Raw genomic sequence first — 57,671 nt, 5'->3', positions numbered from 1 at the left:
GCCGATCGGTCGTCCAGGGGAAACGCCGGGCGAAGGCCCGCTGGCCACGAAGCCGCACCCGGGCCGTGATCTGCCGTGGACGCAGGTGCCGGACGGTCCGCGCGTACCGGGTGGCCCGCGGGTACCGGCCCGGCCGCACACCCGTGGCCGCCACGGGGGAGGCAGCGGCCAGCGAACCATCTCCGGTGCCGGTGCCGGTGCCGGTGCCGGTGCCGGTGCCGGTGCCGGAGGCGGCGCTGCCTGCGGTACCGCTGCCGGCACGGGAACCGGGGGCGGCACTGGCCGGGCTGAGGCTCGGCGTCGGGTGGCCGGCGGCGCTGGCCACGGCCGTGGCCCCACGGTCTGCCGGCGGGCGCGGGTCGGTGACGTCACGCAGGCTTGTCACGTCAGCGGCGCCCTTCGGCCAGCAGCGCCGCCTCGGCCTGGATGCCCCGCGCGAACGGTCGTGGCGCGAAGCCGAGGTCGGCGGCCGCGTCGGTGATCGGGAACGCCTTGTCCTCGGCGAGCCGGGCGATCTGTTCGGCGCGTAGCCGTGGGCGGGCCGCCAGCCGTTCGTATCCGCGGGCCACGGCGAGCGTGGCGCGCAGCGGGAGCGGAACGGTGACGATCCGGCGCCCGACCGCGGCAGCGGCCTCCGCCACGATCGTCCGGAAGGTCAGCGCCTCCGGCCCGGCGAGGTTGTAGGCGCGGCCGACGCACACCTCCAGCCGGGCCGCGGCCAGCACGGCGGCGGCGAGATCGTCGACGTGGACGGGCTGTTGCAGGCGGCTGCCGCCACCGGGCAGGGGCAGCAGGGGGGAGCGGCGCAGCACGGCCAGCAGGCGAGCCATGTTCCGGTCGTCCAGACCTCCGTAGATCATGGTGGGGCGCAGGATCGTCCAGTCGAGACCGCTGCTGGTGATCATTTTTTCGGCGTCCGTCCGGATCCGCTTTGTCGCGGCCGGGAGCGTCGTGAAGATCGCGGTCGTGGAGATGAAGATCGCCCGGTGTAGCCCGGCCGCCTCGGCCGCCGACACGATCACGTCCGCGTGCCCGAAGCCGAGGGAGGCGAGGTTGACCAGGACGTCGCCCTTGGCGGCCTGGAACGCGGCGTCCACCGAGGCGGGGTCGTCGAGATCGCCCGCGACAACCTGCGCGCCCGCGCGCTCCAGAGCCTGGGCGGCCGCCGCGCCGCGGGCGAGCCCGACGACGTGATGCCCGTCCCGGACCGCGCCCGCGACCACCCGGCGTCCGAGGAATCCGGTTCCGCCGGTCACCAGCAGCCTCATGCGCGTCCTCGCTGCCCGGGGATGGCGGTCGTGATGTCAGGCGTGACGCCGGTCGTTCCGAAGGTGCCGGACGCGCCGGTTCCGCCGGTTCCGCCGGTTCCACCGGTTCCGCCGGTTCCACCGGTTCCGCCGGTTCCACCGGTTCCGCCGGTTCCACCGGTTCCGCCGGGTACGCCGGGTACGCCGGAAGCCTCCGGCGCCTCTGCCGGCCCGCCCGCCGGCAGAGGCGGCAGGGGTATCGACAGGAGCGGTTCGGTTACAGGCTGGGATGGTTCGTCTGCTGGCCGGCGCGGCTCACCAGCCGGCCGGGACGGTCTGGGCGGTCCGGTCGCCGGTCGGGACGGTCCGGGCGGTCCGGCTGCCAGTCGGGGTGGTGGCACCGGTGGCCAGCACAACTCGGCGGTGTCGTCCACGGGGCGCGGACGTTGTCGCGGAATGGTGACCGTACGGCCCGTCACCTCCTCGAGGAGGTGACGGTAGCGGCGGGCGAGCGCCTGACGGTCGAAACGCGCCACCACACAGGCCCGGCCCTGTGCGCCCATGGCGGCGCGCCGGGCCGGGTCCGCGGCCAGGGCGCGGACCGCCCGGGCCAGCGCCGACGGGTTTTCGGGTGGGACGACGACCCCGCCCGCCTCGGAGAGGATCCGGGCGGCCTCACCGGCGAGCGCGCCGATGACCGGCCGGCCGGCGGCGAGCAGCTCGAACATCTTCGACGGGATGAAGGTGGCGAACAGCGGCACGTCCCGCAGCGGGACCAGGCAGATGTCGGCCGCGGCGACGATGGCCGGCACCTCGTCGCGGTTGACCGCGGGCAGCATGGTGACGTTGGTGAGCCCCAGCTCGGCGACCCGGTCGGCGACCCGCCCGCGATCGGCCCCCTCGCCGACGAGGGCGACGTGCACCGGATCCCGGGCGAGTTCGGCCGCGGCGTCCACCACCGAGACCAGCCCCTGGGAGATGCCGTGGGCGCCGATGTAGAGGACGAGCGTGTCACCGGGGCGCGCGCCGAGCCTGGCACGTAGCGTCCGGGACGCCTGCTCCGCCGAGGAGGAACCGACCGGGGGCGACGCGGCCGGCGGGCCCAGCGGCTCCGTTCGGGGCGCAGGCTTTGCCGCGACCGGCGGTGCCGGCGGGGCCGGGAGGGCTGGCGGTGCTGGCGGGGCCGACGGGGCCGGCAGAGCCGCCGGTGTGGCCGGGCTGAACCGGCTCAGGTCGGCTCCGTTGTGGATCGTGTGGACCTTGCCGGCGGGAATGCCGCGTCCGACGATGTCGTCCCGGAAGCCGTCGGTCACGGTGACGACGGCGTCGGCGGCCCGGTAGGCGGCCATCTCCAGCCGTTCGAGCGCGGCTATGACCCGGCGGTCGCGCAGCACGCCGAGCTGTACGAAGATCGCCGGCCACAGGTCGCGGACCTCGACCACCAGGCGTGCGCGCCGCAGCCGGGCCAGCAGCCACGCCGAGCCGAGCGGGAAGAAGGTCGGGGACGAGACGACCACCACGTCGGCCGCCCCGGCCGCCCGCCCGCCCAGCAGCACGCTGGTCACCGTGAACGACAGGTGTGACAGGGTCCGGCGGGCGATTCCCTCGTTCGGGGTGGCGTACAGCCAGGTCCGTATCACCCGGTAGCCGTCGCGTCGCTCGATCCGCCGCCACGCGCCGCGGTACTCCGGCGGCACGACGCCGGTGGGGTGGTTGGGCATCCCGGTCAGGACCGTGACGTCCAGGCCGTCCGCCGCCCAGGCTCGGGCCGTCTCGGCGAGGCGGGCCTGTGGGGCGCCCACCTCGGGCGGGAAGTAGTGGGTGATCAGGAGTACGCGCAGCGGCCGACGGCCCGCGGTATCGGCCGCCGCTGTCGGTCCTACCGCTGCTCCTGTTGGCCTTGTTGGTCCTGCTGGTCCGGTCACCGCAGCCACCTCGGCGCTGCGCACGCGATGCGGGCGAAGTTCACGGTTGGCTCCCAGGTGCGAGTGAGTACGAGATGGCTACGAGATGGCGTGGAAAACGTGCAGTCGGCGCGACAGAGCTTATCGTAATCGAACAGATACGATCCGTGTATACACGTCCGGCGTGGCGACGATATGGTCACCTGGAGTAATTAGATCTGGTGGGCTGCTGGATCCCATGGATCCCGTAGGCAGTGRCTCCCGCGGGTAAAGGAACCCCGCGGACAGCGGGGCCGGCCGGCGGTGGATGCGGTGGCCGCCAGCCCGGCCGCCAGCCGATCCGGCCGCCAACCGGTCCGGCGGCCGGCCCGACGCCTCGAGCAGGGAGTCCCCTCGTGCATGTCCTCTTCGTTGCCGGTGCCCGGCCCAACTTCATGAAGGTCGCGCCGGTCCTGGCCGCGGCCGTGGAGCGCGGTGCCGCCACCACGCTCGTGCACACCGGTCAGCACTACGACGCCGCGATGAGCGGGGTGTTCTTCGACGAGCTCGGCCTGCGGGCCCCCGACCACTTCCTCGACGTCGGCTCGGGCAGCCACGCCGGCCAGACCGCCGGGGTCATGACGGCCTTCGAGCCGCTGCTGGCCGCCGTCCGCCCGGACGTCGTCGTGGTGGTCGGCGACGTCAACTCCACGCTCGCCTGCGCGCTGGTCACGGCCAAGTCCGGCATCCCGCTGGCGCACGTCGAGGCCGGGCTGCGCAGCCGGGACTGGGCCATGCCCGAGGAGGTCAACCGGGTGGTGGTCGACCGGGTCTCCGACCTGCTGTTCGTCACCTCGCCGGACGCCGCCGGCAACCTCCGCCGGGAGGGCTACCGACCCGACCAGACACACCTCGTCGGCAACGTCATGGTCGACACCCTGTTGGCGAACATCGAGCGCGCGCGGGCCCGGCCGACCCTGCCCCGGCTCGGGCTGCACACCGGCGGATACGGGCTGGTGACCCTGCACCGCCCGGCCAACGTCGACGACCCGGACGTCCTGGCGGGGCTGCTCGGCGCGCTCGGGAAAGTCGCCGAGCAGTGTCCCCTGGTGTTCCCCCTGCATCCCCGGACCCGGGCTCGGGTCGAGGGGCGGCTGCCGGCGGGGGTGACCACGCTCCCGCCGGCCGGTTATCTCGACTTCCTCGCCCTGCAGGCCGGCGCCCGGGTCGTCCTGACGGACTCGGGCGGAGTCCAGGAGGAGACGACCGTCCTGGGCGTCCCGTGCCTGACGCTGCGCGACACGACAGAGCGCGCGATTACTGTCACCGAAGGTACCAATCAGGTCATCGGTACCGATCCCGAACGGGTTGTGGCGGTGGCGACCGAGGTGCTCGCCCGCCCCCCGCGGCCACGGCGGCCCGCGCTGTGGGACGGACGCGCCGGTGAGCGGATCGTCGAGATCCTGCTCGCGGGCGACTACGGCGGCCACGGACGCCGGCCGACCGACATCACCGCTCGGACCGCTCCGCCGAACGCCGCTCCCGCGAGCGTGCCCCCGCGAAGCGTCGCAGCCCGGGGCAGGTGAGCGCCCCGCGCGCCGCGCCCGGGGCAGACCACGCTGTGACCTCTCCAGCAGACCACGCCGTGGGTGTTGCTGGCCGACTGTGTCCGACGGCCGTCGAAACAGCCGTGAAATGCCTGCTAGCAGGCTGAACAGCCCTGTTCCGGAAGCTGAAGTTCATCCATACCGGGCGAGTCCGACGCGTTACTCTCGGACCGCCTGCCAAGAGCACCCAAGTCCGGATTTCAGGGGAATCGATGCCTGTAGACATCAGCGGCCGCGCCGGCCGGGATCCCGCCAGCAGATCATCAGTCCAATGGTGACGTTGTTCGTGCCCGAGCGGTGGACCCGGCACCGGGCCCCGGACGGACGCGCGACGCGGGACCGGCTGTCCCGCCGACCGGTTCGCCCGGTCGCGGATCCGATCGGCCGCATGGTCGGCCGCGTCACCGATCCGGCGCGGCGGCAGTGGCCGTCCGCGCACGCCGTCCTGTCATGTCCGCTCCGGCCGCGGGCTGTCGTGGCCACCCTGGTCGGCTGGACAGCGGCCTCGACGTCGCTGGTGTGTTGGACGGCCCTGTATACCGAGGCCGGTCTGTGGATGGTCCTCTCGGCGTGTTCGCTGATTCTGGTCGTGATCACGGCGACCATGCTGTCGCTGTGCCGTATGCGAGAAAATCGCGTCGGCGAGTTCGCGGGTACCGACGAGCTGACCGGCCTCGCCAATCGGCACGGATTTCTCGGCCAGGCCGCGCGTCTGTTCGAGGAACATTCCAACGGCTGCCCGGCGCGCTGCCGGGACCCGGACCCGAACCCGGGCTCGGACCAGGAGCCGGACCGGGACCAGAAGGACGCGGGACGCCCTGGCCGCGCTTCCGGCGCGTTACTACTGATCAATATCGACCGTTTCCGAGAGATCAACAGCAGCCTCGGCCACGAGCAGGGCGACCGGCTGCTGATCGAGGTGGGCCGGCGGGTCCGCAAACTGGGACGCGCCGGCAACCTGGCGGCAAGGATCGGCGGAGACGAGTTCGCGCTGCTGCTGCGCAACACGGGCGCCGAACGGGCACAGGCCGCGGCGGCCGGCGTCCGCGACGTCCTCCGGGAGCCGTGCACGCTCGCCGGCACGCCGGTACCGGTCGAGGCGAGCATCGGCATCGCGATCGCTCCCGATCACGGCCAGGACGTGCCCGAACTCCTGCGCAACGCCACCTCCGCCCTGGGCGAGGCGAAGAAGTCGTCCACGGGCCACCGGGTGTACGACTCGAGCTGTGCCCGGCCCGGCCCGGCCCGGCTGCGGCTGCGCGCCGAACTGCGCACCGCCCTGCGCAACGGGGAGATCGAGCCGTACTACCAGCCCAAGGCCGACCTGCGCACCGGCCGGGTCACCGGGATGGAGACGCTGGTGCGCTGGCGGCATCCCGTCGACGGGATTCGCACGCCCGACACCTTCCTCCCCGACATCCAGGCCGCCGGCCTGATGCCCGTCATGACCAGGCAGATCCTCACCAGAGCGCTCGCGGACTGCGCACGCTGGCACGCCGCCGGCGCTCGGCTGTCGGTGTCGGTGAACGTGCCCGCACCCGTGATCGTCGACCCCGGTTTCGTCCCCGGCGTGCACGAAGCCCTCAGCGAGGCGGGTGTCCGCCCGTCCGCGCTCTGCGTGGAGATCACCGAGGACTCCCTGATGATGCAGCGGGAGCGCGCGCAGCACACCCTCGCCCGGCTGCGCGCGCTCGGCGTGCGGGTCAGCCTCGACGACTATGGCAGTGGCTACTGCTCCCTGGCCTACCTGCGGGATCTCCCCGCGGACGAGCTCAAGTTGGACCGTGCCTTCCTGCGGGACGTCGAGCGCAACCCCGCGGCCGGGGAGATCGTCCGATCGACGCTCGCCCTGGCGCACACCCTGCGCCTGCGGATGGTCGCCGAAGGCGTCGAGACGGCCGGGTCATGGGCGCTGCTGGCGGCCTGGGGATGCGACGAGGCGCAGGGTTACTTCATCTCGCCGCCCATGGTCGGTGAGCGGGTTCTGCCCTGGCTGCGGCAGTGGACTCAGCAGGCCCGCCCACCCCAGCAGGTCCATCCGTCCCGGCCGGCGCCGGTACCGCCGTCCGCGCCGCCATCATCGGTGCCGCTGGTGCCATCGTCGCCGGTGGAGCCGGTGCCGTCACAACCGCCGCTGTCGCGAGGGCTGCCGCCGTCGCAACCGCTGTCGTTGCCGCAGACGCAACCGTTACCGATGCCGTCGTCCAGAACACCAGTTATGTAACCACAAGTAACTATGCGGACGACGGTACCCGTGGGTGGGCGACGGCCGCTGGGGAAGATCGCTGTCTGTTTGTCGTCGGGTACGCTTAACGGCCGAAAAAGCGTACTCAACGACCAGCAGGCCCGGATCAGGCCAGATCCGGATCTGGCCTGATCCGGGCCACGCTCGGTGCGGACGGTTGCGGACGCCGTCTGCCGCGCTGTCCGCATCACCGGGCGATGCCGCTCGCGGCACGGGCCAGCAGCTCCAGCGGCTGGGCCAACGCCTCGCCGATCTGTTCGGCGCACATCCGGAACGTCTCGACCGTCGATCCGATCGGGTCGGGGATGTCGTCGTCAGCGGGAGTCGCGGGACGGCGGAGGCCGCGGCGGGCCAACGCGCGGGAGACAAGGGCCTGGCCACACATCCGGATCGTCTCCGGGGTCGGGGGCAGCGGCTCCCGGCGGAGGGGGTCGGTGGCCGGCCGGGCTCCGCCCAGGTTGCGGGCCCCGCCCGGGTAGGCGGTGCCCGGGCTGATGTCGGCGGGTGTGAGCCCGGCGGTCACCCGGGCGAACTCCCGCAGGGTGAAGGTACGGCTGACGGTCTTCGGCGCGGTCGTCACGACGGCCGCGCGGTGCCCGCGCTCCGCGCACAGCACCAGATCGGCGCTGTCGAGCAGCCCGACGTGCAGGCGGCGGGTGGTGAAAGCACGCGGATCGAGACCACGGCCGGCCAGGACGGACGCGGCGTGCGGGTGGATGGGCGTGCCGTCATGTGCGCTGGTACCGGCGCTGGTGACGGTCACCCCGGGTGCGGCGGCGGTACCCAGCGCCTCCTGTAACAGCGCGGTGGCGAGGTACTGGGCCATCGGCGATCGACACAGGTTCCCCGTGCACACGATCAGGATGTGCCACGGTGCCGCGGGGCCGGCGGGCCCACCCGTGCCGGGCGTGCGGGCGGCTGTCATCGCGGCGCGGAGATTCTCGTGATCATTGTGGTTGTTGCCGTTCGGGGCTGTCACACCGCGGGGGTGGTGTTGTGCAGGGCTTCGCCGTGTCCACTCATCTTCGGGTTCGTGGCCCGGTGCCGGCCGGGCGCGGCGGCGCCGGCCCGGGGCTGTCGCCGCCTGCCGTCGAGGTAGCGGGGGAGCAGCAGATACATCCGGACGAGCAGGACGGCGGCGATGCCGGCGGCCACCCGCGCCGCCAGGTCGGCACTGTAGATCACGATGCCGAGGCCGGCGGTCGCCGCGGTGACCGAGGAGACCGCGAGCGTCGCGCGGGTGTGCGACCATCCCGCTACCGTGAGCAGCTGGTACACGTGGCCGCGGTGCGGCGCGTACCAGAGCTGGCCGGAGCGCACCCGCCGCAGCAGCGTGCAGGAGGTGTCCGCGAGGTAGACCAGCAGCGGGGCGACGACGGCGTCGGGCCGCACACCGTGCGCGACGGCCAGCAGCGTCAGCACGGCGATCAGCGCGCCAAGGGCGTAGCTGCCCACGTCGCCGAGAAAGATCCTGGCCCGCGGGAAGTTGTAGGGGCCGAAGCCGAGCGCGGCCCCGGCCGCCATGGCCCCGCCGTAGGTGAGGAAGTCCAGGCCGCTGCGGTGCCCGATGACAGCGAAGGCCACGCCGGTCAGCAGGGTCTGGGCCGACGAGATCCCGTTGATCCCGTCCATGAAGTTGAAGGCGTTGGTGAAGCCTGCGATCCACACCAGCGCCGCGCAGGCGGCCAGCGGGATGACCGCGACCGGCAGGTCGGGCGGTGCCACGGCGACCCAGGCGACGATCGTCAGCGCCGCCGCGATCATCTGTAGGCCGAGTCGGCGGAGCGCGGCCACGCCATGGGTGTCCTCGGCGAGGCCGAGCAGGCCGAACAGCGACGCCGCCACCACCACGGTGAACAGCTCGGCGGGGGCGTCCACGGCCGGGTCGATGATGGGTACCAGCATGCCGGCGAACAGGCCGAGGGCGATGGCCACTCCGCCGCCCCGGCAGGTGGGCACCAGGTGTGAYGATCGTTCGGTCACGGCGTCCATGACGGCCAGGCGCCGCATGCCCGCGATCACGGCCGGTGTCGTGACCGCGGTGATCAGGAGTGCGATGGCTGCCGAAAGCGCCACGTCGTCCACCGCCTTGGGATGGTCCGGAGGGTCCTTCGCCGTCGCCGGCACGGAAAAATCATGGCCGTGCCGCTGGTGGCCAGCTGGATCCGAGTCTGATCGAAGATCGAAAGATGGCTACATTAAGTAGTAGAGAGACTACTACTAGTGTGGATCGGTGTTCGTCATGTCGCGTCCGACATCGGCATCGGCGCCGGCATCGGCATCGGCGCCGACGCCRCCGGCATCGGCGCCACGGCGGGATGCTGGCATCGTGACCGCYGATGTCGGTGTCGCGCCGCTCGTCCACGCGGGGGTCCGTGTCGGATGCCCGTCGGGTGCCATCTGGTGGCGGTCTTCAGGTTGTGACGCGACACGGGGCATGCTTCCGCTTTGACCTCGATTCGATATGTCACTCTCTGCTTATGAATATTTACGGAAAGCTCGTCGTGGTGGGGCAGGGCTACGTGGGTCTGCCCCTGGCGATGCGGGCCGTCGAGGTCGGCTGGTCCGTGGTCGGGATCGAGGTGGACGAAGGGCGGGTCAAACGGCTGAGCAACGGTGAGTCCTACGTGGAGGACATCCCGAGCCTGGCCGTCTCCGAGGCCATCGACAGCGGCCGCTACCGGGCGTCATCGAACTATCAGGACGCGTCCGAATTCGACGTCGCGGTGGTGACCGTCCCGACCCCGCTGCGTGAGGGCATCCCGGATCTTTCCTACATCGAGAGCTCCGGGCGCAGCCTCGGGCCGTTACTGCGGCGGGGAGCCACCGTGATCCTGGAGTCCACGACCTATCCCGGCACCACCGACGAGCTGTTCGGGCCGCTGCTGGAGGAGACCTCGGGACTCGCCGCCGGGGAGTCGTTCTTCCTCGGCTACTCGCCCGAGCGGATAGACCCCGGCAACCCGAGCTGGAACCTGGTCAACACCCCGAAGGTGATCTCCGGCATCGACGAGCGGTCCCTGCGGGCCGTGCGGGCGTTCTACGACTCGATCGTCGAGACGACCGTGCCGGTGGCCTCGGTCCGCACCGCCGAGCTGACCAAACTGCTGGAGAACACCTTCCGCCACGTCAACATCGCCCTGGTGAACGAGCTGGCGATGTTCGCCCACGAGCTCGGGGTCGACGTGTGGGAGGCGATCGAGGCGGCGTCCACCAAACCGTTCGGCTTCCTGCGCTTCACCCCCGGCCCCGGGGTCGGCGGGCACTGCCTGCCCATCGACCCCTCCTACCTGTCGTGGCGGGTACGGCGCAGCCTCGGGCGCAGCTTCCGTTTCGTCGAGCTCGCCAACGACGTCAACGACCACATGCCCGACCATGTCGTGCGCCGGGTTCTGGAGATGCTCAACCGCCGGCGCAGCGCGGTCAACGGCAGTCGCATCCTGCTGCTCGGGCTGGCCTACAAGAAGAACACCGGTGACGTCCGGGAGTCCTCGGCGGTGCGGGTCGCCGCGCTGCTCGCCGGGCTCGGCGCGGACGTGCGGGCCGCGGACCCGCACGTTGACGCCTCCTGCCTGCCGTCGGGTGTCGCCCTGGTCGAGGCGGACGCCGAGGAGGTCGCCGCCGCCGATCTCGTGATCGTCCTGGTCGACCATGACGCGTTCTCCCGGGAGCTGGTGGCCCGCCGCGCCCGCGCCGTCCTCGACACCCGCTGCTGGCTACCCACCCAGCGCTCGGGACACCACGACGCCGCACCGCCCGCCACCGCCGAGGTCGAACTCCTCTGACCCAACCCGACGACGGCCAGCCGCGGCAATCAACAGCCAGGTGGATGATGGCCGAGCGGCGCTCGGCGAGTGACGCGTACAGGTGTACGTACAGGTGTAACAGCCATGCGGTGGACGCGGACCGAGCCGAGCCTGGAGCGCCGGTCAGGTAGCCATACGTATCCGTTACGAACGGCGTGGCCAGCGTGGCCGGCCAGGGAGCGGCCGGCCAGGGAACAGCCCGGACCGGTGGGCCGCGCGGAGCCCGCTCGACGTGCGGTTCGCGATTCTGGCAGCTCTACCTCGTAAGAATGAGTGCGGAAACGGCTGCTACAGCAACCACTTACATACTCGTTCTGGTGATCGCGAGGCGTAACAGGCTGTCGCGCAGGTGCATGGGGAACAGGACGCACGTGTCGAGCAGTGCGGCGAAGGTCATGGTGCTTCCGTGCGGCGGTAGGGCCTGTCGGTCGCGCGGTAGCCGTCGAGCTCCTCGGCGAGGGCGACCAGTTCGTCCATGGCGGCCTCGCGTGCGGTTCGTCGCCGTTCCTGGTAGGAGAGCACGTCACGCAGGAGGACTCGGCGGTGACGGCCTGGCTGGGTGTAGGGGATCCGCCCGTCGTCGAACATCCTGACCAGGGTGGGACGGGAGACGCCGAGAATGTCGGCGGCTTCCTGCGTGGTCAACTGTTGGTGGTGGGGTGCGATGGTGACCGCCTGGCCGTGGGCCATGGCGAGCACGACGTGTTGGAGCACCTCGTAGACGGCCGCCGGTAGCGGGGTGCGCGATCCGTCGGGTCCGATCAGCTCGGCGTGGCTCTCCGCATGGCTGACCTGTCCRATGAAGGCGACCAGATCGTCGAGGGACTCGTCTGGGGGAAGGACGGTGCGTTCGGTGACTCCAGCGTCCATGATCTTCCACTTCCCGTACCGGCGTAGCCAAAATTCGAACGAATCGAAAGACGGTATGGATCAGTTCGCTGGGACGGCACCGCGGATGTTGATGTGGGCGAAGGTATCCGCGGGCTGCCCGTCCCAGCTCTGGTCGCACACTGGCACGTGGTTGCTCCGGGTCGCCGTGTAGCCCATTCCGATCTGTCCTGATCGCCCCGGTTAGAACTGTCGGACCCCCGCGATACAACAGCGGGCAGACCGGGCTGATCGGTAGCGACCGGTCGGTGACGGCCGGTCGAGCGACGGAGGTCGATGAACGGTGGCGACGGGTGACGAGGAGCGGCGCAGCACAGGACGGGTCGGGGYGCCCGTCCCGCCCCGGGCGCTGGCGAAGGTGCCTTTCGTCGAGCTGGCCGACGGACGGCTGCAGGGGGTCGTGTCGAGCGGCTCGGACATCGAGCGGGTGTACGTCTCGTCGATCGCAGCCGGAACGCACGCGTACTACTGCAGCACGAACAACAACCGGCCCTGCGGCGGGCTCAACACCTGGGCGATGTGCAAGCACCTCCAGGCGCTCGTCGACGCGGCGGTGCTCCAGTACGGGGCGGACCGGGTCGCGCGCTACCTGCGCGCCGACGTCGGCGACGGCGCGGCGTCGGCCACCGGCCTGATCGCCGGCCTGAGCGGGCAGCAGGAGAAGCAGCCCGCGGCGACCGTCTTCAGCGGCTTCCTACGACATCTCGGCTACCTGGAGCGGCCCGACATCGCCGGGCCCGTTCCCGAGCTCGACTGGTTCCCGGCGGAACGGGCGGTGCTGTAGATGCGCGCGACTCAGCTGGGTGCGCTGACCGGGTCCGTGCCCGGGGGCGTCCAGGCGACCCTCGCGGTGGTGGACGGGTTCGACGACGCTCTGGCCGACGGCCTCGGCCGGCTGAGCCCGTCGGCCGTCGACGCGCTCGAGGCCCTGGCGGGCGCGGTAGCGGCGACCCCGCTCGGCCCGCGGGCCGCGGAGGCCGTGGAAAAGATCGTCGTCGGGTCGGCCGGTGACGACGCGCTGGTGGCGTTGGCCGGTGCCCGTGCCGCGCTCCTCGGCGCCGCACACGACGCGCTGCTCACGGGCTTCGACATGGCGCTCGGTCGAGACCGGCTGACCTGGGACGCCGGGCCGGAGGGGAACGGGCTGCCGGCGGCCGGCGCGTCCGGGCCGGAGGGGAACGGCGTGCTCGCCGGCTGCCGGTCGTGGCTGCGCGAGCTGGCGATCACCGGCTGGCGCGGCGTCGACGACGAGCTGGTCTCGTCGAGCTCCCGGGCGCGCGAGGCCGCGTGGGCCGAGGCGGGCCTGCGCCGGCTGGCGGTGCTCGTCGACGGCCTGGCCACCGAGCTGCGGGCCTCCTGCCCGGTGGAGGCCGCGGCGCGGCTTCCGGTCCGGCGCTGGGCCGACCTGTGGACGCGCGCCCAACTGCTCGCCTGGCGAGGTGGCTGGACACCGGACGCGGACACGGCGGAGCGGGTGTCCGGTCGGCTGCTGGTGCTCGGCGCCGAGATCGCCGAGCACGACACCGCTGTCCGACTCCAGGTACACGGGATCCTCGAGGCCACCGGCGGCGCGGACGCGCCGCCACGGCTGGTGCGCGCCGGGGTGACCGCCGCGAAGGTGGACACGATCGTCGGGCCTGCGCTGTGGCACCTGCTGAGCGCCTACCCGGTCCTGCTGGGCGCGCTCGCCGAGCACCGCGCGGTCGAGATCGTCGAGATGGCGCTGCTCGAGGGCTGCGACCTGGTGTGGCGGGAGGACGCGGCGCGGCTCGCCGACGCGGCGGACCCGTTCGTGACCGCCCGGGTCCTGCTCGGGAGGGCGGTCGCGCCGGCCGCGGTGCCGCTGGACCGCCACCCCGTCCGGATCGCCGAGCCGGTGCTCGTGGAAGATTACGCGGCCGCGTTCGACGCCGAGCGGCGGACGGTCACGCTCGACCTGGGCGGGGCCGTCCTCGACGTCGACGTCAGCCCGGTCGTCGCGAACCCGGCGGCGAGCCATGGCCCGCTCACTCCCGAGCTGCTGGCCGCCTCGTCCGCCTGCCTCGGGCTGCTGCGCTGGGACGGCGGCGCCTGGCGGCTGCGCCCACTCGCGGCCCAGGCCGTGGTCAGGCGTAAGCCGGCGGCGGTGCACGTCGGTGACTGGGCCCTCGGGGTCACCGATCCGAAGATCGAGAAGGCGCACGCCAGGAACGGCGACACGGTGGCTGTCCTGCGTGAGCGCGCCGGGAGGCTGCTGCGCAAGTGACCGCATCCACGAACGTGACCCGGCAGATCCGGCAGACCCGGCAGACCCTGGCGGGGGAGGCCGGCCCGTTCGACACGGTCGCCGAGAACCGGCGCCAGGTCCTGTACTGGCGGCTGCTCTCCCGGATCTTCGCCGTGGACGAGCAGCTCGCGCTGGAGTCGGCGAGCCTGGCGATCGTCGACGATCTCGACCTGCCGGCCGCTCTCCTGGACCCGGYCGTCTCCGTCGACACCGTCGTGCAGCGCTTCCCCGCGCTCGCCGCCGATCTGCTGGGCCTGCTGGGCCAGGGCAGCGAGACCGCGAACAGCGAGACCGTGGACGACGAGGTCGCGAACGACGGGACCGGAGGAGAAGACGACGCGGTCGAGACCGACGTCGCCCTGGCCGGGAGCGGGCCGCCGCCAGCTGGTGGCGCGACGGCCGACGGCGGCGCGCCCGCGGCTGAGGCGGTGGGCGGGGCGGCGGAGCCGTCGGGCGGGGCCGGCGGGGCTGGCGCGGCGGCCGAAACGGGCACGGGGGTCGGAATGGACGAGGTGCGGCGCGCCGTGCTGGTCTCCAAGCTGCTGCTCAACGTGTTCGCGACCGGGTCGGGCAGCGTGTCGGCGACCCAGCTGTCCGGCTGGCAGTCCGACGCGGAGTGGCTGCGGCGGGCGCTCGGGCCGGGGGCCGGCGCGGGAACGGGCACCGGCGACGGCTTCGAGCTGAACGGCACGCTCGCCGACGTCGAGGCCGATCTGGTGCGCCGCATGCACCTGCGCGAGGTGCTGGCGAACAACGCGCTCGCCAGCCGGCTCATCCCGAGTATGTCGCTGGTCGAGCAGTTGCTGCGTGACAAGCACAACCTGTCCGGCGTCGCGCTCGCCAACGCGAAGGCGCTGATCCGCCGGTTCGTCGACGAGGTGGCCGAGGTGCTGCGCACCCAGGTGGAGAAGGCGAGCGTCGGGACGATCGACCGCTCCGTGCCGCCGAAGCGGGTGTTCCGCAACCTCGACATCGACCGCACGATCTGGAAGAACCTGCCCAACTGGAACGCCGAGGACCAGCGCCTCTACGTCGACCGGCTGTACTACCGGCAGACCGCGCGGCGCACCACGCCGGCCCGGCTGATCGTGGTCGTCGACCAGTCGGGCTCGATGGTCGACGCGATGGTGAACTGCACGATCCTGGCGTCGATCTTCGCCGGGCTGCCCAGGGTGGACGTCCACCTCGTCGCCTACGACACCCGCGCGCTCGATCTCACCCCCTGGGTGCACGACCCGTTCGAGGTCCTGCTGCACACCCGCCTCGGCGGCGGCACCGACGGCACGGCCGCGATGACGCTCGCCCGTCCGAAGATCACCGATCCGCGCAACACGGTGCTGGTGTGGATCTCGGACTACTACGAGTCCCACGTCGAGCAGCTGTTCGCCTCGTTCGAGGCGATCCACCGCTCGGGCGCGAAGTTCATCCCGGTCGGGTCCGTGAACAGCTCCGGCCAGGCGAGCGTGAACCCCTGGTTCCGGCAGCGCTTCAAGGACCTGGGGACGCCGGTCATCTCCGGTCACATCCGCAAACTCGTCGTCGAGCTGAAGAACTTCCTGGCCTGAGGACGGCCGGCGCTGTCACCCCGCGCGCCGTGCCTTCCCAGCGTCCTTTCCCTCCCCCATAATCCCTCCCCCGCAAGCCGACACCGCAGGAGAACCTCGATGACCGAGATGCTGCGTGCCCCCGCCGAGGTCAAGTACGCCGACGAGCTGGACTGGCTGGAGTCCGTCGACGACGGGCCGAAGCCCTACTCGTGGCGGCTGAGCCCGCGCATGGTCCGGCTGTTCGTACTCGGCTCCCAGAAGTCCGACAAGCTGGGCCGCCAGGTCGACCAGAAGTGGTTCGGTGACGCCAGCCTGGTCGAGCGCGCCGTCGTCACCCTCGCCTCCGACCGCGGTCTGCTGCTCATCGGCGACCCGGGGACCGGCAAGAGCTGGCTCGCCGAACTGCTCGCCGCCGCCATCAGCCGCGACTCGACACTGGTCGTGCAGGGCACCGCCGGTACCACCGAGGACCACATCAAGTACTCGTGGAACGTCTCGATGGTGATCGCCCAGGGGCAGTCCCGCGAGTCGATGATCCCATCGCCGATCATGACGGCGATGGAGCGTGGCGTCATCGGCCGCTTCGAGGAGCTGACCCGCTCGACCAGCGACGTCCAGGATGCGCTGATCTCGATCCTCTCCGAGAAGTACGTGTCCATCCCCGAGCTGGACAACGACAACGTCGTGTTCGCCAAACCCGGCTTCTCGGTCATCGCGACGGCCAACAGCCGGGACCGGGGCGTCAACGACCTGAGCTCGGCGCTCAAGCGGCGCTTCAACTTCGTCCGGATCCCCGTGGTGACGAACAGGCGCAGCGAGGCGGACATCGTCCGGTTCCGCACCGCCGAGCTGCTGCGCCGCCACCAGATCGAGCTCGACCTCCCACCGACCCTGCTCGACATCCTGCTGCAGAGCTTCGCCGACCTGCGCACCGCCGCCGCGTCGGCGACCAGCGACGACGAGAAGCTCGAGTCGGCGCTGTCCACGGCCGAGCAGATCGGCGTCCTGGAGGACGCGATCCTGCACAGCCAGTTCTTCGGCGAGAAGCAGCTGCACGCCGGCACGCTGGCGAGCTCACTGGTCGGCTCCCTCGCCCGGCGCAGCTCCGAGGACCTCGCCATCCTCAACAAGTACCTGCACGGCGTGGTCGAGCCACGGGGCAGGAAGGACGGCGGCCTGTGGCCCGAGTTTCTCGAGGGCGGGCGCCAGGCGATCGCCGTCCTGTCCTGAACATGGCGACGGAGAGGAGCCGGGACGCCATGAGCACCCTCGCCGACGACGGGCTGGCCGACGACGGGCCGGCCGGCGTCGCGCTGGCCGGTGACGCGCTCGCGGGCGTGCCAGGTGGGCCCGCGGCGGACGGCGCCGTGGCGGCGGGCCTGGACGGGCCGTTCGGCCAGCTGCGGGCGCGGCTGGTGGACGCCGCGGCGGCTTTCGCCGCGGATTCGGCCGCGCTCGCCGAGATCCTGGCGGGCCTGGTCGACGACGTCGCCTGGGCGCTGGCCGAGCCGCTGGAGATCTTCCCGGTCTGTCACCACTCGCCGGCCTCCGCCCTGGCGATGGCCCGGCGGCTGCGGGAGAAACGGCCCAGGGTCATCTACCTGGAGCTCTGCGAGGACCTACGGCCGATCCTCGGCGAGCTGCGCAACTGCCGGCTGCCGGTCGCCCTACAGGCCTTCGCCCACGAGCTCGAGGGTTTCCCCGCCGGCGTGGGGCCGCTGAGCGTGGTCGCCCCGATCACCGAGGCGTCGGCCGAGCACCAGGCGATCGCCTACGCGCTCGAGACGCCGGACGTCGAGCTCGTGCTCGTCGACTGGTCGGCCGACCACCTCTTCCAGTGGGAGAACCACCACCGGCCGGACCGGGCCGACGGACCCCCGGGCCCGGCGCCGACGGGCACGGGCGAGCCGGACCATGGTGGCCCGGACCATGGTGGCCCGGACCAGGACGGTGAGGAGGCGGCGCTGCACGGCGACGCCGTCGGCGTCGAGCTCGGCGACCTGCGGCCCCGGTTCGCCGAGCTCGAGGAGTTCCTGTTGCGCCACGGCCGGGTCCGGCACTGGTCCGAGTGGTGGGACCAGTACGTCGAACAGCCGCTCTCAGACGCCGACCACGGCACCTACCGGCAGGCCCTGGCGCTCGTCGGCAGCCTGTTCCGCCGGCTCACCCCGGCCGGGGACGGCAGGCTCGCCCGCGACGAGGAACGCGAGCGCCACATGTGGACCCGGATTCGGGAGCACCTTGCGGCCTCCGGCACCGACCGCGACGACTGCCTGTACGTCTGCGGCGCCTTCCACGCCGTCAGCCGCGTTCCCGAGTTCGGCACGACACCCTCGTCGTCCGGCCCCGTTGAGCACAGCCAGGTCGAGCATGGCCAGATTGAGCACGGCCAGGCCGAGCACGGCCAGGAGGCCGCCGCGGCGCCGGTGGCGGGCTACGAGATCGGCCCGGTGACACCGACCAGGTGGCTGTACGGGCTCATCCCGTCCAGCAACTCCGCGATCGAGGCCCAGTTCGGGCTGGCCGGCGGCTCGGTGTCGATCGCCGCGGCGACGTGGGCGAAGGCGCTGGCCCGCTCGGGCGTCGCGCCGTTCCGGCTCGCCGGCCAGCCCGGCGCCAGCACAGCCAGGAAGGCCGGCGCCGGTGCCGCGAGGAAGGGCGGGCGGACTGCGAGGCCCCGGGCCGCCAGCCCGGCCGCGGGCAGCGCCAACAGCCCGGCCGCGGGCGGCGGGCCCGGGACGGACGCCGAGCGGCTGTCCGGCTTTCTGGAGCGCCCGCCGGCGCTGGACGGGATCGACGAGGACGAGCTGCTCGGCTGGTGCGTCGACATCGTCCGGCTGGCCCGCCGCAACGGCTACCTCGCCAGCACGGCCGACGCCATCGCCGTGTTCGAGACGTCGATCCTGCTCGCCGGCCTGCGCAACCGGGCCCGTCCCACGCCGTACGACTTCCAGGACGCCGCCGTCACCTGCATCGAGAAGGACGTCGTGCCCGGCCGGCGCGACGTGCGCCGGCTGTGCGAGATCCTGCTCGGCGGCGACCGGGTCGGCCAGGTCGGCTACGACGCCCTCCCGCCGCTGGCCCGCGACGTCCACGACCGGCTGACCCCGCTCGGGCTCGACCTGTCCAGACGCACGGTGCAGCGCGCCCTGCTCGACCTGACCGCTGCCCCTGAGCTCGCGCCCTGCTCCGATCTGCTGTGGATGCTGYGCTATCTGCTGCCCGACGGCGCCGTTCGCCCGATCCTCGGCGTTCGCCGGCTGGGGGAGCGGTCGACGCAGGAGAGCTGGGACCTGTCGATCGGTAAGCACCAGCGTGCGCTCATCGAGCTGGGCTACGAGGCGGTCACCGTCGAGCAGGCCCTGGAACAGCGGCTGCGCCGCACCGCCTGGGATCCGAAGGCCACCACGGCCGTCGCGCTCGCCGCCGTCGAGGACGCCGTCACGTTCCTCGGCAGCCGGCGGCTGGCCGACGAGCTCGGCGCCCACGCTGTCGAGTTGCTCACCGGCGAGCGGACGGTGGACGACGCGCCGGAGGTGCTGCGCCGGATCCGGCGGCTGCTCGACCACTACCGTGTCACCGAGCCGGCCGCCCTGCCAGAGTGGTGCGAGCGGTTCGTCAAGGAGGGCTACGCGCACTACTGCACCCTGCTGCCGACGGCGTTCACGGCCGACGACACCGGCGTGCGCCAGGTCGCCTCCATGCTCGGCTTCCTGCTGACGCTGGAGAACCTCGCGCTCGCGCTCGGCTGTGACCGGGCCCAGCTGGAGCTGGCCGTGCGTCAGTCCCACCCGCGGGAGCCCGAACGGACGGCGCTGCTGTGGGCCGCGCAGACCCGTCTCGGCCAGCTCACCCCGGCCGAGCTGCGGGCCCGCTGCGACGACCTGCTCACCAACCCGCTGGTCACTGGCGCGTTCCCGCGCTACCTGGCCGGCTTCGTGCAGGCTCTGGAGCCGGTGCCGACGCTGGCGCCGTTCGTCGTCGAGATCATGTCCAGGGCGTTCGCCCGCCTGCCGGACCGGGTTCTGCTCCCCTGGCTCCCGACGCTGATCACGACACTGCGCGACCACGCCGGCGAGCACATGCCCACGCTGGTGCGGGAGGCGGGCCGCACGTTCCCGGGGGCTCTTCCCGCGCTGGACGCGTGGACCGCCCCCTGGTCGTCCCGGCCGCCGGCCCCGGCGGCCGACGCCTCGACCGCCGGGGCGCGGGCCGGCGGGGCCGACGCGGCGCGGGCCGCGCGGCCGGCGGCCGGCCTGGTACCGGACCTGCTCGTCGCCCACCCGGCCACCACCGACGCGGTGGCGACGCTGCTCGGCCTCGCCCCGGCCTGGCCGGCGACCGCCGCGCCGGGCCAGCCCACGCCCGCCGGCCGAGACGACGGGGCCACCCGGGACGGGGCCATCCTGCTGCTCGACCGCTACCCGGAGACAGCGGCCGCGGTCACCGGCCTGCTCGCGCACTGACCATCTGAGCGCTGGCCATCTGAGCACTGGCCACAGGACGGGCCAGGCCACGCCGACTGCCGGCACGGCCTGGCCGRCGTCCTCGCTCGAGACACCACGGCGCCGCACCGGCTGTCACAGCCGAGATCGAACTTTCCCTGCTCCTGACTCGGCAACCACGCCAGCGGACAGCCACCGGACTCGGGTGGCGATCCGACGGCTCTCCAGACGTCGATCCATTCAGCGGGAGTTTCACCAAATAATACAATCACTGTATTTTCTGGATTGTCGGAACGGCTGACGACGGCGCGTGGGAGAGATGACGCGTGGAAGAACGGTATCTACCGCTTGTATATGTCATGTGTTCCGATCCACAGCAAGATCATGCGCGCATGTCCAGGCCGCACAGGTAACCCATACCGCCACAGAGCACGGCCGTTTCGCGCCCACGTCATCTTGTTGACACCGGGGAGAGACTGGTAACTCTTTACACGTAGTGAGGGATGGAACCGTCCGGYAGCCAGCCCTTCGTGGAACAGCGCCACCGCACGCCGGAATGCGGCCTGATCCACGGCGCTGAGTCGGTGGAACTCGGTGAGAAACCGGCTCCCCGGCTGGAAGGTGGGCATAACAAGCACGGTAACTGTTCCGTGCCACGAAAAAATTGCCGGGGATCAGCTGACCTGCGGGTGCTCGACAAGCTCGCCCAGCAGGTCGTCGAACGCCTGGAAGCCCATGCAGACGATGGCGTCGTCTGTCGTCTCGCCAGACTCTGCGACAGCAGCGACTACGTCCGGTGGAGCTTCGCCCACGACTTCGTGTGGCTCTGGGACTGCCACACCGTAAATCTCCATCCCTACACGCTATTCCGATGTAGACGCAGACGTATGTGGGGGCTGGTGAAAGCCCCGCGGATCGCGGATTCTGCCGCGGACGGCTGGTGCCGCTCCTGAGCAGTTCGGTGACCGCTGGGAGCGCCCTGGTCGGACACCTGGACGCCGCCCCTACCACTGGATGTTCACGTTCGAGAACATCGCCGAACCGCACACTCTGGTTGCGTGCTGCCAGGACCGGCTACGCCTGCCCATCCCGGTCGCAGAGCTCTATCTTGTGACCCGACGCCTCGCTTTCACCGACCGGATCGCCAGCGGGGGACTCGACGCGGCCATCCGCGACGTCGCCTCACGGGCATCCCCCCGTTCACGTCGACCGTCGGGCCCGCTCGCCGGCTCATCCGGCGCCGTTCGGTTCGGTGGGCGGCCTGGGGAGTTGGCCGTCTCCGTACGTGAGAACATCATCGACGCCACCGCCGCCGCACTCGCCCCTCGGCGGTGATCATCGAATCGTACCGATTCCGGCCTCGCGTTMCGGTCTCACGTCGGGATCATCTGCTGCGACGTCCCCACGGACGCACGCCCGGCCGTGTCCACGGCCGAGAAGCTTCGGCAGCTGCCACCGGCCCGGGTCGGAATCGACGCCGTCGCCCTGGTCGCACTGTGCCGCGCGGGCTGCGCATGCCTGTGGGACGCCGTGGTCCGGCTACTGCTGTCGGGACCTGTTCCACGATCGTAACCAAAGGTAGTATGTCAATTCCTGTAGGTTAAGTTTGCTGGTGGATGTGGATGTGGTCGGTTGCGCTGCCGGTCCGTTTCGAGGCGAGGGAGCCGAGACAGCGGCCTGGAGAAGCACCCGCCGAAGGGCACATGATCACTTGTGTTCGCGTGCCTGAAGGGCTGGACAGGCGCTGCCGGAGGGCGCGGCTGGGTCGTCCCGTCCGCCTGGAGATCGTAGCGGACCGGAAGCCTGAAGAGACTTGAAGAGGGAAGCAGGGAGGGCGGTATGGGGGTCGTCGTCGCGACGGACGTACGGTTGCGCCGGCCACCGGAGGGCGGCGTCGGGATGGGTGGTCATGCCGGGCTGGGTGGTTCCGTCGGGCTGGGTGGAAGCGCCACCCGGGACCACGACCGGTGGGACATCCTCGCCACAGGTGGTTCCGTCGGGGTGGGCGGAAGCGCCGCGGGCGAGGCGGTGCGGTGGTCATGACGACCGATCTGTCCACCGCCGCTCCCTCCACCGCGGGCCCCACCGCGGGCCCCGCCGCGGGTCTGGCCGGGTCTGGCCGGGCCGGTGATCCAGGCCGGTCGGCGGTCGGGAGCGAGCAGGCAGGTACGTCCGGGTCGGCCGAGACACCCGACAGGCAGCCACGGACGGTGATGTACCTGGTCGAGGAGATGAACCGGGGCGGGGCGCAGCTGCGCACCGTGGAGCTGATGCGCCGGCTCGACCCGAACGAGTTCCGGTTGGTGTTCTGCTCGCTCAGCGGCCGGCGGGGCGACCTCGACGACGAGATCCGTTCGCTCGGGGGCGAGGTGTACTACCGCCGGCTCGGCCCGGCCTTCCCGCTCACCTTCTACCTGCTGCTGCGCCGCGTGCGCCCGCAGGTCGTCCACGCGTACGCGTCGGATGCCACCGGGCTCGTGTTCGGTATCGCCCGGATGGCCGGTGTGCCGCGCCGGGTCGCGCACTTCCGGGTCAGGGACGACGGGCCTGGTGACACCGTCGGCCGGCCCGGTGGCAGAACCGGAAGACCCGCCGCCGGAACCGGGTGGGCCGCAGCCGGAACCGGCTGGCCTGGTGGCAGCACCCACCGGCGGGGGCGCAACGCCGGTGCGCTGCTGCGGCACGAGACGGGACGGGCGGCGCTCGACGCGAACGCGACCGATCTGCTGGCCGTGTGCGAGGCGGTCATGCGCGAGCTGTGGCGTCCGGAGTGGCGGGTCGACCCACGCTGCCGGGTGATCTACAACGGGCTGGAGGTCGAGCCGTTCGGTGTCGCCATCGCGGCCCGCCGGCGTGCGCTGGAGAGTGTTCCCGAAGGGACGCGCACCCCGGTCGTCATGATTCACATTGGCCGTCCGGGGGCGAACAAGAACCGGGCCCGTGCCATAGACATACTTGTCGCGCTGTGCGCGCGGGGGGTGGACGCCCGCCTACAGATCGTCGGGCGCCAGGACGCGGCGGAGACCGCGGACCTGCTCGCCAGGGCGTCCGCCGGTGGGGTGCGGGACCGTGTCGAGCTGCTCGGCGAGCGGGACGACGTGCCCCGGCTGCTGGTCGCCGCGTCGCTGCTGCTGGTCACCTCGTATCACGAGGGTCTGCCGAGCGTCGTGCTCGAGGCGTGCGCGGTCGCCACTCCGGTGCTGGCCACGGACCTGCCCGGGATCGCGGAGGTCGCCCGCCTGCTGCCCGGGATCACGATGTTGCCGCTGTCCGCCACGGACGAGATCTGGGCCGACACGGCCCGGGTACTGACCGCCGTCCCGCCGCTGCTCGAGGACCGGCGGGCGGCGCTGCGGCACTTCGTGCGCTCGCCGTTCACGCTCGAGAACTGGCAGCGGGAGCTGACGGCGGTCTGGTCGAGGCCGCCTGAGCCGAGGCCGTCTGAGCGGAGGCCGTCTGAGGGGCTGCCTGAACGGCGCCGGTAGACGGGTGGATCGTCGTGCTCCGGCGGGCCGTCCAGCCGCCGTGCGAGAAGAACTCCCCACTCGCCCAGCGGGTGACGACGTCATGGTCGGGCTGGGCGAACCGTTCGGGCAGGGCATCCAGGGGATGCCAGGCCAGCCGGCGCGGCCGGCGGGGGACGCCGGGGGCGGCCGGGTCGTGGGCGCCGGTGGCGCCGTACGTTCGGGTGACGTGGAAGAACAGCCCAAGTTGTTCCCGGTCGTCCGCCCAGTGATGCGCCACGTGTTCCAGCCGGACATCCTCGACCGTTGTCAGCAGCGCCGCCTGTTCGCGCGCCAGCCGGACCGCGGCATCGCCGGCGGCCTGCCCCTGAAGATTTCCGGCCGGCAGCCGCCAGCATGCCGGCGACGTCTCGTCGCCGGTGGCGAGAAGAATTCTGTCCTCGGTGCGCACCAACAGGTGAACCCGCACCGGCAGCGCCGACCGGCTCATTTCGCGGTGCGCTTTTCGTGGGGAGTGTTCCGGCACGTCGTCATGGCCGTATCCCGTTCTTCCGGACACCGTCGGGCCCGCTCCTGGCACGGTGGTGTCGGTGCTGGCGGCCGGTGCCCTGGACCGGCGCGGTAAGGGTGCGGCGGCGCAGGTCGCACGACCGGGGGCTGTCGCCGTAACCTGCGCCGCCGCACCCGCTGTGCGGTATCGGCGATCCCCACCCCGGTGGGGTGAGTGGGGACGGAGGCGGGGATCGCCGATACCAGTTCGACCTCGGTGGCCGGGGCACGGTCAGCCGGCCACCGAGGAGCTCGTGGCCCCCTCGGAAAGGTCCCCGGCGACGCGAAAAAGGGGCATTATCGCGCGCCGCCGGAGGCCAACTTGGAGTGTGGGTGACAACCAACATCCAGCGTCTTTCCACCTCTTTGGAAGGCCGGTCGTCCGCTGAACTGTTTCGGAGCTTAGGGTGCGTCCGGCGGGTGCGTCCACTCCCAATTGTCCGGTATCCGTGACGGGCGAACTCCGGTTGTTGGCCGATCGGTGCCCGGACGTATTAGTTCGCCGCGCCGACGGGCGTCCGATGGCTGGTTCCGCTCGAATCCAGAGGGTATCCGAACTCCCGGCCGGTGGGAACGTCCGGCCGTATTGTGTCCCGCTCCTGAAACCACCCACATCGTCCCCGCGGGGCCGTAAGAGACCTCCCGGCGAATCCATCGGTATCCCCTACCGGACGGGGAGATCCGGCCGAGACGGTATTCATCGGGCGGGATTTCTGGCCCCGGTGGAATACCGGACGTAATTTTCACAACCAGATGACGACGGATGCCTGGCCGCATCTCAACGGACGGTGGGTGCGTGGTGTGCTGGGCTGTCTGGCTACCCGGATACCCGGAGCGCCTTCGCTCGGGGCGTCGTGGTGACCGGCTGTACGGCGTCGACCGGCGCGATCGGTGCCGCCGCGGCCCCACCGCTGTCGGGATCGGGTGCTCCCGGGAGTCGTCCCGGGGCCCGGYCGGTGGGCCGGTGGGACGGTGGTGACAGGATGGAAGTGAGAGGATGGTGACAGAAAGACACGGCATGGCGTCTCTCTCGGCAGGGTACTGCGATGTGGTGTCCGCCACGTAAGGGGTCGGGGAAGGGGATATTGCGGGGCGGTGGGTATCCGTGTGACTGGTGTTACAGCCGCAGGCGCCGCTGAGGGCCGATGACGTTCCGGTGGTAGGGCCGTAACGGCCGTGCGACGTAGGTGGTCGCCCGACAGCGCTGAGCAACGCCCATCGTCGATGGCCTGCGCTGCCCCTCCGTGACCGTCCTGGTCGGGCCGCGTTGATCAGCCGTATTGGTCAGGCTGTATCGGTCGGGCCGTATCGGTCGGGAATGTGGCGGTCGACGGATCGTGTTGATCGCCAGCTGATCGCCCGCCCGGCCGGGGTCAAAACATCCCGCAGTCTACCAGAATTGAAAAAAGAGTCGAGCTGGGTAGTTCTGGACACGGCAGACGTCGATCTGTGAGGATGCCGGCCGGTGACCCTCAAAGTCGTTTAGGCTCACTGCGACAACGGAATGCATCGACGATAGAGGAGTTCTCTGACGTGGTTACGCGAGTGGGTGTCAACGGCTTCGGCCGTATCGGCCGCAACTTCTGGCGGGCGCTTCAGGCGAGTAAGCGTAACGACATAGAGATCGTTGCAGTGAACGACCTTACCGACAACAGGACACTTGCGCATCTGCTCAAGTACGATACTACGCTGGGCACGCTGTCGGAGTCGGTGAGTCCCGCCGAYGGCGGGATCAAGGTCGGCGACGGCTTCCTCAAGGTGGTCTCCGAGCGTGACCCGGCGGCCCTGCCCTGGGGGGACCTCGGGGTCGAGGTCGTCGTCGAGTCCACCGGCCGGTTCACCAAGGCCGAGGACGCCCGCAAGCACCTCGAGGCGGGCGCGAAAAAGGTGATCATCTCCGCGCCGGCCAAGGGTGAGGACCTCACCGTCGTCATCGGCGTGAACGACGACGTCTACGACCCGGCGAAGCACACGATCCTGTCGAACGCCTCCTGCACGACCAACTGCGTGGCGCCGCTGGCCAAGGTTCTCGAGGACACCTTCGGCATCGAGCGCGGCCTGATGACGACCGTGCACGCCTACACCAACGACCAGGTCATCCTCGACTTCCCGCACTCGGACCTGCGCCGCGCCCGCGCCGCCGCCCAGAACATCATCCCGACGACGACCGGCGCGGCCAGGGCGACCTCCCTGGTGCTGCCGCAGCTCAAGGGCAAGCTGGACGGGCTGGCCCTGCGCGTTCCCGTCCTCGACGGGTCGGTGACCGACCTGGTCGTCACGCTCAAGCGCGAGGTCACGATCGAGGAGGTCAACGCCGCCTACCGGGCCGCCGCCGAGGGCCCGCTCAAGGGCGTCCTCGTCTACACCGAGGACCCGATCGTCTCCTCCGACATCGTTGGGACGGCCGCCTCCTGCACCTTCGACTCGCTGCTCACCTTCGCCAGCGGCAACCAGGTGAAGGTCATCGGCTGGTACGACAACGAGTGGGGCTACTCCAACCGCCTGGTGGACCTCACCGCCCTCGTCGGCGGACGCCTGTAGGGCATCGGGGCAGGAGACCCTGATGGCCCCCGGCGGCGCGAAGGAGATCGTCGCGTCGCCCTCGGCGGTAGCTCCCCTGGTGGCCTCGGGCAGTGCGATGAAGATCGTCGCACTGCCTCTGGTCGGGTGGAGAGTTGGCGACTTCTGGTGGCCTCGGGCGACGCGACAGGATCCGACGAGATCACGGTCGCGTCGCCCGAGGCCGGTTAGGACTTCGGAGTAACGGCGTGACGACCATTGACGATCTACAGGTCGGCGGGCGGCGGGTCATCGTCCGCAGCGACCTGAACGTTCCGCTGGACCGTTCCGGCGACACACCCCGGATCACCGACGACGGACGGGTCCGCGCCAGCGTGCCCACCATCCGGGCGCTGCTGGACCGGGGTGCCCGGGTGGTCGTCTCCTCCCATCTGGGACGGCCCAGGGGCACACCCGACCCGGCGTACTCGCTCACCCCGGTCGCCGGCCGGCTCGCGCAGCTGCTCGGCCAGCCGGTCGCGTTCACCGGGGACGGCACCGGCGACATCGCCGGCACGCATGCGCAGAAGATTGTCGCCGGGCTGGGCGACGGTGAGATCGCGCTGCTGGACAACCTCCGGTTCCACCCGGGGGAGACCAGCAAGGACGCGGCCGTGCGGGCCGCGTTCGCCGACCAGCTCGCCGGGCTGGCCGACTACTACGTCGGTGACGCCTTCGGCGCGGTCCACCGGGCGCACGCCAGCGTCGTGGACCTGCCCGAGCGGCTGCCACACGCGGCCGGGCAGCTCGTGCTCAGGGAACTGGAGGTGCTGCGCACCCTCGCCAGCGGCGCGGCCCGTCCCTACGTCGTCGTCCTCGGCGGGTCGAAGGTCAGCGACAAGCTCGGGGTGATCCGGGCGCTGCTGCCGAAGGTCGACGCCCTGCTCATCGGTGGCGGGATGTGCTTCACCTTCCTGGCCGCCCAGGGCCACGGCGTCGGCGGGTCGCTGCTGGAAGCGGAACTGATCGACACCACGAAGGAACTGCTCGCCGAAGGCGGTGACCGGATCGTGCTGCCCACCGACGTGGTGGTGGCCGACGCTCTCTCCGTCGACGCGCCCACCGCCGTGGTGGCGGCCGGGGCCATCCCCCCCGGCCGCAAGGGCCTCGACATCGGGCCGGCGTCGGTGGCCCTGTTCGCCGACCGGCTGCGCACCGCCCGCACCGTCTTCTGGAACGGCCCGATGGGTGTGTTCGAGCTCCCGCCGTTCGCGGCCGGCACCCGCGGGGTGGCCGAGACGATCGCCGGGCTCGACGGCCTGACCGTCGTCGGCGGCGGTGACTCGGCCGCGGCCGTGCGCACCCTCGGCATCGACGAGGAGGCGTTCACCCACATCTCCACCGGTGGCGGCGCCAGCCTCGAGTATCTGGAGGGCAAGACCCTGCCCGGCCTCGCCGCTCTGGATGACCGAAGGCCGCGCGACGATGTTTCTTTCACGCGGCCGGAGGCCCGGCTTCCTGGTTCGGAGGTGTGAGATGGCCGGTGACAAGAACGAGAAGAACAAGAACAAGAACGAGAAGAAGCCCCGGGGGACGGGTCGGCGCACCCTGGTCGCGGGCAACTGGAAGATGAACCTCAACCATCTTGAGGCGATCGCGCTGGTTCAGAAGATCGCTTTCGACCTCAAGCCGGTCGAGCTCGACAATGCCGAGGTCGTCGTCCTGCCCCCGTTCACCGACCTGCGCAGCGTCCAGACCCTCGTCGACGGGGACAGGCTCGCGATCGGCTATGGCGCGCAGGACCTCTCCCCGCACAGCTCCGGCGCCCACACCGGGGACATCAGCGGGCCGCTGCTCGCCCGGCTGGGATGCAGCTATGTGGTGGTCGGCCACTCCGAGCGGCGCGCGGACCATCACGAGGACGACGCCCTGGTGGCGGCCAAGGCGCGGGCCGCCTACGCGCACGGGATCACCCCGATCCTGTGCGTGGGCGAGCCCGAGCCGGTGCGGGTGGCCGGTGACCATGTCGCCTATGTCCTCGCGCAGCTCGACGGCTCCCTGGACGGGATCACCCTGGAGCAGGCACGCACGCTGGTCGTCGCCTACGAACCGGTGTGGGCGATCGGCACCGGGCGGACCGCCTCCGCCCACGACGCGCAGGAGATATGCGCGGCGATCCGGGGGCGGCTCGCCGAGCGTTTCGACGCGGGAGTCGCCGCGGTCATCCGTATTCTCTACGGCGGTTCGGTGAAGGGCTCCAACGCGGCGGAGCTGTTCACCCAGCCCGACGTGGACGGCGGACTCGTCGGCGGCGCGAGCCTGGACGCGGTGGACTTCGCGGCGATCGTCCGTAGTGCCCCGCCGAGCTGACGGCGACCACGAACCGTCACCGGTGACACCGGTGACGCCGATCACGGGCTGTGCCGGCCGGCGCGGTCCGTGATCGCGATCGTTGCCGTGGGGAACAGCCGACGGACACGGCCGGCCCGGGGTGTGCTTGGGTGGCTTGCGGTGGTGGGGTGCGGTCCCACCGGGAAGGGGCGCAAACCCAAGTGGTCGCCAGGGCCATGCCGCGCTGTCGCGCGATCATCCGGGCCGGAACCGTCATGGTTGTCCTCGGCCTTCTTCTCGCCGCCTGCACGGGTGGGGGAGGCCGCCGGCAGGCCCCGTCCGACCCGTCAGGCCCACCCACGGCGATCAGTGACYGGGTCATCGCCGCCTCGCCGCGCGACGGCGGGACGCTGCGGGTGCTCGCCACCGCCGACTGCGACTCCTGGGATCCCCAGCGCACCGCGTCCCTCCACTGCTGGAACCAGCAGCGGTGGATCTCCCGGCAGCTGGTGACGTACGCGCCCAGCCCCGGCGTGGTCAAGCTGGCCGGTGATCTCGCCACCGAGGTGCCGTCCTCAAAGGACCTGCGCACCTGGACGTACACGCTCCGGGAGGGGCTGGCCTTCGAGGACGGCACCTCTATCACGTCCCGGGACGTCAAGTACGGGATCGAGCGGGCCTTCGCCCCGGAGCTGGCCGGCGGCAGCTCCGGCGGCGGCTCCGGGGCCAGCGAGGTGGTGCGGCTTCTCCAGGACGAGAAGAACCCCTACCGGGGTCCCTACACCGATCCCACACCCGACCGTCTCGGGCTGGCCTCGGTGACCACACCGGACGAGAAGACCATCACGTTCCGGCTCAACCGGCCGTTCGCGGACTGGAACCTCCTGATGGCCTCCCCGGTCTCCACGCCGGTACCGCGGGCGCACGACACCGGCGCCGGGTACGGATCCCGTCCGGTGGCATCCGGACCATACAAGATCGAAAATTATCGTCCGGGTGAATCCCTCACCCTCGTGCGCAACCCGCGGTGGGACCGGCAGACCGATCCGAACCGCCCCGCACACCCCGACCGCGTCGTCGAACGCATGGGGCTCGCCGCGGCCGACATCGACAGCCGCATCCTGACCGACCAGGTCGACATCGCCGCCGACCAGGGCGGCGTGGGCGCCGAGGCCGCCGCCCGGATCAGCGCGAATCCCGGCCTGCGCGCGGCCCGCACCACCAGCGAGGCCACCGGCGGGCTGCGCTACCTGGCGGTGGTCACCAAGGTCGCGCCGTTGGACAACCTCGCCTGCCGCAACGCCGTGGCCTGGGCGGTGGACAAGAGCGCACAGCAGACCGCGCGGGGCGGCCCCCTTGTCGGGGGCGACATCGCGGCCACGATGCTCACCCCGCCGGTGCGCTCCTTCTCCTGGTTCGACCTCTTCCCGAGCCCCGGCGGCAGCGGGGACCTCGCAAAGGCAAAAACGGAACTGAGCTCCTGCGGTCGGCCGGACGGCTTCGCGACCACCCTGGTCACCCGGTCCGATCCGCTCTCCCTCGCCCAGGCCGAAGCCGTCCGCGTCGCGCTCGCCCGGGTCGGTATCACGGTCACCGTCGCGAAGTTCGACGACGCCGGGTACGCCGCGGCGGTGGACAGCCCCGATCAGGTCCACACCATGAAGTACGGCCTCGTCCTGGCCGCCGGCGCGGCCACCCGGCCGACGCCGTACGCGTTCCTCGCCCCGATCGCCGCCAGCGGCTCGATCCGGCCGCGGCACAACGCCAACGTCGCCGAACTGGCCCTGCCCGCGGTCGACCAGGGCCTGGAGCAGGGCATCGGGACCGCTGACAGCGAGGACACGGCGAGCCTGTGGACGCAGACGGACCGGGCGATCGTGGGGTCCGCCGCCTACGTCCCGCTGCTCTACGACCGGGCGCTCAACGTCTACAGCAGCCGGCTTACCAACATCCACTACTCGCCCGGGTTCATGATGACGGACTTCGCCTCGCTCGGTGTCGTACCGTAGGGCATCATGGCGGCCCGGCGGAGGGCCACGGCTCGCACGGGCCTGATCCGACGGGCCTGATCTGATGGTGATGCGCCGTGCCGGCCGCGGGATCGCCGTGCGGTAGCTTGGCAGGATCGCTGCCAGTCGGTGTCGCCAGCCAGTCCCGCCGAAGACAGTGCAATGATCATTCATTGCACTGTCGGAGGTTGCTGAGCCGGTATGGCCGAAAGTAGTGCGATGATCGTCCATCGCACTGCCGGAGGCTGTTGGATCGATATGGTCGACTGCGGTGCGAAGATCTTTCTTTGTACCGTCGGGGGCTGTCAGGGTGYGGGTATGGCCGGAGGGGATGCGATCATGGTTCCTCGTGTCGGGCCTCCTGTCGCGCCGCGCGAGGATGCGGCAGGGCTGGGCGGCTTACATGATCACGGGATGACGGTACGGGAGCGGGTCCGGAGATGACTGTTGGGCTGTCGATTGTCCTGATCATCACGAGTGTGCTTCTGATGCTGCTCGTTCTGTTGCACCGGGCCAAGGGAGGCGGGCTGTCCAGCCTGTTCGGCGGCGGTGTCTCCTCCTCACTCGGGGGCTCCTCGGTGGTGGAGAAGAACCTCGACCGATTGACGATCATGATTGGGCTGATCTGGCTCACCTGCATCATCGGCCTCGGCCTCCTGCTCAAGGAGTGAGCAGCCGCCGACGCACCTGGATGCCGGCCTGGCTCCTCTGCCTGGTTGTCCTTGCCACGGTCGTGGCCTGCGGCGGCGGTGGGCAGCCGGCACCCGCACCGGTGACTTCGATTACACCCACGGTCACCAGTGATCCAACGGACAAGCCGGGTGGCACCCTGCGCCTGGTCACCGGGGCGATACCCAGCGGTGACCCGGGCTGGGCGACGGACGCCGGTTCGCGGATGCTGCTGCGGCTGGTCTCCCGTCAGCTCTACTCCTACCGGGCCAGCCCCGACCCGGTCTTCACCGCCGCGCCCCTGCCGGACCTGGCCGTCGGGCCGCCGGTGGTCAGCGAGGACGGGAAGACCCACACCGTCACCCTGCGCCCGTCCGCGCGCTGGGACACCCCCGGGGTCAGGCGGGTCACCGCGACCGATGTCGCCCGCGGCATCAAGCGGTTGTGCACGCCGCCGAACCCRTCGCCCATGCGCGGCTACTTCGCCGCGACGGTCGTCGGTTTCGCCACCTACTGTGACGAGCTGATGAAGACCCCGCCCGAGGGGGTGCGTGACTTCATCGAACGCCGCGGTATCGACGGCGTCCAGGTCATCGGTGACGACTCGATCGAGTTCCACCTGCTCGCCCCGGCCGCGGACTTCACCGACGTACTGGCCCTGCCCGCGGCCTCACCGGTGCCGCTGGAGGCCCTCGCCTACGCCCCGAACTCGCCTGAGTACCTGGAGAACCTGATCTCCGACGGGCCGTACCACTTCGGTAACACGCTCGGTGACGAAACCTATCGGCTGTCGCGCAACCCGGCATGGGTCGCCTCGTCCGACGGCATCCGCCCGGCACTTGCCGATCATGTCACGGTGCGTACCGGCGTTGACGCGGCCACCGCCCAGGCCGAGATAGACGCGGACCGGGCGGACATGGCGATGGACAGCACCGTCCCCGCCGCCGACGTGACAGCGCTGGACGCTCAGGCCGACGGCAGGCTGTCCACGGACGGCCCCGGTTCCACCGTGCTGCTCACCGTCGGCCTGCACGGCCCGGCGTCGGCGGCGCTGGGCGGCGGCGGAGTCCGGCAGGCGCTGGTGTACTGCGTGGACCGCGCCGCCGTGGCCGCGGCGCTGGGCGGGCCCGTCCTGGCCACCACCACCGCGCAGATGCTGCAGCCGGCCATGACCGGTTTCCAGCCGCGCGACCCGTTCCCGACGCTGGGGTCGACGGGCGATCCGGCGCGCTGCCGGGAGGGGACACGGACCGCCGCCGACGGCGGCCCCCTGACCACCCTGGTCCTGCTCACCACGGACTCCGCCGAGGACGCCGCCGTCGCGTCGGCGCTGCGGGACGCCTTCGCCCGCGCGGGGGTGACGCTGCAGGTCGAGGCGGTCCCCGCCGCGGACTACCCGGGCGTCGCCGTCCCGTCGAGCACGGTGGGCTGGGACCTCGCCCTGACCAGGGTGACGCCGCAGTGGTTCGGCAATGCCGGGCGCAGCGTGTTCCAGCCGTTGTTGGAGCCGCAGTGGTCGGGCTCTCGGCCGGCCGACGGCGGATACCGCAACGACCGGATCGCGCAGCTGCTGCGGGACGCCCTCGGGGAGCGTGACCCGGCCGCGCTGCCCACCCGTTGGGGCGACCTGGAGCGGGAACTGCTCACCGATGCCGCGATCATTCCACTCGCGGTCACCGTCACGCCGCGTTTCCACAGTGCCAACGTCCGTGGCTTTCTGCGGGTCCCCTCACTGGACGCAGCCGACCCCACCGCCATCTCCCTCGGCATCGCCTAGCCGCCCGAAAAGCCCCTCCAGCGCCCCACGCCACCCGTCCTCGGGGTGGCGTGGGCAGGGGTGCTGCCGCGGGTGCTCTGCCGGGCCGGTCGGGGCGACTGCCGTTCGGCGTCTGGGCAGAGGTTATTCGATCATGGTTTGTCGCGTGCCCGGAGGCCGCTTCCCAAGTAACAGAGCGAAATCGATTGAGGATGGATCCGCGGGGCGCTCCGAGAGGAGCGGTGGCGGCGTTCGGTCACCAGGGCGGACTGTGAGGGTGACCGATGGTGGTCGGTGCGACGAGATCGGRCCTTCTCGTCTTACACTCGGTCAGGCCGGCTGGCGGCTGGGGGGCCGGATCCGGAGTCAATCAGCGGGACGAGACAAAGGRGTATGCGGACCGTGGCAGGTGGTAACGCCATCAGAGGAAGTCGGGTAGGGGCGGGACCCATGGGGGAAGCCGAACGCGGTGAGACGGCCCCGCGACAGCGGATTTCCTTCTGGTGCGCCAACAATCACGAGACCAGGCCSTCGTTCGCCGCGGACGCCACGATTCCCGAGACCTGGGACTGCCCGAACTGCGGCTTCCCAGCGGGTCGTGACCGCGACAACGCGCCCGCTCCGCCCAAGACCGAACCGTACAAAACTCACCTCGCCTACGTTCGGGAGCGGCGCAACGAGAAGGACGGGGAGGCGATTCTGGCCGAGGCGCTGGCCAAGCTGCGCGGCACCGCATAGCCGCACGACACCGCACACACAGCCGCGCGGCGGCACCGCGTAGCCGGCATGGTAGCCGGCGTAGTAGCCGGCGTGGTAGCGCACAGCCGGCGCGTGCCGTCCGGCCGGCGGGGCCTGGACACGACGATCACTGTCCGGGCCCCGCTGGCCGGCTCCGCCGCCAGAGATGAAGATCTTTGCGCTGTCAGGGCTGTATACGACAGCGTTCTGGTCGGGGGAGGCTCATCCCGCTGAGACCCGGCGCGCCGGCGATGCCCCGGCGCTGACGGGCCTGGCCGCGGCGGCCCGGTCCACCAGCCACAGTGTGCGTTGCCGGCCGCGCGCCCCCACCGCCGGAATATCGGCCGGTGCCGCGCCGGAGAACGCGCGGGCCACCGCGTCCGCCTTTGCCTCGCCCGCGGCAAGGAGCCAGACCTCGTGCGCCGCCTGGATCGCGGGCAGCGTGAGCGAGATCCGGGTGGGCGGCGGCTTCGGGGAGTGATGCACCGCGACAGTGGCGGTATGGGCGTGGACGGCCGAGGAACCGGGGAAGAGCGAAGCCACGTGTCCGTCCGGCCCGACCCCGAGCAGCAGCACGTCGAAGGACGGGACCGCCACCGTGCCGGCGGCCGCGGCGGCCCCGGTGGGTGCGTGCTCGGCGAGCAGCCGGGCATAGGCGGTCGCGGCGGACTCCGCCGCGTCGGTGCCGGTGACAGCGCTGGTGCCGGTGGCCGCGTCGGTGCCGTCAGCGGCGTCCGCGCTGCCCATCGGGAAGACCCGGGCCGGATCGAGCGGGAGGGCGTCGAGCAGCGCCTGACGGGCCTGCCGGTCGTTGCGGTCGGCCGAGCCCGCGGGCACGAAACGCTCGTCGCCCCACCAGACGTCCACCTGGCTCCAGTCGACCGTTTCGACGAGCGGGCTGTCGCGCACCGCCCGCAGCGTGGCCACCCCGATACCGCCACCGGTGAGGACCACCGACGCGCTGCCGCGGGTGGCCTGCGCGTCCAGCAGGCTGATGACCAGCCGGGCGGCGGTCGTGGTGGCCAGCAACTCCGGGTCGCGATGGACGATGACTTCGGGTGACGTGCTCATCAGCCGGATGCCCTGGCGCCGTTGCCCGCCGGGTTTGTCCCCGGCGTGGTGGTGACGGCCGGGTCCGCCGGGCCTGCCGTGGCTGTCGCCTCCGCACCGCCCGCGCTCCCCGCGGCACCGTTGCCGTCGGCACCGTTCGCACCGCCGCCACTGTTGTCCGTGGCCCCGGCCGCGTCCGGAGCGGCCGTGGCCACGGTGTTCTTCGGCGCCACCGGGTCGCGCCAGACGTGTTCGCGGACCGCCGGCCGGGAGGCCAGCCCCGCTATTCCGCTCCAGGTCGACAGCGCGTCCGCATAGGGCGCGTCGTTGTCGAGCCGGCGCAGTTCCTCGGCCAGCAGGTCGCCGAGGCCGCGTTCGGGCAGCGGCAGGGCGCGGTCGGGACGGCCGGGCCGGCGCAGCAGCGCGGTGTGGGTGTCCTGCCGGGTCAGCGTCAGCTCGCCGTCGTGGTCGAAGTCGACGCGTATCCCGGTCGGCCCGCCCTGGGACACCGCCTCGGACACCGTGACCGGCACGTGCAGGCGGTCGGCGAGCCAGCCGGAGAGCAGGCAGACACTCGGGTCCGTCGGGCTGCCCGCGATGGTGACCGACCGTGGCTGCTCGGTGATCGAGTCGAAGGCGGCGGCGATCAGCGTCCGCCAGCCGGTCAGCCGCGTCCACGCCAGGTCGGTGTCGCCGGGCGCGAAGTCCACCGCCCGCCGCCGCAACGCCGCCACCGGGTCGGGATCGGCGGCCACGTCGCTGACCCGACGGTCGGCGAAGACGCCCAGCGGGTCGTAGGCGATCCGGTCCGGGGGCTCGCCGTCCCACCAGGTCACCACCGGTGCGTCCGGCGCGAGCAGCGGCAGCACCACCGACTCGGCGTGCAGGCCGAGCCGGCCGTACATCCGCATGACCACGGCCTCGCCGGGGCCGAGCCGGCCGCCGATGGAGACTTCGGCGTCCAGCCTGGAGTTGGAGGCGTCCAACTGGCGGCGCACGATGATGAGCAGCCGGCACGGATGGGCCGCCGCCGCGGTCGTCGCCGCGCTCTCGGCGACGCTGACGTGCTTCTCGTCCACCACGACCACCAGGGTCAGGGCCAGGCCGAAGGCGAGCGCGCCGGCCGAGCGCCGTTCGGCCGCCAGCGCCTTGACGACGTCGGTGCCGGTGGTGTCCCACAGGGTTGTCACGGTCGCCTCCAGCAGCGCCCGTCACGGGCGAGCATCTCGTCGGCGGCGGCCGGCCCCCATGTCCCCGACCGGTAGAGATGGGGGACGGAGCCGGCCCAGAAGTCCTCCATCGGGTCGATCACCCGCCACGACTCGATCACCTCGGCGTTGTTCGGGAACAGCGTCGCGTCCCCGAGCAGCACGTCGAGGATGAGCCGCTCGTACGCCTCGGGAAGCGACTCGGTGAACGCCTCGCCGAAGAGGAAGTCCATGGCGACGTCGCGGACCTCCATCGCCGACCCCGGGACCTTGGAGCCGAACTTCAACGTCACACCCTCGTCCGGCTGGACCCGCACCACCAGCTGGTTGTGGCCGAGCTCGGTGGTGTCGGTGGCGTCGAAGGGCAGGTGCGGAGCCGGCTTGAACGAGATGGCGATCTCGGTCACCCGGCGCGGCAGCCTCTTGCCGGTGCGCAGGTAGAACGGGACGCCCGCCCACCGGCGGGTCTCGATCCCCAGCCGGACGGCGGCGAAGGTCTCCGTGCGCGAGCCCGCCGGGACGCCGTCCTCCTCCAGATAGCCCCGGACCCGCTGGCCGGCGAGCCAGCCCTGCTCGTACTGGCCCCGGATCGCGTAGCTGGCGAGGTCGTCCGGCAGCGAGACGGCCCGCAGGATCTTGAGCTTCTCATACCGGATGGCCTCGGCGTTGAAGCTCACCGGCTCCTCCATGGCGGTCAGCGCCAGCAGCTGGAGCAGGTGGTTCTGCAGCACGTCCCGGGCGGCGCCGGTCTCGTCGTAGAAACCGGCCCGCGTGCCGATGCCGACGTCCTCGGCCATGGTGATCTGGACGGAGTCGACGAAGTGGGAGTTCCAGATCGGTTCGAACAGGGTGTTGGCGAACCGCAGCGCCAGCAGGTTCTGGACGGTCTCCTTGCCCAGGTAGTGATCGATACGGAACACGTCGGGCGCGGTGAACACGTCGTCCACCAGCTCGTTGAGGGCGCTGGCGGACTCCTGGTCGTGGCCGAAGGGCTTCTCCACCACAACCCGCCGCCAGCCGCCGGACGCCTCGTTCGAGGCCATCCCGGTGCGCTGCATCTGCTTGAGGACGACCGGGAACGCCGACGGCGGGATGGACAGGTAGAACGCCGCGTTACCCGGGATGCCGTGGCTGTGCTCGAGGTCGAGCAGGGTCTTCGCGAGCGTGTCGAAGGCCTGGTCGTCGTTGAACGACCCCTGGACGAACTTCACCGACGAGGCCAGGCGGTCCCAGACCTCCTCCCGGAACGGCGTCCGGGCGCCCTTCTGCGCGGYCTCCCGGAGGACCTCGGCGAAGCCGCCGTCGTCCCAGTCGCGCCGGGCGAAACCCAGCAGCACGAAGCCGGGCGGTAGCAGGCCCCGGTTCGCCAGGTCGTAGACGGCCGGGATGAGCTTCTTGCGGGCCAGGTCGCCGGTGACCCCGAAGACCACCAACGCGCATGGGTCGGGCAGGCGTGGCAGCCGGCGGTCCCGCGGGTCGCGCAGCGGGTTGGCGCGCACCGTTGGCGTCACCCGAACTCCCCTCCTCGTTGTCGTGGGGTTCCCTCGTCTGGCTTCATCTGGTGGCTCCGCCTGTCCGGATTTCTGGGTTCTGTCCGTCGGGCTTCTCGTGGCACAGGCCTGTCGGGTCCGTCAGGTCGGACAGGCCTGTCAGCCGGCGAGCGCTTCCGGCCGGCTGCCGGCGGTCGCGAGCTGTTCCCCGATCGCCGTCAGCAACTGGTTCCAGGAGTCCACGAACTTCTCCACACCCTCGCGTTCGAGCACCTCGACGACGTCGGGGAACGAGATGCCAAGGTCGGCCAGGGCGGCCAGCACCGCGTGGGCGTCGTCGTAGTACGGCCTGATCGTGTCGCCCCGGACCACCCCGTGGTCGGCGAACGCGTGCAGTGTTGCCTCCGGCATCGTGTTGACCGTGCCCGGGGCCACCAGCTCCGCCACGTAGATCGTATCCGGCAGGGACGGGTCCTTCGCGGACGTGGACGCCCACAGCGGCCGCTGCGGCCGGGCGCCGGCCTTCGCCAGCGCCGACCAGCGTTCGGTGGCGAACGCCCGCTCGTAACGCTGGTAGGCCAGCCGCGCGTTGGCGACCGCGGCCTTACCGCGCAGGGCCTTTGCCTCGGCGGTGCCGATCTTCTCCAGCCGGCGGTCCACCTCGGTGTCGACCCGGCTGACGAAGAACGACGCGACCGAGGTGATGCCGGACAGCTCCAAACCGGCCGCCGCGGCCTGCTCGATGCCGGCGATGAACGCGTCCATCACCGCGTCGTAGCGGTCGAGCCCGAAGATCAGCGTGACGTTGACGCTGATACCCGCGGCGAGCGTGGCGGTGATCGCCGGCAGGCCGGCGAGGGTGGCCGGGATCTTGATGAACAGGTTCGGCCGGTCGACCAGCCACCACAGCGCGCGGGCCTCGGCCACGGTGCGCTCGGTGTCGTGGGCGAGCCGCGGGTCGACCTCGATCGACACCCGGCCGTCCACCCCGCCGCTGGCCTCGTAGGCGGGGCGCAGCACGTCACAGGCGGCGCGGACGTCCGCGGTCGTGATCGCGCGGACGGCCTCGCCGATGTCCACGCCGCGGACGGCCAGGTCACGCAGCTGTTCGTCGTAGGCCGATCCGCTGCTGATCGCCTTCTGGAAGATGGTCGGATTGCTGGTGACACCGACGACGCTGCGGGTGCGCACCAGTTCGGCGAGGTTGCCGGTCCGCAGCCGGTCCCGGCTGATGTCGTCGAGCCAGACCGCCACGTCGGTGGCGGACAGCAGGGCCAGGGGGTCGGTCATCAGATGGGCGTCCTCTCCGGGGAGCGCTGGCGTGCCGATGGACGGTTCGGCGCTTGTGGTCGTCATGTCCGTCGTCATGTCCATTGTGGTCGGCGCGCGATGCCGGTCAGCGCCGGACCGTGGCGGTGGGGGCAGGCCCACCACTGCCACCAGTACCGGCAGGGGCGGGCGTCCACCGTTGCCGGTACCGGCAGGTGTGGGCCTGCCACTCCTGCCGGGGGCGGGCCTGCCCCACCACCCTTGCCGGTATGGATGGACCTACCCTCTCGCGCTTCCCTCACCCCCGCGCCCGGACAGCTCACGAAGCTTGGGAAAAGTTAGCGAGAACACTGTCTTCCAGCTAATAAGCTCGATGATTCCGCCAGCCGCCAGCCGCCAGCCGCCAGCCGCCAGCCGCCAGCCGCCAGCCGCCAGCCGCCAGCCGCCAGCCGCCAGCCGCCAGCCGCGGCGGGGCCGGGTCACCAGCGCCGACCGGGAGACGGTCAGGGAGATGGATCTTCTTCCGGACGGGTCGCGCGCCCGCCGCGGCATCCGGCGGCTAGACTCCGACACGTCGTAGAACCACGCCGCGAAGCCCCGGCACCCCCGGGGCCCCGAGTCCGGGCGGGTGGCCTGTGTCCCCGCCGATCGCGAGGTCGTCCTGTCCGCCCTGGCCGCGTCCACGCCGGTAGCCAGCCTGCCGAAGCCGCCCATGTCCGCGCAGCCGGCCGCCGGCGGGCGCGGCGGGTCGACCGGTCCTAGCGGGTCGACCGGTCCTAGCGGCTCGCCCGACCCGGGCGAGCCGGGCAGGTCGAAGAGGTCCCGGCGTCCGGTCGGGGCGCTCGTGCGCTCCTACGTCGCCCTGACCAAGCCGCGGATCATCGAGCAGCTTCTGATCACGACCATCCCGGTCATGCYGCTGGCCGAGCGCGGGCTGCCCTCGCTGTGGCTGATACTCGCGACGCTGGTCRGCGGGACGTTCGCGGCGGGCAGCGCCAACACGTTCAACTGCTACATCGACCGCGACATCGACCAGGTGATGGCCCGCACCCGCGCCCGGCCGCTGGTGCGGGCGAACGTCACGCCCGCCGAGGCGCTGCGCTTCGGCGTCCTGCTGGGTGTCGCCGCGACTCTGCTGTTCGGTTTCGCGGTCAACTGGCCGTCGGCACTGCTCGCCGACGCGGCGATCGCGTTCTATGTCTTCGTCTACACCCTCGGGCTCAAGCGCCGTAGCTCGTCCAACATCGTTATCGGTGGCGCGGCCGGCTGTTTCCCGGTGCTCATCGGCTGGTCCGCGGTGACCGGTACGGTCGGCTGGCCCGCCGTCCTGCTCTTCGCGGTCATCTTCTTCTGGACCCCGCCGCACTTCTGGGCGCTGGCCATCAAGTACCGGGACGACTACGCCGCCGCCGGGATTCCGATGCTGCCGGTAGTGRCCTCTCCGACGGTGGTCGCCAGGCGGATACTCGGCTACTCGTACGTGATGGTCGCCACGTCCCTGCTGCTCGTCCCGGTCGCGGACACGGGATGGCCCTACCTGGTCGTGGCCGCGCTGCTCGGCGGGTGGTTCCTGGTCGAGGCGCACCGGCTGGTCCGCTCCGTCCGCCGCGGCGGGCAGATTCGCCCCATGCGGCTGTTCCACCTGTCCATCACCTATCTGACACTCCTGTTCGCCGCGGTGGCCCTGGCCGCCCTGTGGCACCCGTAGTCGAAAGCCGTCTACCTGCCGTCCGCTGGCCCGACCCGCTGAGCTCGGGCGGACAGATTCCGCCTGACGGAGCCCACAACGGAACCGCTGTCCGACCTTCGCGGTCGTCCAGGTGGGAACCGTCGCTGGGACCACCTACAGGTGAGCGCGGGAGGCAGGCAACCGTAGGTCGTTTCCGTTGTCCTGACGACGGTTTTCACCTACGGCAGCGGATGGCGTAGGTGAAAACCGTCGTCATCGTGACGGGAACCACCTACAGGCACAGGCGCGCGAGTACGGGTGCGGGCGGCTGGGGTGGGGTTACAGCGGGGCTTTCGACCGGTGCTGGTCAGCGGTGCCAGCGGTGCCAGCGGTGCCAGCGGCGTCGGCGGTAGCGGGGCCGGCGGTGGTGGGGTGGCCGGTCGGCGGTGGCCGCCGGGGGCCGGGCGGGGATGCGGGCAGGTCGGCCGGTGCCGGTCGGTTGACCATGGCCAGCCAGACGTGCAGGGCTGCGATCCACAGCGCGGTGGCCCCGGCTATGTGCAGCTCCACCAGCGCGACCGGGACTCCGGTGAAGTACTGGACGAACCCGACGCAGGCCTGGGCGACCGTAATGACGGCGAGCGCGTTGCTCGCGCGAACCGCAGCCCGGGACGCGCCACCGACACGCACCGTAAGGACCGTCGCGATGACCAGCCCGACCAGGAGCATCGCGGCGTCGGCGTGCAGCTGCGCGACGTTGGTGATGTCGAACCCGAACCGTTTCGCCTCGGCGGAGTCCCCGCTGTGCGGCCCGGTGCCGGTGACCACCGTGCCGAGGACGAGCACCGCCCCGGCGACGCCCACCAGCAGCCGGGACAGCCAGAGCAGCTCGCGCCCACCCGCCGGCCGCGTCGGGCCCGGGCCGGCGCAGGCCCGACGGTCGAGCGCCACGACGTCGAGCAGCAGCAGCATGGACAGCAGGAAGTGCCCCGCCACCAGCGCGGGATGCAGCTTGAACAGAACGGTCAGACCACCGAGCACCACCTGGCCGAGGAAGCCCAGCCACAGTCCGAACGCGAGCAGGACGAGGTCACGGCGGCGCTCGCGCAGCCGTAACGACACCAGCGGCAGCAGGAGCATCACCGCCCCGACGACGGTGGTCAGCAGCCGGTTGCCGAACTCGATCCAGCCGTGCACGGAGTACTCCGACTGCGTGACGAACGAGTCCTCGCTGCATCTGGGCCAGGTGGGGCAGCCGAGCCCGGAGCCGGTGAGCCGGACCGCGCCGCCGGTGACCACGATCAGCGCGAGCAGGACGACGCTGACGCGGGTGAGCCGCTGGAAGACCACCGGACTCACCGTGGGTAGTCGTAGTGGCTGCCGCATGTTCATTCCCGTGGATACTACCGTCTGTAGAAGTCCGGGTCCGGCGTTCCTGCTCCGACCGGTGTCCCTACTCCCATCTGAAGGTCCGGGCCGCCAGCGCCAGGGAGCCGACCGCCCAGGCACACAGCACGAGCAGATCGCCGACGGGCAGGCCGGCGCCGTCCTGCAGGACGGCCCGCAGGCCGTCGGAGGSGGCCGCGGTGGGCAGCGCCTGACCCACCGCCTCCAACCAGCCCGGCAGCCGGGACAGCGGGACGATCACCCCGCCGACGAGCAGCAGCAGCAGGTAGACGCCGTTGGCCGCGGCCAGCGTCGCCTCCGCCCGCAGGGTGCCTGCCATCAGCAGCCCCAGGCCGCAGAACGCGACGGTGGCCACCAGCAGGAGCAGCGCGACCCACCACGGCCCGCCGTGCGGGTGCCAGCCGAGGGCGAAGCCGACCGCGACCAGCACCGCGACCTGGATGAGCTCCACGGCGACCACGGCCAGCGTCTTGCCCGCCAGCAGGAGCGAGCGGGGCAACGGGCTGGCGCCGAACCGTCGCAGCACGCCGTAGGAACGCTCGAAACCGGTCGCGATCGCCTGCCCGGTGAACGCCGTCGACATGACCGCGAGCGCCAGGATGCCCGGGACGAGGAAGTCCACCGAGCGGGCGCCGTCGGTGGGAAGCACGTCCACGGCGGTGAAGAACAGCAGCAGGCCGACCGGGATGACCAGGGTGAGCAGCACCGACTCCCCGCGCCGCAGCGTCAGCTTCAGCTCGATCGTCGTCTGCGCGCGCAGCATGTTCCACCGGCTCGCCGCCCCCGGCGCGGGACGCAGGTCCAGCGGCTGTCGCACGCCCGCGGCGGAGCCGGAGTCGACCGGCCTGGCCGGCTTCCCGCTCCGGCCGCCGATCGGTACCTCCGTGTCGGTCATGGCCGCAACGCCGAACCGGTGAGTTCCACGAACACGTCCTCAAGACTGCGCTGTTCGACCTGGAGGTCCTCGGCCATCACACCGTTGCCCGCGCACCAGGCGGTCACCGCGGCGAGCATCTGCGGGTCGACCTTCCCCTGTATGACATAGCGCCCGGGCGGTCCCTCCCTGGCGACGGTGCCGCTGGGCAGGGCCAGYTCCAGCCGGTCGATGTCGAGGCCGGCCAGCGCCCGGAACCGCAGTTCCCCCTTGGCGCCGCCGCTGGTCAGCTCGGCCGGGGAGCCCGCCGCGAGGACCTTGCCGTGGTCGACGATGACGACGTGGTCGGYGAGCCGCTCCGCCTCGTCCATGGCATGGGTGGTCAGCACCACCGTGACCCCGGCTATCCGCAGCTGTTCGATCAGCTCCCAGGTGGCGCGGCGGGCCTGCACGTCCATGCCGGCGGTGGGCTCGTCGAGGAAGACCAGCTCCGGACGGCCGACGAGGGCCATCGCGAGGGCCAGGCGCTGCTGCTGGCCGCCGGAGAGACGGCGGTAGGGCATCCCGGCCACTTCGGTGATGCCGACACGCTCGAGCAGGGCGATGACGTCCAGCGGGTCGCGATGGTGCGCGGCGATCAGGGCGAGCATCTCACCGGCGCGGGCGCCCGGGTACACCCCGCCGGACTGGAGCATGACTCCCACCCGTGGGCGCAGAGCGGGTCCGTCGCGGGCGGGGTCGAGCCCGAGTACCCGCACGTGGCCGGCGTCCGGGCGTCGGAACCCCTCGCAGATCTCGATCGTGGTTGTCTTGCCGGCGCCGTTCGGGCCGAGCAGTGCCGTGACCGAACCCGCCACAACGGTCAGTGACAGATCGTTGACAGCATGTATGGCCCGGTTCGAGCGTGGCCAGTAGGTCTTGACCAGGCTGGAAACCTCGACTGCCAGGTCGTCCGCCACACACGCGATCCTACGGACCTTTGCCGCTGTAGGTGCGACCGGAACCACCCGGATGCGGTCAGAACCCCTCAGCGACCCGCCCGCGACGTTYGTCGGGCGGCCACCGGCGACGGCCGGGAACGAGGCCAAGGGGCGTGGGGGAGCGCGGGAAACAGCGTCGGGACCGGCGCTGGGGGACAGTGTCGGGAACGGAGCCAGGAACGGGGCTGGGGGACGGCGTCGGGACCGGGGTCAGGAACGGGGCTGGCCGCGCCGCCCGCGCGGCAGGGCGGGTCGCTGCCCGGATCCCGGCTCGACGAGCGTGCCCCACGCGCGCAGCCGCTCGTAGAGCAGCGGCGGCGTCGTGCTGTAGAGCCGCGCCAGCGAGAGCAGGTCCGTGCGACGCAGGCGCAGCACGTCCCGGGAGCTCTCCGAACGCAGCACCTGCACGATCGCGATCCAGCGCCGCAGCGGGCCGGTCCGGGTCGGTGGCAGCTTGCGCAGCCGCTGCAGGTCGATGGTCAGCGGCGGCAGGCCGGCCAGTTCGGAGCGGTCCGTCTGGGACGGGATGAGCACAACCGCGGTCACGTCGTAGAGCTCGGCCAGCTCCATCAGGCGGTGTACCCGCAGGGAGCGGCGTCCCCGCTCATAGGCRCCCAGGGTGCCGGCGGTCCAGCGCCCGTTCGTACGCTCCTGGACGTCGACGAGGGACATGCCGCGCCGGTGGCGGGCGGCTCGCAGCCGGCGTCCCAGCTCCGCCGCGTAGTCGTCGCGCTGCGGGCTCGTGCCGGCCTTACCGTTACCGGCTTTACCGCTACCAGTCTTACCGCTACCGCTACCAGTCCTACCGCTACCAGTCCTACCGCTACCGGCCTTACCGGTGCCGGCGGCGTCCGGGGCGGATCCGGAGATGCCGGCCAGGTCAGCGTCGGGCTCGCGAGCGCTGTGGTCGGCCTCGGTCACGGTCTCCGTCCGGGTCGCGTCGAGCCGGAGACGCCTTCCGCCCCCGGCCACAGCCTGTCAGGAGTTGGTCTGTGAGATGGTCGATTCACACGATGACAGCCCGATGCGGGTGGTCTCCGTGTGGTATCGCCGCGGGCCGGCATGCCGCTGCCCGGAGCCGCCGACGGGTGTGGCGGATCAGACGCTCGCCCCAAGCGGACGCTCTTCGCCCAGCTCAGATGCCACGATGGTCGGGTACCTCGACAGATCACGTCGTACCGGTGGGCCGAGGGGTTAGACCCTCGGCGGGAAATAAGGCACAGTGGTGTTGTGAAAAGCATGCCCGACACCTCCAACGGTACGGCGGCCGATGGCCGGACCCGTGACCGTGTCGCGCGCCTGCTCCTGGAGCTCGGCCCCTCGACCGCGGTCACCCTTTCCGCACATCTCGGCCTGTCACCGGCGGCGATCCGCCGCCATCTGGACGCGATGCTCGCGGAAGGCACGATCACCACCCGGTCGGCTCGTAACCCGGCTCCGCGTGGCCGTGGCCGTCCGGCTCGGGTCTACCAGCTCACCGCCGCCGGTCACGCGGCCGGCCCGACCGCGTACGAGGATCTGGCCACCAGCGCGCTGAGCTTTCTCGCGGACGTCGCCGGCCAGGCGGTCGTCGCGGAGTTCGCCGAGGCGCGCGCCGCCGAGTTGGAGCGGCGGGTGCGGGCCGCGGTCGCCCGGGCCGATCCGGCCGACCGGCCGGCGGCGCTGGCGGCGGCGATGTCCGCCGCCGGTTACACCGCGAGCGCCTCGCAGCTGCCGACGGGCGTCCAGATCTGCCAGCACCACTGCCCCGTCCAGCATGTCGCCGAGCAGTTCCCCGAGCTCTGTGGCGCGGAGACGGCCGCGTTGTCGCGGCTGTTGGACTCCCACGTCCAGCGGCTCGCCACCATCGCCCATGGTGACGGGGTGTGCACGACGCATGTGCCGCTGGAGACCCGGGAGTCCCAGCGGCCCGAGGACGACCACGATCGTGCCGCCCCGGCCTCCAGCGGGCCTACCGCCTCGGACGGGTCCGCCACGTCGGCCGGGCCGGCCGTGTCCGCCGCGCCGCGGTCCGCCCCACCTGTTTCCACCCCCACCGCCACTTCTCTGACCTCCTCGGAGGGTCCTGTCATATGACCACAACTCCTGAGACCGAGATCGACAGTCGGCTCGAAGGACTGGGTTCCTACAAGTTCGGCTGGTCCGACACGGACGCGTACGCGGCGACCGCCGAACGCGGGCTGTCCGAAGCGGTCGTCCTGGGCATCTCGGCCAAGAAGGGCGAGCCGGAGTGGATGACCCAGCTCCGGCTGAAGGGTCTGAAGCTGTTCGGTCGCAAGCCCATGCCCACCTGGGGCGCGGACCTGTCCGGGATCGATTTCGACAACATCAAGTATTTTGTCCGTTCGACCGAGAAGCAGGCGGAGAGCTGGGACGACCTGCCGGCGGACATTCGCAACACCTACGACAAGCTCGGCATCCCCGAAGCCGAGAAGCAGCGTCTGGTCTCCGGCGTGGCGGCCCAGTACGAGAGCGAGGTCGTCTACCACAAGATTCGTGAGGATCTTGAGGAGCAGGGCGTCATCTTCCTCGACACCGACACCGGCCTGCGGGAGCACCCGGAGATATTCCAGGAGTACTTCGGCTCGGTCATCCCGGTCGGTGACAACAAGTTCGCCGCRCTGAACACCGCGGTGTGGTCCGGTGRCTCCTTCATCTACGTCCCGCCGGGCGTGCACGTGGAGATCCCGCTGCAGGCGTACTTCCGCATCAACACCGAGAACATGGGCCAGTTCGAGCGGACCTTGATCATCGTGGACGAGGGTGCCTACGTCCACTATGTCGAGGGCTGCACCGCGCCGATCTACTCCTCGGACTCGCTGCACTCCGCGGTCGTGGAGATCGTCGTGAAGAAGAACGCCCGCTGCAGGTACACGACCATCCAGAACTGGTCGAACAACGTCTACAACCTGGTGACCAAGCGGGCCGCYTGCCAGGCCGGCGGCACCATGGAGTGGATCGACGGCAACATCGGCTCCAAGGTGACGATGAAGTACCCGGCGGTGTGGCTGCTCGGCGAGCAGGCCAAGGGCGAGGTGCTCTCGATCGCCTTCGCCGGCGCCGGCCAGCACCAGGACGCCGGCGCGAAGATGGTGCACGCGGCGCCGCGGACGTCGTCCACGATCGTGTCCAAGTCGGTGGCCCGCGGCGGCGGCCGCACGTCCTACCGCGGTCTGGTGCAGATCCAGGAGGGCGCGCACAACTCGCGGGCGACGGTGAAGTGCGACGCCCTGCTGGTCGACACGGTCAGCCGGTCGGACACCTACCCCTACGTCGACGTCCGCGAGGACGACGCCTCCATCGGGCACGAGGCCACCGTGTCCAAGGTCGGGGAGGACCAGCTCTTCTACCTGATGAGCCGCGGGCTGTCCGAGGACGAGGCGATGGCGATGGTGGTGCGCGGGTTCGTCGAGCCGATCGCCCGCGAGCTGCCGATGGAGTACGCCCTCGAGCTCAACCGACTGATCGAGCTGCAGATGGAAGGCGCGGTCGGCTGATGGTGACAGCTCCTGCCCACAACGGTTCGCCGGGTTCACCGACTCCGTCGGGCTCGCCGGACGGGTCGCCCGCCGCCACCGCGGTCGGTGGAACCGCCACCGCGACCGTGCCGGTGCCGGCGGGGTCGTCGACCGGCCTGCCGTTCGGCTCTCGGCCCGGGGCGGCCGCGGGCGCGCCGGACCGGCGGCCCGACAGCCGGCCGCGGCCGGTGCACTCCCGTGACCCGCAGGCCCATCCCGTCCCGACCGGGCGTGAGGAGGAGTGGCGGTTCACCCCGCTGCGCCGCCTGCGCGGCCTGCTCACCGGCCCGGAGGCGACCGACGCCGCCCTTGAGGTGAGCGTGCAGGCCCCGCCGCCGGTCACGGTCGAGCATGTCGGCCTCGATGACGGGCGTATCGGGCGGGTGCTGACCCCGTCCGACCGGGTGTCGGCGTTCGCGATGACCCGGGCCGAGCACGCCGTCGTGATCACTGTTCCCGCCGAGGCCGCGCCGGCCGAGCCGGTGGTCGTGCGGCTGCACGGCGGCGGCGGGGTCGCCTACGGCCATCTGGTCGTCGAGGTCGGCGCGTTCGCGTCCGCCACGGTGGTGCTTGATCACACCGGGGCGGCCACGTTCGCCGGCAACGTCGAACTGTCGGTCGGTGACAGCGCGTCACTGACGCTGGTGTCGTTGCAGGACTGGGACGCCGGCGCGGTGCACGTGGCCGCGCACGCGGCCGCGGTCGGTCGGGACGCGCGGTTCCGCTCGTTCACCGTCACCCTCGGTGGTGATCTGGTACGTCTGTCACCCACGGTCACCTACGCCGGGCCCGGTGGGGACGCGGAGCTCTACGGGCTGTTCTTCACCGACGCCGGCCAGCACCAGGAGCACCGCCTGCTCGTCGACCACGGCCCGCGCTCGTGCCGCAGCCGGGTGGCCTACAAGGGCGCCCTGCAGGGCGACGGCGCGCACGCGGTGTGGATCGGTGACGTCGTGATCGGGGCGGACGCCGTGGGTACCGACACCTACGAGCTCAACCGCAACCTCGTCCTCACCGACGGCGCCCGGGCGGACTCGGTGCCGAACCTGGAGATCTCCACCGGGGAGGTCGTCGGCGCCGGCCATGCCAGCGCGACCGGGCGGTTCGACGACGAGGCGCTGTTCTACCTGATGGCGCGGGGCATTCCGGCGGACGAGGCGCGGCGCCTGGTCGTCCGGGGCTTCTTCGCCGAGATCGTCGACCGGATCGAGATCGATTCGCTGCGGGAGCGGATCGCCGCGGCGGTCGAGGCCGAGCTCGGCGGGGTCGTGTAGTGGGCGGTTTCCAGCGGGCGTGTGCCCTCTCCGACCTGAGCGAGGACGTCCCGCTCGGGGTGGAGATCGACGGGGAGCCGGTGTGCCTGGCGCTGGCGGCCGGGCAGGTCTACGCCATCCGCGACGAGTGCTCGCACGCCGACGTCATGCTCTCCCAGGGCGAGATCGAGGACGCGAAGATCGAGTGCTGGCTGCACGGTTCGCAGTTCGACCTCACCACAGGTGAGCCCCTTGGGCTGCCGGCAACCGAGCCGGTGCCCGTCTATCCCGTGAAGATCGACGGCGACGATGTGCTCGTGGACGTCGGGGAGTCATAGCGCACGGCGCGCAGCGCACGCCAGGCCACGGTGCGAGTCCTCCAGGGCAGGCCTCCACAGCGGGGCAGGCCCTGTGGGGCAGGGCACAGGGCAGGGTGCGCGGCGCGCGTCACAGATAGCGGTTTGAGGAGATTGAACTAACGTGTCGACCCTTGAGATCCGTAACCTCCATGTCTCGGTGGAGACCGACTCCGCCGAGGGGAGGGAGATCCTGCGCGGCGTGGATCTGACGATCCGTCGCGGCGAGACCCATGCGATCATGGGGCCGAACGGCTCCGGCAAGTCGACGCTGGCGTATTCCATCGCAGGCCACCCCAAGTACACGATCACCGAGGGAACGGTGACGCTGGACGGCGTCGACGTCCTCGCGCAGAGCGTCGACGAGCGGGCCCGCGCCGGGATCTTCCTGGCCATGCAGTATCCCGTCGAGGTGCCCGGTGTGTCGGTGTCGAACTTCCTGCGCTCGTCGGTGACGGCCGTGCGCGGTGAGGCGCCCAAGCTGCGGACGTGGGTCAAGGAGGTCCGCGAGTCCATGGCGACGCTGGAGATGGACMCGGCGTTCGCCGAGCGCAGCGTCAACGAGGGCTTTTCCGGCGGCGAGAAGAAGCGCCACGAGATCCTGCAGATGGCCCTGCTCAAGCCGAAGATCGCGATTCTGGACGAGACCGACTCCGGCCTCGACGTGGACGCGCTGCGGATCGTCTCCGCCGGCATCGAGTCTGTCCGGTCGGCGGGGCAGACCGGCATCCTGCTGATCACCCACTACACCCGCATCCTGCGATACGTGAAGCCGGAGTTCGTCCACGTGATGGCCGGCGGCCGCATCGTCGACTCCGGTGGCCCGGAGCTCGCCGCGGTCCTGGAGGACAGCGGCTACGACCGGTACGTGAAGACGACCGAGCCGGCCGGGACGGTGGCGTGACGACGATGACCGACACGGGGAGCGACACCAGGGCCAACGCGGGGCCCGCGCCCACCCTCACCGGGGTGGGCGGGCCGGTGCCCGGGTACGACGTCGAGCGGGTACGCAAGGACTTCTCGATCCTGACGCGCCGGGTCCACGACGACCGGCCGCTGGTCTACCTCGACAGCGCGGCGAGCTCGCAGAAGCCCACCCGCGTCCTCGACGCCGAGCGGGACTACTACGAGCTGCACAACGCCAACGTCCACCGCGGCATCCACGTCCTCGCCGAGGAGGCCACCGCGCTGTACGAGAACGCCCGGGACAAGGTCGCGGCGTTCATCGGCGCCCCTCGGCGCGACGAGGTCGTCTTCACCAAGAACTCCTCGGAGGCGCTGAACCTCGTCGCCTACGCGATGAGCAACGCGGCGGCGTCCGGCCCGGAGGCGGAGCGGTTCCGGCTCGGCCCCGGCGACGAGGTCGTCGTCACCGAGATGGAGCACCACTCCAACCTGGTGCCGTGGCAGATGCTGTGCCGGCGGACCGGGGCGACGCTGCGCTGGATCGGCATCACCGACGACGGCCGCCTTGACCTCACCACCCTCGACCAGGTGATCAACGAGCGGACGAAGGTCGTCTCGTTCGTGCACCAGTCGAACATCCTCGGCACGGTCAACCCGGTCGCGACGCTGGTCGCCCGGGCCCGCGAGGTCGGCGCGCTGGTCGTCCTCGACGGCTCCCAGTCCGTGCCGCACATGCCGATCGACGTCACCGCCCTCGGCGTGGACTTCCTCGCCTTCACCGGCCACAAGATGTGCGGGCCGACCGGGATCGGCGTGCTGTGGGGCCGGCGCGAGCTGCTGGAGGTCATGCCGCCGTTCCTCGGCGGCGGCGAGATGATCGAGCTCGTGACGATGGAGGCGTCGACCTACGCCGCCCCGCCGCACCGGTTCGAGGCCGGCACCCCGATGATCGCCCAGGCGGTCGGTCTCGGCGCCGCCGTCGACTACCTCACCGATCTTGGCATGGACGCCGTCGCCGCGCACGAGCACGACGTCACCGCCTACGCCATCGAGCGGCTGACCGCCGTACCCGGGCTGCGGATCATCGGGCCGCCGGACGCGGTCGACCGGGGCGGCGCCGTCTCGTTCGTCCTGACCGGCTCCGACGGCCGGCCGCTGCACCCGCACGACGTCGGCCAGCTGCTCGACGAACTCGGTGTCGCCGTCCGTGTGGGGCATCACTGTGCCCGCCCGGTCTGCCTGCGCTTCGGCGTTCCGGCCACGACCCGGGCGTCCTTCCACCTGTACTCGACCCGAAGTGAGGTCGACGCGCTCGTGGAAGGTCTGGGGCATGTCCGGAGGTTCTTCGGAACGTGAAACTGGACTCCATGTACCAGGAGATCATCCTGGACCACTACCGCAACCCGCATCACCGCGGGCTGCGCGAACCGTTCGACGCCGAGGTCCACCACGTCAACCCGACCTGCGGCGACGAGGTGACCCTACGGGTCAGGGTCGCCGACGGTGTGGTGACGGACGTCTCCTACGAGAGCGAGGGCTGTTCGATCAGCCAGGCGTCCGCGAGCGTCATGACCGACCTTGTGATCGGCAGGTCCGTGGCCGACGCGCTCGGACTGGAACGGGAGTTCCTGGCGCTGATGCAGTCCCGCGGCACCATGGAGCCGGACGAGGACGTGCTGGAGGACGCGGTCGCCTTCGCGGGCGTGTCAAAGTATCCGGCCAGGGTCAAGTGCGCCCTGCTGTCATGGATGGCCTGGAAGGACGCGACCGCGCAGGCCGTGGGCGGCATCCCGGAACAGGAGACGGACCGATGAGCGAAACCACCACGCTGGCCGACCAGGAGACGACCGGTAGCGACCCGGCGGCGGCGCGAGCCACGGCCACCGCTGCCACCACCGCCGGCGACCCGGCCGCCACCGGCGCGGCGGCTCCCGGCGAGGCAGCCGCTGTCGACGGGACGGCCGCCGGTGGCGGGCAGAGCGCTGGCGGCGGGACGGCCCCAGGGGGGGAGGCCGCCGGAGGGGTGGCCGCCGGCGGGGTGGCCGCCGGTGCTGCCGTCGACAAGGCCGCTCTCGACGACGTCGAGGAGGCCATGCGCGACGTCGTCGACCCCGAGCTCGGCATCAACGTCGTCGACCTGGGCCTGGTCTACGGGATCAACATCCACGACGACAACACCGTGACCCTGGACATGACGCTGACGTCGGCGGCGTGCCCGCTGACGGACGTGATCGAGGACCAGACCCGCTCCGMCCTCACCGACGGCCCGGACGCCCTGGTCAACGACGTGACCATCAACTGGGTCTGGATGCCGCCGTGGGGCCCCGACAAGATCACCGATGACGRCCGCGACCAGCTGCGCGCCCTCGGCTTCAACGTCTGATTCGGGACGCCTGCCCCGGGACCGGCACCGCCGAACCCCGGCYACCTCGGCCACCGCCGAACCGCCCCCCACCGCCGAACCCCGGCCACCGTCGGCCGGCCGCCCGACTGCCATCCAGCGCCCCTTTCCAGTTCATGATCGCTATAATTTTGTCGTTGTGTACGCTTTTCGGCCCGATATGCGTACACAACGACAAACTTACGCTGATCATGGTTGGCCGCTGCCCGTGGCGAGGGCGCGTGTGACGGTGTGGGTCACGTAGCCGGGGCGTTGTGTCACGTCGGGCCAGGTGAAGCGGAGTACGGTCCAGCCGAGTGTTGTCAGCAGGTTCTGCCGGTGCCGGTCGCGGTACAGGGCCACCGGGCCGCCGTGTACGGACGTCCCGTCCGCCTCGACGTCGAGCTGACGGCTCGGCCAGGCCAGGTCCAGACGGGCGACGACGCGTCCACTGTCGTCCCGGACCTGCCACTGGAGCTGTTCGGGAGCCACGCCGGCGTCGGTCAGCAACAGCCGTAGCCGCGTCTCCAGCGGGGACTCGGCTCTGCCGTCGGCGTGCCGCCACCAGCTCGACCGCGCTGCCGCGCCCCGCCTGCCGAACGCAAGGGACCGGGCGCTGGTGAGATCGGTGAGATGACCGCCGCGCAACGCCGCGTCCATGAGAGCGACGGCATCATCACGGTCGCGGCGCAGCACCATGTCGACGAGTGTGCGGGGCGCCGATGTCGTCGGAATGCCGTGGATGTCCGTGACGTGGGCGTGYGGCACGTCATCCCAGTGCAGTTTCACGCCGTTCGGCTGTCTCCGCGCGGACTCGAATGGCAACAGCAGGTGCACCGGCTCGTCGGGCCGTGCCACCGGGAGGCCGCCGAACGCCAGCAGCCGCGCCGCGGTGATCTCGCAGGCAACGGCGTCCGGCCGGTGTAGCAGGGCCGCGCGAACCCGGCTCCGATGCGGGTGAGCCCCAGGCAGAAGGTACGCGCCTCTTCCCGGATACTGCCACTCGCCGCTGTGGACAAGACGCGCGATCTGCCGACGGGTCAGCCCGAAAGCCTGGGCCTGCGAGCCGCTGATCACCCCGTCCTGCTGCCGCGCCTGACGCAGAAGAGCCGGCGGTGTGCTGAACGGCGAGCGGACCATGACTGGATCTTCCCCACGCACCCCGGAACGGTGCCATACCTGAAACGGATCTGTGGACAACCGTCGAAGGCGCCGATTCAAGATCCCGGACAGTGATGTAGGTGGTGTGGTCACGGCGGCCGGCGCGGATGCCGGCGTGGGCTGGGATGGGGCCGGGCCACAGGTTCGGAAGCCCGGTTCGCGGTGGGTGGCGCTGGGGAGGTGTCGGCAAGTTAGCGCGGGGGCGTGTGGAGTGGCGGGCGGGCCTATCGTGGAAATATGACGGTCACTACTGAGCTGGAGTCCGAGACAGCCCGTTGGCAGACGTCTGTGTGCGGGGTTGGCTGGGACGTCGACGCCCTGAATATCGACAACGCTGTCATCAGTCGTACGGGTGTCGATGGCGGAGGCGTGCCAGACGGCGGGGTTGATGCGCCTGTGGCGGGCGGTGCTGGCGGGGTCGGCAGCGTTGGCGGAGCCGGTGAGGTTGGTGGAACCGGCGGGGTTGGTGGAACCGGCAGGGTTGGCAGCGTTAGCGGAACTGGTGAGGCCGGCGGGGCCGGTGGGGGCGTGCGGCTGGCCGGGCGGGAAGCCGAGGGCTGGCAGGGTCGTCCGGATGCCCTGCGCTCGTCCCCGCTGGCGGTGCCGGCGGGGTCGAGGTCGCGGGTGGGTCCGGCTGCCGTCGGTGCTGTTCGGTCGGCTGTTCTGCGTTGGTGGGCTGTCGTTCTTGCCGTTGGGACCGTCGTTGCCACGATGATCGAGCCGGTTCCCGATGGCCCTCAGGCGGTGGATCGGACGCCGGTCCTGATCGGGGCCATCGGTGACGTCACCCTGGTGCTGCTGTTCGTGGCCTTTGTCGCGCTGCTTGCCGGCCGCCGCTGGGGGCTCGGGGCGGCCACCTACGCGGGCGCCGGGCTTGTGGCGCTCTCGGCGCTGTGCCCGGCCTCGGGCCATCACGATGTGGCGGCCTGGTGGTTCGCGCAGCTCGCGATCAGCGTCGGTCTGTTCGCGGGCTCCCTTGTGCTGCGTTCTCGGGCGAGCGCGCCAGCCCGCCCCTGAGGACCGCCGCGCCGAGGGGAGCGCGCCGGGGAGAGCGCATCGGGACGGGACGGAGAACACACCTAGCCCGAGACATGCCTTCCTGTTTACTTACCGCAAGCGTCTCGTGTCGCTACGGTTATATGTACAGATCGTAGCGACACGGGGAGTAAGCATGCTCAATCAACGGCACGATCAGAGACGATGGCCCGACACTGGCCAGAAGCCCAGGTCAGGGAGGTCATCACGGTGGATACAGGGGCCCCGAGCCGACGTCAGCTCGCCGTTCTGGCCACTCTCGCCGCTGGCGGCGCAGTGACGATGTCGCCCTTCGTCGACGAGCTGGCGGACGTCGACGCGCGCTTCCGAGTACTGGTCTGCGAGTACGAGGACATTCCGCTGACCGAATCCCTGCCGCGGCTGGACGCCCTCTACGCGGAGGTCGTCCGCCTGTCCGAACGTCGGGTGGCCCCGGCGCAGCGCCGGGCCGCCGGCGCCACCCTGGCCCATGTCGAGGCGCTGCGCGCCGACGCGCTGTTCAACACTGACCGGATCGACCAGGCCCGGCGGCTCGCCGAGGCCGCCTACCGGCACGGCCGGTCCGCCGGCGACGCGTTAGCCGTCGGCTACGCCCGGAAGATCGCCGGAATGATCGAGCTGTACGAGGAGCATCCGGAGTCGGCGTTGCGGCTTGCCATGGACGGCCAGCGCCAGGCCAACGGCACCCCGGTGGCCATCGCCGCGCTCGCGCTGCAGGCGCGGGCGGTCGCGGTCCTGCCCGGCGGGCGTCCCGACGAGGTGGCCAGGATCGCGGACCGGGCGATCGGCCAGGCGTTCGCGCTGCCGGCCGAGCAGCGGGGGACTCCCGGCGGGGAGGATCCCGGTGCCGTCCACCCGGTGGAGGTCGCCTACCACGGGCTGATCGCCGCCGCGGCGGCCGGTGACCACAGCGCCGCCACGGACTACGCCGACGTCGCCCTGCCCGCGCTGACGGCGATGAACCGTCCGGGATTCGTCGCGGTCGCGCTCGCCCATCTGGCCGCCGCCGACGCCCACCGTGGCGACGTGGAATCCGCGCTCGACCGGGCCGGCACCGCCTTCGACCTGGCGCCCCGCCCGTTCCGGGCGGTGGGCCGTCCGCTGGCGGCGACCCTGCTCGCGCTGCGGGCCGGTCACGCGAACGCGGACGGCGTCCGGTCCTTCCTCGCCCGGGCCCGCGCCTGGAAACAGGACGGGAGCACGATCTGACGCTCTGATCGTGGACGGCCGTCCCGCGGCGGGCCCGGCATCCGGACCTGCCGCGAGAACCGCACCCCGGCTCTCCACGCCTGGCCCGGCCGGGGCCGTGGGCGGGTCAGCGCCAGGCGGTCTCCGAGACGGGGGAGCGGCCGATCAGCGGCCGCCACCACGCCTCGTTGTCGCGGTACCAGGCGACGGTTGCCCGCATCCCGTCGGCGAAGCCGATCTCGGGCGCCCAGCCGAGTTCGGTGCGCAGCCTGGTCGAGTCGAGCAGGTACCGCCGGTCGTGGGACGGGCGGTCCGGCACGATCGTCTTCAGCGACTCCGGCAGGCCCAGTTCGGCGAGGATGGTGTTGGCGATGGTCTCGATGTCGGCCTCGACCCCGCTGCCGACGTGGTAGGTCTCGCCGAGCCGGCCGTGTTCCAGTACCGCGTCGATCGCCCGGCAGTGGTCGGCGACGTGCAGCCACTCCCGGCGGTTACGCACCGACGCGTACAGGGGCAGGTTCTCGCCCTGCAGGGCCCGGGTGACGAACAGCGGGATGACCTTCTCCGGGAACTGGTACGGCCCGTAGTTGTTCGAGCAGTTCGTGATCGTCACCGGCAGGTCGTAGGTCAGGCCGTAGGCGCGCACCGCATGGTCGCCACCGGCCTTGGCCGCGTTGTACGGCGTCCGCGGCAGGTACGGGGAGTCCTCGGTGAACGCGCCGGGGTCGTCGAGGTCCATGTCGCCGTAGACCTCGCAGGTCGAGATCTGGTGGAAGCGGGCCACCCCGACCGTGCGGGCCGCCTCCAGCAGCGTCTGGGTGCCGATGACGTTGGTGGAGAAGAAGTCGCCGGGACGGATGATCGCCAGGCTGTTGTGCGACTCGGCGGCGAAGTTGACCACCACGTCGACCTTGTGCTCCCGCAGCAGCGACTCGACGAGCCCGCGGTCCCGGATGTCCCCGTGTACGAACGTGATCTCCGCCAGCACGTCGGCGAGGTTGTCCCGGCAGCCGGCGTAGGTCAGCGCGTCCAGCGCGACCACCTGGTCCTGGGGATGCCACTCACGCCAGTAGCGGACGAAGTTCGACCCGATGAACCCGGCGGCTCCGGTGACCAGCAGCGTCGACATGGGTGGCACGTCCCCTTTCGGAAGAGATCGGGATCGGCGGCATCGGCGTTCCGATCCGGGCCAGCCTCTCACGGCCGGGTGACGCCGCTGGTCGCCGCCCGCTGGTCGAGGCCGCCGTCGCGGCGAGCGGCGGCCAGCGGCGATGCCGGCTCAGGACGCCGGCTCAGGACGCCGGGCCAGGACGCCGGTCAGTCCGAGGACGTTCGTCCAGCGCCGTGCGCACCGCGTTGCCGATCAGATGTGTCAGCCGGGGATGGGCGCTGCGGCGAGCGCGGACATGGAGCGGTTCGGGGTCGACCGGTGGCAGATCGTCACGGCGTTCCAGTCCCTGCGGCACCGCCCCGACATCGGCGAGCAGCGCGACACCGACGCCGGCGCGGACCGCGTGCAGCACGCCGGCGAGGTATCCGGCCTCACCGACGACTGAGGCCGTGCGCCCGGCCCGGGCCAGCACCCGTAACGCCTGGCTACGGATGGTGCACGGATCGTCGATGGCCACCAGTGGCAGCGGCCGTTCCGGCGGGGGCGCCGCCCAGTCGGTGGCCGCGAACCAGRCCAGCGGCAGCCGGCCGGCTGGACGGGCCGTGGCGGCGTTCCCCTCCCMGATGAGCACGGCGACGTCAATGCTGCCCCGGTCGAGTGCCTCGTTGATGCGGGCTCCCCGGTCGAGCCGGAACCTGACCTGGACGTCGGGGAACTCCGTGGTGAGCGCGGACATCACCAGCGGGAGCAGATGGTCGGCGGCGTGTTCGGTCGACCCGATGGTGATGGTCGACTGGCCCGCCAGCACCGCGTCCACACCCAGTTGTTCGAGCGCGTCGTCGTGCAGGGTGAGGATCCGTCGCCCCA

At 71.4% G+C, this 57,671-nt stretch carries 48 protein-coding genes and 1 pseudogene (2 of these 49 only partly in view); 29 read left to right on the top strand and 20 right to left on the bottom strand.

What is annotated here, in order from left to right; all coding sequences use genetic code 11:
• The 3 genes and pseudogenes from BL254_RS06325 to BL254_RS28195 form a co-directional block, all read right to left on the bottom strand.
• Positions 1-385: the beginning of a heparinase II/III family protein gene (locus BL254_RS06325; RefSeq protein WP_076842771.1), read on the bottom strand. 2,069 nt of this gene lie to the left of the window's left edge; 385 of the gene's 2,454 nt are visible here — the first part of the coding sequence; its start codon is at positions 383-385; its stop codon lies beyond the left edge, outside the window.
• A gap of 1 nt (position 386) precedes the next feature.
• Positions 387-1,268 carry an SDR family oxidoreductase gene (locus tag BL254_RS06320; protein WP_076842770.1) on the bottom strand — a complete coding sequence of 294 codons (882 nt, stop codon included), beginning with the start codon at positions 1,266-1,268 and terminating at the stop codon, positions 387-389.
• Between the two features lie 464 nt (positions 1,269-1,732).
• Positions 1,733-3,088 (bottom strand): annotated as a pseudogene (locus tag BL254_RS28195) (glycosyltransferase family 4 protein); the annotation flags it as partial.
• Positions 3,089-3,546: 458 nt separating this feature from the next.
• Here BL254_RS28195 and wecB point away from each other — a divergent pair.
• Complete coding sequence (wecB, locus tag BL254_RS06305; protein ID WP_047222424.1) at positions 3,547-4,716, top strand: non-hydrolyzing UDP-N-acetylglucosamine 2-epimerase; 1,170 nt, start codon at positions 3,547-3,549, stop codon at positions 4,714-4,716.
• 307 nt (positions 4,717-5,023) lie between these two features.
• Positions 5,024-6,961, top strand: coding sequence for a bifunctional diguanylate cyclase/phosphodiesterase (locus tag BL254_RS06300; RefSeq protein ID WP_254857845.1), 1,938 nt, complete (start codon positions 5,024-5,026; stop codon positions 6,959-6,961).
• A 208-nt stretch (positions 6,962-7,169) separates the two neighbouring features.
• On the opposite strand, the gene BL254_RS06295 is transcribed toward BL254_RS06300, so the two are convergent.
• Both BL254_RS06295 and BL254_RS06290 read right to left on the bottom strand, forming a co-directional pair.
• Positions 7,170-7,907: a low molecular weight phosphatase family protein gene (locus BL254_RS06295; RefSeq protein ID WP_047222494.1), complete on the bottom strand. Its 738-nt coding sequence runs from the start codon at positions 7,905-7,907 to the stop codon at positions 7,170-7,172.
• A 50-nt stretch (positions 7,908-7,957) separates the two neighbouring features.
• Complete coding sequence (locus tag BL254_RS06290; protein WP_076842768.1) at positions 7,958-9,109, bottom strand: glycosyltransferase family 4 protein; 1,152 nt, start codon at positions 9,107-9,109, stop codon at positions 7,958-7,960.
• Positions 9,110-9,462: 353 nt separating this feature from the next.
• Between BL254_RS06290 and BL254_RS06280 the strand changes: the two genes are divergently transcribed.
• A complete protein-coding gene (locus BL254_RS06280) occupies positions 9,463-10,767 on the top strand; it encodes a nucleotide sugar dehydrogenase (protein WP_047222422.1) in 1,305 nt (434 codons plus the stop codon).
• Positions 10,768-11,181: 414 nt separating this feature from the next.
• Here BL254_RS06280 and BL254_RS06275 read toward each other — a convergent pair whose 3' ends face one another.
• Entirely contained in the window at positions 11,182-11,658 is a 477-nt protein-coding gene (locus BL254_RS06275) for a helix-turn-helix domain-containing protein (protein ID WP_076842767.1), read from the bottom strand.
• Positions 11,659-11,959: 301 nt separating this feature from the next.
• Between BL254_RS06275 and BL254_RS06270 the strand changes: the two genes are divergently transcribed.
• The 5 genes from BL254_RS06270 to BL254_RS06250 all read left to right on the top strand — a co-directional run bounded on the left by BL254_RS06270 (position 11,960) and on the right by BL254_RS06250 (position 19,955).
• Positions 11,960-12,460, top strand: coding sequence for a hypothetical protein (locus BL254_RS06270; protein ID WP_076842766.1), 501 nt, complete (start codon positions 11,960-11,962; stop codon positions 12,458-12,460).
• A complete protein-coding gene (locus BL254_RS06265; protein WP_076842765.1) occupies positions 12,461-13,921 on the top strand; it encodes a hypothetical protein in 1,461 nt (486 codons plus the stop codon).
• 47 nt (positions 13,922-13,968) lie between these two features.
• Positions 13,969-15,507 (top strand): VWA domain-containing protein, encoded by a 1,539-nt coding sequence (locus BL254_RS06260; RefSeq protein WP_076842822.1) that lies wholly within the window; start codon positions 13,969-13,971, stop codon positions 15,505-15,507.
• 99 nt (positions 15,508-15,606) lie between these two features.
• On the top strand, positions 15,607-16,719 hold the full coding sequence (locus tag BL254_RS06255; protein ID WP_047222419.1) for an AAA family ATPase: 1,113 nt from the start codon (positions 15,607-15,609) through the stop codon (positions 16,717-16,719).
• A gap of 29 nt (positions 16,720-16,748) precedes the next feature.
• Positions 16,749-19,955 carry a hypothetical protein gene (locus BL254_RS06250; protein WP_254857841.1) on the top strand — a complete coding sequence of 1,069 codons (3,207 nt, stop codon included), beginning with the start codon at positions 16,749-16,751 and terminating at the stop codon, positions 19,953-19,955.
• 653 nt (positions 19,956-20,608) lie between these two features.
• Here the strand turns inward: BL254_RS06250 and BL254_RS26880 are convergent.
• Positions 20,609-20,773 (bottom strand): hypothetical protein, encoded by a 165-nt coding sequence (locus BL254_RS26880; protein ID WP_157180430.1) that lies wholly within the window; start codon positions 20,771-20,773, stop codon positions 20,609-20,611.
• Between the two features lie 175 nt (positions 20,774-20,948).
• Here BL254_RS26880 and BL254_RS06240 point away from each other — a divergent pair, with 175 nt between their 5' ends.
• From BL254_RS06240 to BL254_RS06230, 3 genes are all read left to right on the top strand, one after another.
• Positions 20,949-21,269 carry a hypothetical protein gene (locus BL254_RS06240; protein ID WP_052914457.1) on the top strand — a complete coding sequence of 107 codons (321 nt, stop codon included), beginning with the start codon at positions 20,949-20,951 and terminating at the stop codon, positions 21,267-21,269.
• 504 nt (positions 21,270-21,773) lie between these two features.
• Entirely contained in the window at positions 21,774-21,977 is a 204-nt protein-coding gene (locus BL254_RS06235) for a hypothetical protein (protein ID WP_047222418.1), read from the top strand.
• Complete coding sequence (locus BL254_RS06230; protein ID WP_076842763.1) at positions 21,974-23,419, top strand: glycosyltransferase; 1,446 nt, start codon at positions 21,974-21,976, stop codon at positions 23,417-23,419. Before BL254_RS06235 ends, BL254_RS06230 begins: the two co-directional genes overlap by 4 nt.
• Here BL254_RS06230 and BL254_RS06225 read toward each other — a convergent pair.
• Positions 23,310-23,957, bottom strand: a complete 648-nt coding sequence (locus tag BL254_RS06225) for an NUDIX domain-containing protein (RefSeq protein ID WP_157180429.1) — start codon at positions 23,955-23,957, stop codon at positions 23,310-23,312. The two genes, BL254_RS06230 and BL254_RS06225, sit on opposite strands and share 110 nt — an antisense overlap.
• Positions 23,958-25,480: 1,523 nt before the next feature.
• On the opposite strand from BL254_RS06225, the gene gap reads away from it, so the two are divergent.
• The 7 genes from gap to BL254_RS06190 all read left to right on the top strand — a co-directional run bounded on the left by gap (position 25,481) and on the right by BL254_RS06190 (position 33,949).
• Positions 25,481-26,488, top strand: coding sequence for a type I glyceraldehyde-3-phosphate dehydrogenase (gene gap / locus BL254_RS06220; RefSeq protein WP_047222416.1), 1,008 nt, complete (start codon positions 25,481-25,483; stop codon positions 26,486-26,488).
• Positions 26,489-26,715: 227 nt separating this feature from the next.
• Positions 26,716-27,981: a phosphoglycerate kinase gene (gene pgk / locus BL254_RS06215; RefSeq protein WP_076842762.1), complete on the top strand. Its 1,266-nt coding sequence runs from the start codon at positions 26,716-26,718 to the stop codon at positions 27,979-27,981.
• A gap of 1 nt (position 27,982) precedes the next feature.
• A complete protein-coding gene (gene tpiA, locus BL254_RS06210; RefSeq protein WP_047222415.1) occupies positions 27,983-28,816 on the top strand; it encodes a triose-phosphate isomerase in 834 nt (277 codons plus the stop codon).
• Between the two features lie 236 nt (positions 28,817-29,052).
• A complete protein-coding gene (locus BL254_RS06205; RefSeq protein ID WP_083730893.1) occupies positions 29,053-30,786 on the top strand; it encodes an ABC transporter substrate-binding protein in 1,734 nt (577 codons plus the stop codon).
• Positions 30,787-31,226: 440 nt separating this feature from the next.
• Positions 31,227-31,457 carry a preprotein translocase subunit SecG gene (gene secG, locus BL254_RS06200; RefSeq protein ID WP_047222414.1) on the top strand — a complete coding sequence of 77 codons (231 nt, stop codon included), beginning with the start codon at positions 31,227-31,229 and terminating at the stop codon, positions 31,455-31,457.
• Between the two features lie 20 nt (positions 31,458-31,477).
• Positions 31,478-33,232, top strand: coding sequence for an ABC transporter substrate-binding protein (locus BL254_RS06195; protein ID WP_047222489.1), 1,755 nt, complete (start codon positions 31,478-31,480; stop codon positions 33,230-33,232).
• Between the two features lie 381 nt (positions 33,233-33,613).
• Positions 33,614-33,949, top strand: coding sequence for an RNA polymerase-binding protein RbpA (locus BL254_RS06190; RefSeq protein ID WP_013873109.1), 336 nt, complete (start codon positions 33,614-33,616; stop codon positions 33,947-33,949).
• A gap of 222 nt (positions 33,950-34,171) precedes the next feature.
• On the opposite strand, the gene pgl is transcribed toward BL254_RS06190, so the two are convergent.
• The 5 genes from pgl to BL254_RS25785 form a co-directional block, all read right to left on the bottom strand.
• The gene (gene pgl, locus BL254_RS06185) at positions 34,172-35,020 is read right to left on the bottom strand and encodes a 6-phosphogluconolactonase (RefSeq protein ID WP_047222413.1); all 849 of its coding nucleotides are present in this window, start codon (positions 35,018-35,020) and stop codon (positions 34,172-34,174) included.
• A complete protein-coding gene (locus tag BL254_RS06180) occupies positions 35,020-36,189 on the bottom strand; it encodes a glucose-6-phosphate dehydrogenase assembly protein OpcA (protein ID WP_047222412.1) in 1,170 nt (389 codons plus the stop codon). The genes pgl and BL254_RS06180 overlap by 1 nt, the downstream gene beginning before the upstream one ends.
• A complete protein-coding gene (gene zwf, locus BL254_RS06175; RefSeq protein ID WP_076842761.1) occupies positions 36,186-37,718 on the bottom strand; it encodes a glucose-6-phosphate dehydrogenase in 1,533 nt (510 codons plus the stop codon). Before zwf ends, BL254_RS06180 begins: the two co-directional genes overlap by 4 nt.
• A 138-nt stretch (positions 37,719-37,856) precedes the next feature.
• Positions 37,857-38,987, bottom strand: coding sequence for a transaldolase (tal, locus tag BL254_RS06170; RefSeq protein WP_047222488.1), 1,131 nt, complete (start codon positions 38,985-38,987; stop codon positions 37,857-37,859).
• Positions 38,988-39,245: 258 nt separating this feature from the next.
• Entirely contained in the window at positions 39,246-39,539 is a 294-nt protein-coding gene (locus BL254_RS25785) for a hypothetical protein (protein ID WP_139342205.1), read from the bottom strand.
• A 55-nt stretch (positions 39,540-39,594) separates the two neighbouring features.
• Here BL254_RS25785 and BL254_RS06160 point away from each other — a divergent pair, with 55 nt between their 5' ends.
• The gene (locus BL254_RS06160) at positions 39,595-40,674 is read left to right on the top strand and encodes a heme o synthase (protein WP_076842759.1); all 1,080 of its coding nucleotides are present in this window, start codon (positions 39,595-39,597) and stop codon (positions 40,672-40,674) included.
• A 300-nt stretch (positions 40,675-40,974) separates the two neighbouring features.
• Here BL254_RS06160 and BL254_RS06155 read toward each other — a convergent pair whose 3' ends face one another.
• From BL254_RS06155 to BL254_RS06140, 4 genes are all read right to left on the bottom strand, one after another.
• Complete coding sequence (locus BL254_RS06155) at positions 40,975-41,985, bottom strand: heme A synthase (protein ID WP_371390069.1); 1,011 nt, start codon at positions 41,983-41,985, stop codon at positions 40,975-40,977.
• A 103-nt stretch (positions 41,986-42,088) separates the two neighbouring features.
• On the bottom strand, positions 42,089-42,937 hold the full coding sequence (locus BL254_RS06150) for an ABC transporter permease (protein WP_076842758.1): 849 nt from the start codon (positions 42,935-42,937) through the stop codon (positions 42,089-42,091).
• On the bottom strand, positions 42,934-43,875 hold the full coding sequence (locus tag BL254_RS06145) for an ABC transporter ATP-binding protein (protein WP_076842757.1): 942 nt from the start codon (positions 43,873-43,875) through the stop codon (positions 42,934-42,936). Before BL254_RS06145 ends, BL254_RS06150 begins: the two co-directional genes overlap by 4 nt.
• A gap of 231 nt (positions 43,876-44,106) precedes the next feature.
• A complete protein-coding gene (locus BL254_RS06140) occupies positions 44,107-44,607 on the bottom strand; it encodes a transcriptional regulator (RefSeq protein WP_052914473.1) in 501 nt (166 codons plus the stop codon).
• Between the two features lie 528 nt (positions 44,608-45,135).
• On the opposite strand from BL254_RS06140, the gene BL254_RS06135 reads away from it, so the two are divergent.
• The 8 genes from BL254_RS06135 (at position 45,136) to BL254_RS28190 (ending at position 52,312) form a co-directional block, all read left to right on the top strand.
• Complete coding sequence (locus BL254_RS06135) at positions 45,136-45,972, top strand: metalloregulator ArsR/SmtB family transcription factor (protein ID WP_076842756.1); 837 nt, start codon at positions 45,136-45,138, stop codon at positions 45,970-45,972.
• A complete protein-coding gene (gene sufB, locus BL254_RS06130) occupies positions 45,969-47,393 on the top strand; it encodes a Fe-S cluster assembly protein SufB (protein WP_076842755.1) in 1,425 nt (474 codons plus the stop codon). The genes BL254_RS06135 and sufB overlap by 4 nt, the downstream gene beginning before the upstream one ends.
• Complete coding sequence (sufD, locus tag BL254_RS06125; RefSeq protein ID WP_254857839.1) at positions 47,393-48,688, top strand: Fe-S cluster assembly protein SufD; 1,296 nt, start codon at positions 47,393-47,395, stop codon at positions 48,686-48,688. The genes sufB and sufD overlap by 1 nt, the downstream gene beginning before the upstream one ends.
• Positions 48,688-49,005 carry a non-heme iron oxygenase ferredoxin subunit gene (locus BL254_RS06120; protein WP_047222405.1) on the top strand — a complete coding sequence of 106 codons (318 nt, stop codon included), beginning with the start codon at positions 48,688-48,690 and terminating at the stop codon, positions 49,003-49,005. The genes sufD and BL254_RS06120 overlap by 1 nt, the downstream gene beginning before the upstream one ends.
• A gap of 142 nt (positions 49,006-49,147) precedes the next feature.
• Positions 49,148-49,927, top strand: a complete 780-nt coding sequence (sufC, locus tag BL254_RS06115; protein ID WP_076842754.1) for a Fe-S cluster assembly ATPase SufC — start codon at positions 49,148-49,150, stop codon at positions 49,925-49,927.
• Positions 49,928-49,932: 5 nt separating this feature from the next.
• On the top strand, positions 49,933-51,285 hold the full coding sequence (locus BL254_RS06110; RefSeq protein ID WP_235433405.1) for a cysteine desulfurase: 1,353 nt from the start codon (positions 49,933-49,935) through the stop codon (positions 51,283-51,285).
• On the top strand, positions 51,282-51,743 hold the full coding sequence (gene sufU, locus BL254_RS06105) for a Fe-S cluster assembly sulfur transfer protein SufU (protein ID WP_013873125.1): 462 nt from the start codon (positions 51,282-51,284) through the stop codon (positions 51,741-51,743). The genes BL254_RS06110 and sufU overlap by 4 nt, the downstream gene beginning before the upstream one ends.
• Before the next feature lie 209 nt (positions 51,744-51,952).
• The gene (locus BL254_RS28190) at positions 51,953-52,312 is read left to right on the top strand and encodes a metal-sulfur cluster assembly factor (RefSeq protein ID WP_254857869.1); all 360 of its coding nucleotides are present in this window, start codon (positions 51,953-51,955) and stop codon (positions 52,310-52,312) included.
• Positions 52,313-52,519: 207 nt separating this feature from the next.
• On the opposite strand, the gene BL254_RS06095 is transcribed toward BL254_RS28190, so the two are convergent.
• Positions 52,520-53,449, bottom strand: coding sequence for a type IV toxin-antitoxin system AbiEi family antitoxin domain-containing protein (locus tag BL254_RS06095; RefSeq protein WP_047222402.1), 930 nt, complete (start codon positions 53,447-53,449; stop codon positions 52,520-52,522).
• A gap of 765 nt (positions 53,450-54,214) precedes the next feature.
• On the opposite strand from BL254_RS06095, the gene BL254_RS26875 reads away from it, so the two are divergent.
• The gene (locus tag BL254_RS26875; RefSeq protein ID WP_076842752.1) at positions 54,215-54,487 is read left to right on the top strand and encodes a hypothetical protein; all 273 of its coding nucleotides are present in this window, start codon (positions 54,215-54,217) and stop codon (positions 54,485-54,487) included.
• Between the two features lie 228 nt (positions 54,488-54,715).
• The gene (locus BL254_RS06085) at positions 54,716-55,714 is read left to right on the top strand and encodes a hypothetical protein (RefSeq protein WP_139342204.1); all 999 of its coding nucleotides are present in this window, start codon (positions 54,716-54,718) and stop codon (positions 55,712-55,714) included.
• A gap of 106 nt (positions 55,715-55,820) precedes the next feature.
• Here the strand turns inward: BL254_RS06085 and rfbB are convergent, their stop codons facing one another.
• Both rfbB and BL254_RS06075 read right to left on the bottom strand, forming a co-directional pair.
• On the bottom strand, positions 55,821-56,822 hold the full coding sequence (gene rfbB / locus BL254_RS06080) for a dTDP-glucose 4,6-dehydratase (protein ID WP_047222400.1): 1,002 nt from the start codon (positions 56,820-56,822) through the stop codon (positions 55,821-55,823).
• 163 nt (positions 56,823-56,985) lie between these two features.
• Positions 56,986-57,671, bottom strand: the 3' portion of a protein-coding gene (locus BL254_RS06075) for a LysR substrate-binding domain-containing protein (RefSeq protein WP_083730891.1). The gene runs 211 nt beyond the window's last position; only the last 686 of its 897 coding nucleotides appear in the window; its start codon lies off the right edge, out of view; it ends in the stop codon at positions 56,986-56,988.

It is taken from the genome of Protofrankia sp. BMG5.30 (assembly GCF_001983005.1).
Lineage (GTDB): Bacteria > Actinomycetota > Actinomycetes > Frankiales > Frankiaceae > Protofrankia > Protofrankia coriariae.
Note: the sequence above shows the minus strand (reverse complement) of the source record. Positions and strands in the feature narration are given on the sequence as shown.

Coding starts and splice junctions, on each gene's coding strand:
- BL254_RS06280 (WP_047222422.1), top strand. CDS start 9,463: ATGAATATTTACGGAAAGCTCGTCGTGGTGGGGCAGGGCTACGTGGGT.
- BL254_RS06240 (WP_052914457.1), top strand. CDS start 20,949: ATGTTCACGTTCGAGAACATCGCCGAACCGCACACTCTGGTTGCGTGC.
- BL254_RS06320 (WP_076842770.1), bottom strand. CDS start 1,268: ATGAGGCTGCTGGTGACCGGCGGAACCGGATTCCTCGGACGCCGGGTG.
- secG (WP_047222414.1), top strand. CDS start 31,227: ATGACTGTTGGGCTGTCGATTGTCCTGATCATCACGAGTGTGCTTCTG.
- BL254_RS06235 (WP_047222418.1), top strand. CDS start 21,774: ATGGGGGTCGTCGTCGCGACGGACGTACGGTTGCGCCGGCCACCGGAG.
- sufD (WP_254857839.1), top strand. CDS start 47,393: ATGGTGACAGCTCCTGCCCACAACGGTTCGCCGGGTTCACCGACTCCG.
- tpiA (WP_047222415.1), top strand. CDS start 27,983: ATGGCCGGTGACAAGAACGAGAAGAACAAGAACAAGAACGAGAAGAAG.
- BL254_RS06255 (WP_047222419.1), top strand. CDS start 15,607: ATGACCGAGATGCTGCGTGCCCCCGCCGAGGTCAAGTACGCCGACGAG.
- BL254_RS06265 (WP_076842765.1), top strand. CDS start 12,461: ATGCGCGCGACTCAGCTGGGTGCGCTGACCGGGTCCGTGCCCGGGGGC.
- tal (WP_047222488.1), bottom strand. CDS start 38,987: ATGACCGACCCCCTGGCCCTGCTGTCCGCCACCGACGTGGCGGTCTGG.
- BL254_RS06110 (WP_235433405.1), top strand. CDS start 49,933: ATGACCGACACGGGGAGCGACACCAGGGCCAACGCGGGGCCCGCGCCC.
- BL254_RS06135 (WP_076842756.1), top strand. CDS start 45,136: ATGCCCGACACCTCCAACGGTACGGCGGCCGATGGCCGGACCCGTGAC.
- BL254_RS06230 (WP_076842763.1), top strand. CDS start 21,974: ATGACGACCGATCTGTCCACCGCCGCTCCCTCCACCGCGGGCCCCACC.
- rfbB (WP_047222400.1), bottom strand. CDS start 56,822: ATGTCGACGCTGCTGGTCACCGGAGCCGCCGGGTTCATCGGGTCGAAC.
- BL254_RS06295 (WP_047222494.1), bottom strand. CDS start 7,907: ATGACAGCCGCCCGCACGCCCGGCACGGGTGGGCCCGCCGGCCCCGCG.
- pgl (WP_047222413.1), bottom strand. CDS start 35,020: ATGAGCACGTCACCCGAAGTCATCGTCCATCGCGACCCGGAGTTGCTG.